This is a genomic window from Piscinibacter sp. PDB5-1, assembly GCF_056676035.1.
Window position 1 is genome coordinate 789907 of record NZ_JBWVZL010000002.1, and the last position, 57372, is coordinate 847278.

Here is a 57372-nt window from a genome sequence, read left to right on the forward strand (position 1 = left end):
AGGCCTCGCTGCTGTCGCACCGTGCCAGCGCGCTGGTCAATCCGCGCCTGCGGCCCTTGATGCGCGCGGTGCAGGTGTTCGGCTTTCACCTGGCGACGGTGGACTTGCGGCAAAGCTCCGACAAACACGAGGCCGTGGTCGCCGAGCTGCTGCGGGTGGCGCGCATCGAAGCCGACTACAGCGCCCTCGACGAAGCCGCGCGCCGCGCGCTGCTGCTGCAGCTGCTGAACGAAGCACGGCCCTTGCGCGTGCGGGCCGCGGCGTATTCAGAGCTGGCGCAAAGCGAACTGGCGATCTTCGAAGCCGCGTTCGTGGCCCGCCAGCGCTTCGGCCGCGAGGCGCTGCGCCACTGCATCATTTCGCACACCGAGGCCGTGAGCGACCTGCTCGAAGTGCTGCTGCTGCAAAAAGAAGTGGGCCTTTTGCGCGGCACGCTCGACGCGGTGGCCGAGGCCGACCTGATCGTCTCGCCGCTGTTCGAGACCATCGGCGACCTGCGCAACGCGGCGCCGATCATGCGCGAGTACTACGCGCTGCCGGGCATCGCGCAGATGATCCAGCGCGGCGGTAGCGAGCAGGACATCATGCTCGGCTACAGCGACAGCAACAAAGACGGAGGCACCTTCACCAGCAATTGGGAGCTGTACGAAGCCGAGATCGCGCTGGTCGCGCTGTTCGATGGATTGCGCGCGCAATACGGCATCACGCTGCGCATGTTCCATGGCCGGGGCGGCACGGTCGGGCGCGGCGGCGGCCCGAGCTACCAGGCCATCCTCGCGCAACCCCCGGGCACGGTGAATGGCCAACTGCGCCTGACCGAGCAAGGCGAGGTGATCGCCTCGAAGTACGCCCACCCCGAGATCGGCCGCCGCAACCTCGAAACGCTGGTGGCCGCGACGCTCGAAGCCACGCTGCTGCACCCGACCAAGAGCGCGCCGAAGGCTTTTCTCGATGCCGCACGGCGTTTGAGCGACGCCAGCTTCCGCGCCTACCGCCAACTGGTCTACGAAACGCCGGGCTTCACCGACTACTTCTTCTCGGCCACGCCGATCCGCGAGATTGCCGAGCTGAACATCGGCTCGCGGCCGGCCTCGCGCAAGGCCACGCGCGCCATCGAGGACCTGCGCGCGATTCCCTGGAGCTTCAGCTGGGGCCAGTGCCGCGTCGCGCTGCCGGGCTGGTGCGGCTTCGGCTCGGCGGTCGAGGCCTTCATCGCCGAGGGTGACCGCGACGAGCGCATCGCGCTGCTCAAGCGCATGCACAAGCAGTGGCCCTTCTTTCGCACGCTGCTGAGCAACCTCGACATGGTGCTCGCCAAGAGCGACCTGCACATCGCCGCGCGCTATGTCGAGCTGGTCGAAGACAAGAAGCTCGGCAAGCGCATCTTCGGCCTGATCCAGGCCGAGTGGCAGCGCACGCAAGACGCGATGACGCTGATCACCGGCGAGGCCAAGCGCCTGCAGTCGAACCCGTCGCTGGCGCGCTCGATCGAACACCGCTTTCCCTACCTCGACCCGCTGAACCACCTGCAGGTCGAGCTGATGCGACGCTACCGCCGCACGCGAGAAGGCGAGGCGGTGAACGAGCGCGTGCAGCGCGGCATCCACATCTCGATCAACGGCATCGCGGCGGGTTTGCGCAATACCGGGTAGAGGTGAGCCCCCCAGTCGCTTCGCTCCTGCAAACTCGGTCGCTGCTCACCGGTCCATCCTTTGCTCCCGACCCCAACACACACCCTGCTTCGCGCGCTGTTCGACGCGGCCGTCGCGCGCGCGCAGCCGGCCCACCGGCTCGCGGCGTTTCTGCCGGCGCCGCCGAAGGGCCGCACGGTCGTCGTCGGCGCGGGCAAGGCCTCGGCGGCGATGGCGGCGGCGCTCGATGCCCTGTGGCCGATGCATGCGCCGCTGTCGGGCGTGGTCGTCACGCGGCATGGCCATGTGCCGCCGGGGTTCGCGGGGCGCATCGAGGCGCTCGAAGCCGGGCACCCGCTGCCCGATGCCGCCGGGTCGGTGGCGGCGCAGCGCATCTTGGCCGCGGTGCAGGGGCTGTCGGCCGACGACCTCGTGATCGCGCTCATCTCGGGCGGTGGCTCGGCGCTGCTGGCCGCGCCGCTCGATGGCGTCACGCTGCATGACAAACAGGCGATCACGCAGGCGCTGTTGCGATGCGGCGCGCCCATCGGCGAGATCAACACCGTGCGCAAGCACCTGTCGGCCGTGAAGGGCGGCCGCTTGGGCGCGCTGTGTGCACCGGCGCGCGTGCTGAGCCTGTTGATTTCAGACGTTCCCGGCGACGCGCCCGAAGTCATCGCCAGCGGCCCCACGGTGCCCGACCCAAGCACCTGCGCCGACGCGCTGGCAGTGTTGGCACGCCACGGCATCGACGTGCCCGCCGCCGTGCACGAAGGCCTGCTCAGCGGCCGCTTCGAATCAATCAAGCCAGGCGATGCACGCTTCGACGGTCACACGCTGCATGTGGTCGCCACGCCGGCGCAGTCGCTTGAAGCGGCCGCTCAGGTGGCGCGCGCGCAAGGGCTCGCGGTGCACGTGCTGGGCGATGCGCTCGAAGGCGAATCGCGCGAACTCGGCCGTGCCCATGCCGTGCTCGCACGCGACATCGCCCAGGGCCGTCACCCCAGCTGGCGTGCGCCGTGTGTGCTGCTGTCAGGCGGCGAGACCACGGTCACGGTGCGGCACGCGCAGGGACGGGGCGGGCGGGCCGGCGAGTTCGCGCTCGGCTGCGCGTTCGAACTGCAAGGACTGCCCGGCGTGTACGCGCTGGCCGCCGACACCGATGGCATCGACGGCACCGAAGACAACGCCGGCGCGTGCATCGGCCCCGACACCCTCGCCCGCGCCCAGGCGCTGGGTCTGGACGCGCGGCAAGCGCTCGACCGAAACGACGCCTACCGCGTGTTCGAGGCGCTCGGCGATCTGGTGGTCACGGGCCCCACTTTCACCAACGTGAACGACTTTCGCGCGTTGTGGATCGCGCCGCCAGCGCCCTGATCGGCTGCGGTCAGAAGCGCATGCCCACGCCGACGCCCACGAGCAGCGGGTCCACCCGGAACTCACCCGCCTTCGCGCCGAACGACTTCACATCGCTTCGGATCTGCACCTTCTTCACATCGAAGTTGGCGTACCAGCCGGGGCTGAATTCATAGTCGAAGCCCGCTTGGACCGCGAGGCCGACGCTGCTCTTCTCGAGGCTCGGTTGCAGCAGGGCCTGCACGGCCGGCTCGAAATTCACGCTTGAAAACCGGGTGTAGTTGAGCCCAGCGCCCACATAGGGCTTGAAGGCGCCCAGCTGCGTGAAGTGGTACTGCACCGTCAGCGTGGGCGGCAGGTGCTTCAGGGTCCCGATCTTGTTGCCGCCAGAGCGCACATCGTGCTTTTGCGGCACGGTGAGGACCAGCTCTGCCGCCAGTTGTGGCGTGAAGAAGTACGAAACGTCGATCTCTGGAATGACCTTGTCGTTGATCGACAGGCCCAGACCGGTGGAATCTTTGTTCGCGCTGTCGAGGTTGACGGCGCGCGCGCGCACCATCCACGGCCCTTGCTGGGCATGGGCCGCGAGCGGCAACGCCACGCTGCTGGCCAGGGTCAGCGCCAATGCGGCGCGCTTGAGCTTGGTTGTCTTCATGATGGGCTCTGAGTGAACGAGGAAAAGCACCTCGGACCCGATTTCAAACCGCCCCCGCCCAGGTCATGTTGCGGTGCATCAACGACCTGTCGAGCGCGTGGCGCGGTGCGGAGATGCCTCCCCCGCAGGCACACGGCACACTCGCGGGATGACCTTCCGCTTCTCGCTCGTCTTCGCCGCGCTGGTAACCGGCGCGCTGCACGCGCCCGGTGCCTGGGCCCAGCCCCTGCCCACACCGCCCCAGCACACGATGGCGCAACGCCTGCAGGCCTGCACCGTGTGCCACGGCAAAGAGGGCCGCGCCACGCCTGACGGCTACTACCCGCGCATCGCGGGCAAGCCGGCCGGCTACCTCTACAACCAGTTGCTGAACTTCCGCGAGGGCCGGCGCCACCACACGACGATGACCTACTTCGTCGAGCACATGTCGGACGCTTACCTGCGCGAGATCGCCGGCCACTACGCGGCGCTCGACCTGCCCTACCCCGCACCGCAGGCCACTGACGCCTCCGCCCAAGCCTTGGCGCGTGGGCGAACACTGGCCCTGCAAGGAGATGCCACGCGGGGCTTGCCGGCCTGTGTGCAATGCCACGGCGAACGGCTCACCGGCGCGCAGCCTGCGTTGCCCGGCCTGCTGGGGTTGCCGCGCGACTACCTGCTGGCCCAACTCGGCGCCTGGCAAGGTGGCCAGCGCCGAGCCACGGCGCCCGACTGCATGGCGACGCTGGCGAAGCGCCTCGACGGCGCCGACATGGCCGCCGTCGCCGCATGGCTCGCTGCGCAGCCGGTGCCCACCGACAGCAAGCCGCAGGCGCAGCCGCCCAAGGCCCTGCCCATCGACTGTGGGAGCGGCCTCCAATGAGCCGCCGCACCGCCCCCACCGTGATGCGTGTGCTGGCCGCGCTCGGCGTCGGGATCGTCGTGCTGGCCGGCCTGGTGTTCATGCTCAACCTGCGCGGCGAAGACCCGATCACGCCTGACGAGGGGCAAAGGCCCAGTGCCGAACAGGTCGAACGCGGCGCCTACCTTGCGCTCGCGGGCAACTGCGCCGGCTGCCACACCGCACGCGGCGGCGCGCCGTACGCGGGCGGGCGCGGCATCGAGACGCCCTTCGGCACGGTGTATGCACCCAACCTCACGCCTGACCTGGAAACCGGCCTCGGCCGCTGGAGCGCATCGGCGTTCTGGCGCGCCCTGCACAACGGCCGCTCGATGGACGGCCGGCTGCTGTACCCGGCCTTCCCGTACCCCAGCTACACGCTCGTGACGCGGGAGGACTCGGACGCCCTCTTCGCCTACCTGCGCACACTGCCGCCGGTGCGCCAGGCGGCCACGCCGCATGCGCTGCGCTTTCCCTACAACCTGCAAGCATCGCTGGCCGTTTGGCGCGCGCTGTACTTCAAACCGACCGGCTTCTCGCCCGAGGCCAGCCAGAGCCCGGCCTGGAATCGCGGCGCCTACCTCGTGCGCGGGCTGGGCCACTGCGACGCCTGCCATGCAAGGCGTAACGTGCTCGGGGCTACCCGTGGCGAACACGCGCTCGGCGGTGGCCTGATCCCGATGCAGAACTGGTACGCGCCCTCGCTCACCTCGCCGCGCGAGGCGGGTGTGGGCGAATGGCAGGCCGACGAGGTGGTGTCGCTGCTCAAGACCGGCACCTCGCCGCGCGCTTCGGTGATGGGGCCGATGGCCGAGGTGGTGTTTCGCAGCACGCAGCACCTGCACGAGGCCGACCTGCGCGCGATGGCCACCTACCTTCAGGCCTTGCCGCGCAGCGAGTCGCCACGGGTCAGCGTCGAACGCGCCCCGGCCGAGCAGTTGCAGGCCGGTGAACGGGTCTATCGCGACCATTGCAGCGACTGCCACGGCGCGCAAGGCGAAGGCGTCGCGGGCGCCTACCCGCCGCTGGCCGGCAACCGCGCGGTCACGCTGCCTTCGCCCAGCAATGTGCTCAAGGCCATCCTGCACGGCGGCTTTGCGCCCACCACCCCCGGCAACCCGCGGCCACACGGCATGCCGCCCTTCGCGCGCACGCTCGATGCCGCGGAGGTGGCGGCCGTGGCGAGCTACATCCGCCAGAGCTGGGGCCACGCGGCCTCGGCAGTGGGCCCGCTCGACGTACACCGCGCACGCTGAATGCCACGCACAAGCCGCAACGCCCAAGGGCGTGGCGTGCTACGGTCTGAACCTTCCGAGGGGCCGTTTCTCTACGCTTCGATGCATCTCAAACGCGTTTTCTACGTCAGCCAGTGCGAGACCGACGCCGCCGGCGTGCAAGACATCCTCACGGTGGCGCGCGAGCGCAATGCCCTGGCCGATGTGACCGGCGCGCTGGTCTACACCGGCGGGCACTTCACGCAGTTTCTCGAAGGGCCGTCGATGGCCCTCGACACCACGCTCGCGCGCATTTCGGTCGATCGCCGCCACCGGCAGCTCACCGTGCTGGCCTGGGACGAGGTGCACGAGCGCCGCTTTGCCCAGTGGCACATGGCGCTGGTCGAGCCGGTCGGCGTCGACGATCTGCTGGGCGAGTTGATCGGCAATCGCTACCTGCCCTCCGCACGGGCCGACAGGCTCATCGCCCGCCTGTTCACGGCACCACCTCCAGACGGCCCTTGAACACATAGCCCCGGTTGGCGAGCGACTGCAAAGGCGCCACCGCTTCGCTGCCGCTCTCGATGCGGCGGCGCAAACGGTAGATGCAGGCGTGCAGCGCGGCGCTGTCATCGCTGGAGGGTGAGGCTTCGGCAGCGTCGCCCCTGCGGCCCCAGATCGCTTCGCGCAACGACTCGCGCGTGACCGCCTGCCCGTCCGCCTGGACGAAGCAGTTCAGCACGCGCAGGTCGGTCGGGCCCAGGCTGATGTGCGCGCCATCGGGCGCGATGAGGCGGCGCTGGCTGCGGTCGAGCCGCCAGCCGGGTGGCGCCTCAACGGCGCGGCCCATGCGCCGCACCAACGCGGCCAGCGCCGCCGGCCACACGGCTGCCGGCACGGTGAGCGGCAGCACCAGGTCGGCCCCGTGCTCGAAGGCAGTGGCGCATTCGGGGCCCAGACTGTCCATGGCCAGCAGCGCCGGGGCGTCGCTGCGTTTGCGCAGCAGGCGCAGCACATCGAGCGCGCTCAGGCCTTCGGGCTGCGGGTGCTCGACCAAGTAGGCCCCGGCCTCGAAGGGCTGCTCACCCAGCAGCCAGTCGTCGCCGTCGACCACGGCCTTCACCTCGACGCCCGCACGTTGCAACACACTCGCCAGACCCGCGACGCGGGGGCCGATCAGCATCACCGGCGCGACGCGAAGGGGTGCCGCAAACGCCGGCGCAGACGGGGTGGACGCGGGTTCAGCCATGGCAGGACCAAGGGTTCGGGGGCGGGCAGCGCATGACCGGAGTGTCGAGGAAGCCGGCGTGCCCGGCACAGCCTCGCGCCACGCCAAGGCGAGGTGTGTGAACAAAGGCGCGCATGTTGTCAGTTCTGACATTTATAGCATCCACTGACATCATTTCTGACATCACCATGCCGACCAACACCTCAGCGGTGGATGGTTTCAACCCGCCCCCTTTTCATCGAGTCCCCCATGACCACACTGAACTTTTTTCGCCGCTCAGTCGCCCTGCGCGTCGCCGTCACCGGGTGTCTGGGAGTCTTTGCCGCGCTGGCCGTGATCGCCGCGTTGATCAGCCACCTGCTGACAGGCCAGGCCCGCGACCATCGCGTGAACTGGCTGCGAGACGACGCCAAAGGCGTGGTGCACGCGCTGGACGCCATCGAACTCAGCTCGCGCACGCTGGTCGAGCGCTTCTATCCGAGCTTCGCGGCGCAGTTGCCGGGCCCGTATCAGCTGGACGAACGCGGCGAATTGCGCACCGCCAACGGCGTGATGAACGGCAACACCGAGGTGGTGGACCAGTTCCACAGTGAGACCACCGGCGTGGCCACCGTGTTCGCCCGGCGTGGCGAGGACTTCGTGCGCGTCACCACCTCGGTCAAGAACCCGTCGGGCGAACGGGTGGTGGGCACGCTGCTCGACCGCAACGGCGCGGCGTACGCGGCCGTCAGCCAAGGCCAGCCCTACAGCGGGCGCGCGAACCTGTTCGGGCGGGTCTACATGACGCACTACGCGCCGCTCAAAGACAGCGGCGGGCGCACCGTCGGCGTGGCCTTCATCGGCTTCGACGTCAGCGGCTTCCAGGCCGCGGTCGAGTCCGTCATGGCGGACCTGCGCTTCTTCGACACCGGCGGTGTGGTGCTGATCGACCCCCGCTCGGGCTGGGACAGCGCCGTCTTCGCCGCCCACCCCCAGTGGCGTGACCGCAAGCTTGCCGAGGTGCTGCCCGGTTCGCGCAGCTTCTTCGACGCCTTGCTGGCCACGCCCGGTCGACGCCTCGACAGCCCCGGCCTCTTGACGGCCGGCGTGGGCGACGACCGCTGGGCGGTCGGGGTGCGCAGCGCGCGCACCGGACTGTGGGCGGTCGCCGAGGTGTCCGACAACGAAGCCCTGGCCGGGCAACGCCTCGTTCTGATGGAACTGTGGGCGCTGCTGGCCGGGGCCTGCGTGGCGCTCGGCCTGGGCCTGGCCTGGATGACCCGCCGCTGGATCAGCCGCCCCCTGAGCGCCCTCGGCCAGCAGGCCCGTGCGGTGGCCGCGGGCGACCTGACGCACGCCAGCCCGGCGGCCGGCGACGACGAGGTCGGACGCCTCACCGCCGATGTCGAAGCCATGCGCCAGCGATTCGTGCAATTGCTGGCTGCCATTCGCCAATCGGCCGACTCGATCGCCGTCGCGTCGAGCCAGATCGCGCAGGGCAACCTGGACCTGAGCGGGCGCACGGAACACGCCGCATCGAGCCTGCAACAGACCGCCAGTTCGATGGAGCAACTCACCGGCACCGTGCGCCTCACCGCCGAGTCGGCCCGCGAAGCCAATGCACTCGCCAGCGAAGCCACGCACACCGCCACCAGCGGCGGGGCGGTGATGCAAGGTGCGGTGGCGACCATGCATGAGATTCACGCCAGCGCGCGCAAGATTTCCGACATTTCGGGCGTGATCGACGGCATCGCCTTCCAGACCAACATCCTCGCGCTCAACGCCGCCGTCGAAGCCGCACGCGCCGGCGAGCAAGGCCGGGGTTTTGCCGTCGTGGCGACCGAGGTGCGCACCCTGGCCCAGCGCAGTGCCGCCGCCGCACGCGAGATTCGCAGCCTGATCGAAGCCTCGGTCGAACGCATGAGCGCAGGCGCCGAGCAGGTCGAATCGGCTGGCCGCACCATGGGTGACATCGTCAGCAACGTGCGCCGGGTGAGTTCGATGATCGACGGCATCGCCAACTCGGCCAGCGAACAAAGCGACGGCATCGCCCAGGTCAACAGCGCGGTGACACAGCTCGACGAGGTCACCCAGCAAAACGCGGCGCTGGTCGAAGAATCGACCGCTGCCGCGCGCAGCCTCGAAGATCAGGCGCACCGGCTGAGCCAGCTGCTGAAAGACTTTCGCCTCGACGCCCAGGGGGCTTGAGCCGCCTGTGAGCGGGTGTCGTGGTGGGCTGGTAGCGTCGGTGCCGTGACGCCGGGTCACGTCAGCCCAGACCATCGCCCATGTGGAACCGCATCTTCGACGCCGTCGCCGCCGAGTTCGCCGATGCGCATGACATCGAGGCGATCACTCGCCTGATGGTGCGCCTGCTGGTCGCCGCGACGCTCGGCGGGGTGCTCGGCTACGAGCGCGGCCGCCTCGGCAAGACGGCCGGCCTGCGCACCCACATGCTGGTGTGCATGGGCGCGGCGCTGATGGTGCTGGTGCCGCAACAAAGCGGCATGCAGGTCGATGACATGAGCCGGGTGATCCAGGGGGTGATCGCCGGCATCGGCTTTCTCGGCGCTGGCGCCATCATCAAGAGCGACGCCAGCCACGACGTGCGCGGCCTCACCACCGCCGCCAGTGTGTGGATGACCGCCGCGATCGGCATCGCCTGCGGTCTGGGCCGCGAGACCACGGCCGCGCTGGCCACATTGCTCGCCCTCGTGGTGCTGGCGCTGTTGCCGAAGATGGGCGACCCGCAAGAGTGACGCAGGCGTGACGCGCCCCCCCCGCGAGATCGAAGGCTGCGGCCTGTCAGCGCGCCACCGGGCTTGCCGCGAGCAACTGCGCGACCACGCTGACCGCGATCACCTCGGGTTCTTTGCCGGTGATACCGGGCAGGCCGATCGGGCAGGTCATGCGCGCGATCAGCTCGGGCGCGATGCCACGCTGCTCGAAGCGGTGCACAAAACGCTGGCGTTTGGTCTTCGAGCCAATCAGGCCGAGAAAGCCGAAGTCGCCGCGCTTCAAGATGGCCTCGGTGATGCGCAGGTCGAGGTCGTGCTGGTGCGTCATCACCAGGTAATGCGCGCCGGGCGGGGCGTGCGCGACCTCGGCCTCGACGGCGTCGACCGCGAGCTTTCGGATGTGCGCCGGCCAGGCCTCGCTCGCCCCGAGCCGTGCCGGGAATTCGTCTTCGCGCTCGTCGATCCAATCGACCACCACATTCAGCGTGGCGAGCAGGTTCGCCACGGCGCGGCCCACGTGGCCCGCGCCATAGAGCTGCAGGTGAAACCGCGGCGGCGTGCGGGGCCACGGCGCGAGGTGGGCTTCGTTCAGGCGCTCGAAGCGCAGCGTCACCGCACCGCCGCAGCATTGGCCCAGCGCCGGGCCGAGCGCAAAGTGCTGCGTGTACGGCTGGTGGTCGCCACTTGCGAGCATGCGACGCGCGTGTGCAATGGCCTGCAACTCGAGGTGCCCGCCGCCGATGGTGCCGGCAGCCTCAGTGGCGCTCACCAGCATGCGCGTGCCGGCTTCGCGCGGCGCCGAGCCTTGGGTGTGGGTCACTTCGACCAGCACCGTGGGGCGCTCAGCGAACCATTGCATGGCGATGGCGTTCAGCGGCATGGTGGGTTGCGGGGTTGGCATGCGAGGGGGTTTTACCGCCAAGACGCCAAGGGAATGCCAAGGACGCAACGAAGAGAACGTCTTCTTGCATGGCCTTGGCGTGCTGGGCTGCTTTCTTGGCGTCTTGGCGTCTTGGCGGTAAGACTTCGGGCCTCACAACCAGACGGACGAGAGGCTCAAGAAGAGGCCCGCACCGCCGTCACCGCCGACAAGATGGCTTCGCTCGTGGCCGGTGCCCGCAGCGGCGGGTCCACCCGGTGCGCGCCGACCGCCGACACCGCATCGCGGATCGCCAGGAACACCGAGAACGGCAACAGCAGCGGCGGCTCGCCGACCGCCTTGCTGCGATGGATGCTGTCTTCGACGTTCTCGCACGCGAACAGCTTCACATGGAACTCGGCCGGGCAGTCGTTGGCGGTGGGGATCTTGTAGGTGCTGGGCGCGTGCGTCGTCAGCAGCCCGGTCTGCGGGTGCCACACCAGCTCTTCCATCGTCAGCCAGCCCATGCCCTGGATGAACGCGCCCTCGATCTGGCCGATGTCGAGCGCCGGGTTGAGCGAGCGGCCCACGTCGTGCAGCAGGTCGGCGCGCAAGAGCTTCCACTCGCCGGTGAGCGTGTCCACCACCACCTCGCTCACGGCCGCGCCGTAGGCGAAGTAGTAGAACGGCCGGCCCTGCATGGTTTCGCGGTTCCAGTGCAGGCCGGGCGTCGCGTAGAAGCCGTCGGACCACAGCTGCACGCGCGAGGTGTAGGCCTGCGTGGCCAGGTCGCAGAAGGCCATCTGCTGGCCGTTGACGTGGACAAGGCCATTGGCGAAGCGCACGTCACGTGCCTCGCCACCGTGCAGCGAGGCCGCCAACGCGGCGAGTCGTTCGCGTATCTGCCGTGCCGCGTCTTGCGCAGCCTTGCCGTTGAGGTCGCTGCCGGTCGAAGCGGCCGTCGCCGAGGTGTTGACGACCTTGTGCGTGTCGGTGGCCGTGACGCGCACCGCGTCGAAATCGACCCCGAGCTCGTGCGCCACCACCTGCGCCACCTTGGTGTTGAGGCCCTGGCCCATCTCGGTGCCGCCGTGGTTCACGAGGATGGAGCCGTCCGCGTACACATGCACCAGCGCCCCCGCCTGATTGAAGTGCGCCACGTTGAACGAGATGCCGAACTTCACCGGCGTGAACGCCAAACCGCGCTTGAGCACCGGGCTCGTCGCGTTGAACTGCGCGATGGCCTCGCGGCGCTCGCGGTAGCGGCTGCTTGCGACCAGCTCGTCGGTCAGCGGGTCGAGGATGTTGTCGGTGATCGTCTGGCCGTAGGGCGTGACGTGGCGCTCGGTCTGCCCGTAGTAGTTGAGGCGCCGCACGTCGAGCGCATCGCGCCCGAGCTGGCGCGCAATGCTGTCGAGGATGACCTCGACGGCGATCGCCCCCTGCGGCCCGCCGAAGCCGCGAAAGGCCGTGTTGCTCTGCGTGTTGGTCTTGCCCGAAAACCCATGCGCCACGACCTCGGGCAGCCAGTAGGCGTTGTCGAAGTGGCACAGCGCACGCGTCATCACCGGTCCCGAGAGGTCGGCCGAGTGGCCGGCCCGCGAGACCATCGTGACTTCGACGCCGAGCACGCGACCCTCGTCGTCGTAGCCCACGTCGTATTCGTACCAGAAGCAGTGTCGCCGGCCGGTGATCAAGAAGTCGTCGTCGCGGTCGAGCCGCAGCTTCACCGGCCGCCTGAGCTTGCGCGCGGCCACCGCCGCCACGCAGGCGAACAGCGCCGACTGCGACTCTTTGCCGCCGAAGCCGCCGCCCATGCGCCGGCACTCGACCTGCACGTGGTGCGCATGCAGTTGCAGCGCGTGGGCCACGAGGTTCTGCATCTCGCTCGGGTGCTGGGTCGAGCAATACACCTTCATGCCGCCGTCTTCGAGCGGCACCGCGTAGCTGATCTGGCCTTCGAGGTAGAACTGCTCTTGCCCGCCGACATCGAGCGTGCCTTGCAGGCGATGCGGCGCCGACTCGATGGCCGCACGGGCCGCGCCCTCGCGGCTTTCGCGCTTCAGGTGCATGGTCGGCAGCACGTACTGGCCCTGCGCGTGCGCGGCCTGCGGCGTCAGCACCGGCGGCAGCGGGTCGATCTGCAGCACGTCTTTGGCCTTCGCGGCGGCGCGCCGGGCCGCGTCGCGCGTGGTGGCGACCACGGCGAACGCCGGCTGGCCCAGGTAGCGCAGCTCGCCCTCGGCGAGGATGGGGTCGTCGTGCACGATGGGCCCGCAGTCGTTGGGGCCGGGGATGTCTTGCGCGGTGAGCACGTCCACCACGCCGGGCATGGCACGCACCGCATCGAGCGTGAGCCCGGTGAGGCGCCCGTGCGCCACCGGCGACAGGCCCAGCGCCACGTGCAGCGTGCCGGCGAGTTCGGGCAGGTCGTCGATGTAGGTGGCTTCACCGGCCACGTGCAGGTGGGCCGACTCGTGCGGGCGGCTCACGCCCACCCGCGCGCCGCCTTGCAGCGCCGCGTCGTCGGCGGCTTGCAACAGGCCGGGGGGAAGTTTGGGAAACGAGGCCTGGTTCATCGCGTCATGCCCCTTCGGTCGCGCCGGCCGGGCGGTGCCACACGCGCAGGGCCGCGTCGGGCAGCGGGTCGTCGCTGCGGGTTTCGAGCCAGAAGCGCAGCAAGAGGTTCTGCGCCACCTGCAGGCGGTAGGCGGCGCTCGCGCGCATGTCGGTCAAGGGCGTGAAGTCGCGTGCCAGCGCCTGCTGCGCGGCCTCGACGCTGGCCTGCGACCAGGGCTGGCCGCGCAAGGCGGCTTCGGCCTGCGCGGCGCGCTGCACGGTGGCGGCCAGGCCGCCGAAGGCCAGGCGCAGGTCTTTCACGGTGTCGCCCTCGCGTTCGAGCGCGAAGGCCCCGAACACCGCCGAGATGTCGCTGTCGAAACGCTTGCTGATCTTGTAGGCGCGCACGGTGCGGGTGAAGGCCGAGGCCGGCACGACGAGCGCCTGCACGAACTCGCCGGCCTGCAGCACGTTCGTCTGGTAGCCCGTGTAGAAGCCGTCGAGCGGCACGCGGCGCACGCGTTCGCCCTTGCGCAACTCGACGCTCGCGTCCAGCGCCATCAGCACCGGCGCGCCGTCGCCGATGGGCGAGCCGTTGGCGATGTTGCCGCCCAGCGTGCCGGCGTGGCGGATGGGCGGCGACGCGAAACGCAGCCAGGCTTCGCGCAGGCTCGGTGCGCGTTCGGCCAGCGCGGCCCAGGCGGCTTCGAGCGAAGCGCCAGCGCCGATCCACAAGCCGTCGTCTCGGGGCTCGATGGCGCGCAGCGCCTCGACCGCGCCGAGCCAGACCACATCGCCCAGGTCGCGGAACTGCTTGTTCACCCACAGGCCCACGTCGGTGCCCCCGGCCAGCAGGCGCGCGTTTGGCAGGCGCTCGCGCAGCGCGGCCAGTGCCGCCAGCGTGCGCGGCGCGTGGAAGTGATCGACCCGCGCCGGCCCCGGCTGCTGGCGGTTGAAGGCGGCGTATTGAAAGTCGTGCGGGCGGGCCAGGGCTTGCAGCGCCTGCACCACGGGCGCGGCGTCGAAGCGCGCCGACGGCAACTCGAACATGCGCTCGGCCGCGTCGAGGATGGGCCGGTAGCCCGTGCAGCGGCACAGGTTGCCGGCCAGCGCATCGGCCAGGCCCTGGCGCGGCGGGCAGGTGGGCTGCGTCTCGCGCACGAACCACATCGACATCACGAAGCCCGGGGTGCAAAAGCCGCACTGCGAGCCGTGGCAGGCGACCATCGCCTCTTGGGCCGGGTGCAGCGCACCGCCGTTCAGCACCTGCAGATCATCGACCGCGAACAAGGCCTTGCCGTCGAGCGTGGGCAGGAACTGGATGCACGCGTTGACCGTCTTCAGCGCCAGGCCCGTGGGCGCGACCGCGTCCAGCTCACCCAGCACCACCGTGCAGGCGCCGCAATCGCCTTCGTTGCAGCCCTCTTTCGTGCCGGTGCAGCGGGCGTCTTCGCGCAGCCAGTCGAGCACCGAGCGCGTCGGGTGGGCATCACTGACTTCGACCACCTGGCCACGATGAAAGAAGCGGATCGGTTGCGGGCTCACAGACGTCCTCGGCGGTGGGCTCTCGGGGGGCGTGCGGGCGGTGTCGGGCTCGGTGCTCATGTCGCCACGGTATACCGCGTTGCCGCCAGTGTGTATACGATGCCCGGATGCGGTTTCTTGCCTCGACACCCGCGCTGACGCCTCTCCACTTGCAAGCCCCGGGCCCGGTGTGGTGGCCCGAAGGCTGCTAGGGCCTGCCTTACCCATGACCACCACCCGCATCGCCCTGCGCGGCGACCTGCTCGACTTCACCGCCGCGCCCGCCTGGGGTGCAGTCGCGCCCGATGCGGTGCGCTACCGGCCCGACCACTGGCTGCTGATCGACGGTGGCCGCATCATCGGCGCGCAGGCCGACGACCCCGACGCGAGCTGGCAGCGGCACGACCACCGGGGCCGGCTGGTGATGCCGGGCTTCATCGACACGCACGTGCACATGCCGCAGATCGACGTGATCGCAAGCTACGGCGCCGAGCTGCTCGACTGGCTGAACACCTACACCTTCCCGGCCGAACGCCGCTACGCCGATGCCGACGTGGCCCAGGCCGGCGCCGCCGCCTTCACCGACGCGCTGCTGGCCCACGGCACCACCAGCGCCGTGGTGCTGCCCACCGTGCACAAGGTCAGCGCCGACGCCCTGTTCGCCGCCGCGCAGGCCCGCGGCATGCGCCTCGTGACCGGCAAGGTGCTGATGGACCGCCACGCGCCCGACGGCCTGCGCGACGACGTGGACCAGGCCGCCCGCGACTGCGTCGATCTGATCGACCGCTGGCACGGCACCGACCGCCTCGCCTACGCCGTGACCGTGCGCTTCGCCCCCACCAGCACGCCCGAGCAACTCACCATGGCCGGCGGCCTGTGCAGCAGCTACCCGGGCCTCTACATGCAGACCCACCTGGCCGAGAACCGCAGCGAAGTCGCGTGGGTGAAGGAGCTCTTCCCCAGTGCACGCAGCTACCTCGACGTGTACGCCCAGGCCGGCCTGCTGAACGCCCGCGCCGTGTTCGCCCACGGCATCTGGCTCGACGACGACGACCGCCGCGTGCTCGCCGAAGCCGGTGCACAGATCGCCCACAGCCCCAGCTCGAACCTCTTTCTCGGCAGCGGCCTCTTCAACTGGCGCGCCTGCGAAGACGCCGGTGTGGCCGTCAGCGTGGCGAGCGACGTGGGCGGCGGCACCAGCCTCTCACTGCCCCGCAACGTGGCCGACGCGTACAAGATCCAGGCCCTGGCCGGCGAACGCCTGACCGCCTGGAAAGGCCTCGACGCCTGCACCCGCGCCGCCGCCGAAGCGCTGGGTTTGTCGAACGAGATCGGGTCGCTGTCCCCCGGCTGCATGGCCGACCTGTGCGTGTGGGACTGGGCCCGCGGCAGCGTGGCCGAGCGCCGCATGGAGCGGGCCCAATCGCTGCACGAACGCGTGTTCGCCTGGATGACCTTGTGCGAAAGCGCGTGGCTGCAAACAACCTACGTGGCCGGCAAGGTGCGTTATGCGAGGTGATCACAGCCAAGCGAACGGAGCCACGCGACGTTCCCCATGTCGGTCACTCGTGGGGGCAAGGGGCAACGCCCCCCCTTTACCCCGCGCGAATCGCCACCTCGTTCGCTCGTGTTCGGGCCCCGTGTGGAGGCGTCGGAGGGGCGGGCTCTTGAGGGCCGGCGCGCGCAGCGCGCATCCACCTCTGACTTCGGGCGAATGTCTGAGCGCAGCGCCGCAGGCGCGCAGCGAGTTCTCGCACGACGGCCCTCAAGAGCCTGCACCGCAGAGCAGTCCCGCGCCAGCGGGACCGCCGGAATCGGGTCGCCTTTGGTGTGCGCGTAACTTGGCTTCGCCAAGTGAGCGCACCCCCGCTCCGCGAACTTTGCTTCCTTTCTTTGGCGAGACAAAGAAAGGAAGTGCGCTGCCGGGCGCACATCCCGGCGCCGACCCACGCAGTGCGAACGACATCACCACCCCGAGCGGCACTTCGACAGCGCAAACGGCGCCCGCGCCCCGAGACCTCGGCCACCAACCGCCATTGACATGCTCCGCCTCGAACTGAAGAACCTCAGCAAGACCTACCCCGCCGTCAAGGCCAACGACCGCGTCAGCCTGCGCGTCCAGCCCGGCGAGATCCACGCCATCCTCGGCGAGAACGGCGCCGGCAAGTCCACGCTGATGAAGATGATCTATGGCGCCGTTCGCCCCGACGAAGGCCAGGTGCTCTGGAACGGCGACGAGGTCCAGATCAAGACCCCGCAAGAGGCCCGGCAGCTGGGCATCAGCATGGTGTTCCAGCACTTCAGCCTGTTCGACACGCTGACCGTCGCCGAGAACGCGTGGCTCGGCCTCGACAAATCGCTCACGCTCGCGCAGGTCACCCAGCGCATCGAGCAGGTCGCCCGAGACTACGGCCTCGACATCGAAGCCCTGCGCCCCGTGCACACCCTGTCGGTCGGCGAACGCCAGCGCGTCGAGATCGTGCGTGCGCTGATGACGCAGCCCAAGCTGCTGATCCTCGACGAGCCCACCTCGGTGCTCACGCCGCAGGCCGTCGAGAAGCTCTTCGTCACGCTGCGCCGCATCGCCGCCGAGGGCTGCTCGATCCTCTACATCAGCCACAAGCTCGACGAGATCCGCGCGCTGTGCCACCACTGCACCGTGCTGCGCGCTGGCCGCGTCACCGGTGAGGTGGCCGACCCGAGCCAGGCCAGCAACGCCAGCCTGTCGCAGCTGATGATCGGCACCGAGCCGCCGCCGCTGCAGCACGCGGCCCGGACGCCGGGCGAGGTGGTGCTGCGGGTGCGCGACCTGTCGCTGACCCCGCAAGACCCGTTCGGCACCGCGCTGAAGGGCGTGCACTTCGACGTGCGCGCTGGTGAGGTCGTCGGCATCGCCGGCGTCTCGGGCAATGGCCAGCAAGAGCTGATGGCCGCGCTGTCGGGCGAAGACCGCCGCGCGGCGGCCGACAGCATTCGCCTCTTCGGCCAGCCGGTGGCACGGCAGTCGCCGCGTGCGCGCCGCGCCCAGGGCCTGCACTTCGTGCCCGAAGAACGGCTCGGCCGGGGTGCAGTGCCCTCGCTGTCGCTCGCACAGAACACGCTGCTGACACGCACCCACGCGGTCGGCCGCACAGGGTGGATCGACACGCGCGAAGTGCGCGCGCTCGCGCAAGGCCTGATCGACCGATTTCAGGTGAAGGCAGGCGGCCCCGAGGCGCCGGCCAAGAGCCTGTCGGGCGGCAACCTGCAGAAGTTCATCGTCGGCCGCGAGATCGACGCGAAGCCCCGGCTGCTGGTCGTCTCGCAACCCACCTGGGGCGTGGACGTGGGCGCGGCCGCGCAGATCCGCGGCGAGCTGCTGGCGCTGCGCGACGCCGGCTGTGCGCTGCTGGTGGTCAGCGAGGAGCTCGACGAGCTGTTCGAGATCAGCGACCGGCTGCTGGTGATTGCCCAGGGCCGCGTGTCGCCACCTGTCAACACGCGCGACGCCACCGTCGCGCAGATCGGCGCGTGGATGTCGGGCCTGTGGCCGCAGTCGAACGAAGGAGCCCCCGCCCATGCTGCGGCTTGAAACCCGCCCGGCACCGAGCCGGTTCATGACCTTCGCTTCGCCGCTGCTCGCGCTGGCGCTCACGGTGCTGATCGGCATCGCGCTGTTCACGCTGCTGGGCAAAGACCCGGTGCGCGGCCTGGAGGTCTTCTTCGTCGAGCCGGTCAAGAGCGCCTATGCGTGGTCCGAGCTGGCGATGAAGGCGGTGCCGCTGGCGTTGATCGCCTTGGGCCTCGCGCTGTGTTTTCGCGCCAATGTGTGGAACATCGGTGCCGAGGGGCAGTTCATCGCCGGCGCCATCGCGGCGGGTTACGTGGCGATGCAGGCCGACCAGCACAGCAGCCGCTTCATCGTTGTCACCCTCCTCGCCGCCGGTACGCTGGGCGGCATGCTGTGGGCCGGCCTGGTGGCCCTGCTGCGCGACCGCTTCAATGCGAGCGAAATTCTCGTGAGCCTGATGCTGGTCTACGTGGCCGACATGCTGCTGGCCTACCTGGTCTACGGGCCGTGGAAAGACCCGGCCGGCTACAACTTCCCGCAGACCATCACCTTCGCCGACCCAACAAAGGTGCCGCGACTCGTGCAAGGCCTGCGCGTCAACCTGGGCCTCGTGCTCGCGCTCGTCGCGGTGGCGGGCTTCTGGCTCTTCTTGTTTCGCAGCTTCGCGGGCTTTCAACTGCAGGTGGGCGGCCTCGCGCCGGCGGCGGCGCGCTACGCGGGCTTTTCGTCGCGCCGCGCGGTGTGGACGGCCCTGCTCGCCTCGGGCGGCATGGCCGGCCTGGCCGGGGCGCTCGAAGTGGCCGGGCCGCTGGGCCAGCTGACACCGCACGTGCCGGCGGGCTATGGCTTCGCGGCCATCATCGTCGCCTTCGTCGGGCGGCTGCACCCGGTGGGCATCGTGTTCTCGGCGGTGCTGATGAGCATGTTCTACATCGGGGGCGAGCTGGCGCAGTCGCGCCTGGGGCTGCCGAAGTCGCTGACGGGTGTGTTCCAGGGGCTGCTGCTGTTTGCGCTGCTGGCCTGCGACACGCTGATCCACCACCGCGTGCGCTGGGTGCGGCGCGCGCCGCAGGGCATCGCCCCGAAGGAGGCCTGATGGACGCCATCGCCCTGCTCATCGCCGCCACGCTCAGCGCCGGCACCGTGCTGGCCTTCGCGGCGCTCGGGCTCTTGATCAACGAGCGCGCAGGCATCCTCAACCTCGGGTCGGAGGGAATGATGCTGGTGGCCGCCATCGCCGGCTTCGCCGTCGCGGTGAACACCGGCAACGACTGGCTGGGCTTCGCGGCCGGGGCCGGCGCGGGGGCCGCGCTCGCGCTGGTGTTCGGACTGCTGGTGATCTGGCTCAACACCAACCAGTACGCCACCGGTCTGGCGTTGAGCCTCTTCGGCACGGGCTTCTCGGCCTTCATCGGCATCGGCTACACGCAAGAGCGGCTGGGCGAACGCGCCGGCTTCTCGGTGCCGTGGCTGGCCGACCTGCCCTTCGTCGGGCCGGCGTTCTTCAAGCAGCACCCGCTGGTGTACGCGGCGATCGCGTTGACGCTCGGGTTGATCTGGTTCTTGTACCGCTCGCGGGCGGGGCTGGTGCTGCGCGCGGTGGGCGAGTCACCCGAGTCGGCGCACGCGCTCGGGTATGCGGTGCGGCCGATTCGCCTCGCGGCCGTGGTGGTGGGCGGCGCGCTGTGCGGCGTGTCGGGCGCTTACCTGTCGGTGGTCTACACGCCGCTGTGGGTCGAGGGCATGGTGGCCGGCAAGGGCTGGATCGCGCTCGCGCTGACCACCTTCGCCACCTGGCGGCCGGCACGGGTATTGCTCGGTGCCTACCTGTTCGGCGGCGTGACCATGCTTCAGTTCCACCTGCAGGGCGAAGGTGTCGAGATCGCCAGCCAGTGGCTGACGATGCTGCCTTACCTGGCCACCATCGCCGTGCTGGTGCTGATGTCGAGCAACGCCACCTGGATTCGCGTCAACATGCCCGCCTCGCTGGGCAAGCCGTTTTCGCCGGGCGGTTGAAGCGCCCGCGTCTCAGTGCCCCATCATTTCGACCTCACCTCTTGGAGATGCCATGACACCTTTCTCGAAGCGCACCCTGTTGAAGATCGCCGGGTGGAGCGCGCTGGCCGCGACGCTGGGCCTGGCCGCCTGCGGCAAGAAAGAAGACACCCCCGTCGCCGCCGCCTCGGCCCCTGGCGCCTCGGCGCCCGCGGCCAAGCCCGAGCCGCTGAAGATCGCCTTCGCCTACGTCGGCCCGGTGGGCGACGGGGGCTGGACCTTCGCGCACGACAACGGCCGCAAGGCCATCGAGAAAGAGTTCGGCGACAAGGTCGTCACGAGCTTCGTCGCGAGCGTGCCCGAGGCGGCCGACGCCGAGCGGGTCTTCCGTGACATGGTCGGCCAGGGCAACAAGCTGATCTTCGGCACCACCTTCGGCTACATGGAGCCCATGCTCAAGGTCGCGACCGACGCGAAAGACGTGAAGTTCGAGCACGCCACGGGCTTCAAGACGGCCGAGAACATGCGCGCCTACGACAGCCGCACCTACGAAGGTGCATACATGGCCGGAGTCATCGCCGGCGCGATGACCAAGACCAACACGCTGGGCGTGGTGGGCTCGGTGCCGATTCCCGAGGTCATCCGCAACATCAACAGCTTCACGCTGGGCGCGCAGAGCGTGAACCCGAAGATCAAGACCAAGGTGGTCTGGGTCAACAAGTGGTTCGACCCGCCGAAAGAGACCGAAGCCGCGCAGTCGCTGATCAACGGCGGAGCCGATGTGCTGTTCCAGAACACCGACTCGTCGGCCGTGCTGCAGACGGCGGGCAAGGCCGGCAAGATGGCCTTCGGCTGGGACAGCGACATGTCTTCGTACGCGCCCGAGGCGCACCTCGCCTCGGCCATCATCAACTGGGCGCCGTACTACATCAAGGCCACCGGCGACGCGCTCAACGGCACCTGGAGCACCGGCAGCGTGTGGTGGGGCGTGAAAGAAGGCGCCATCGACATCGTGTCGATCTCGGACAAGGTGCCGGCCGACATCAAGGCCAAGGTCGAAGCGGTGAAAGGCGGCCTGAAGGACGGCAGCTTCGCCATCTGGAAGGGCCCCATCAAGGGCCAGGACGGCAAGGACGTGCTGAAAGACGGCGAGACCGCCGACGACAAGTTTCTCTCGGGCATCAACTTCTACGTGAAGGGCGTGGAAGGCAAGGTGCCGGGCGGCAAGTGAGCCTTCGTCCAGTTCAACCATGATCACGGGGCCGCGTTGTGCGGCCTCTTTCGTCATTGCCCCGGGCGGCCGGGCGTCCGAAACGCTAACCTTGCCACCCGCACACACAGCTTCATCAGAGCGCGACGCATGACCACCGCCCAGCCCACGCCCTCCCAGCTCGACGCCATTCCCCGTGACCGACTGCCGGCGCTGCTGCGCGCCATGCCCAAGGCCGAGCTGCACATCCACATCGAGGGCTCGCTCGAACCCGAGTTGATCTTCGCGCTGGCACAACGCAACGGGGTGGCATTGCCCTACGCGAGCGTCGAGGCCCTGCGCGCGGCCTACGCCTTCACCGACCTGCAGAGCTTTCTCGACATCTACTACGCGGGCGCGAGCGTGCTGTTGAAAGAAGAAGACTTCTTCGACATGGCGATGGCCTACTTTCGCCGCGCGGCCGACGACCACGTGGTGCACGCCGAACTCTTCTTCGACCCGCAGACGCACACCGAGCGCGGCGTGCCCATCGAAACCGTCATGCGCGGATTGAAGCGGGCGCAAGACGAGGCCGAGCGCTCGCTGGGCATCACGAGCCAGCTCATCCTGTGCTTCTTGCGCCACCTGAGCGAAGAGGCTGCGTTCGAGACGCTCGAACAGGCCCTGCCTCACCGGGCGCTCTTCAGCGGTGTGGGCCTGGACAGCAGCGAGCGTGGCCACCCGCCCGAGAAATTCGCGCGGGTGTTCGCCCGCTGCCGCGAACTGGGCCTGCACCTCGTGGCCCATGCGGGCGAAGAGGGGCCGCCCGAATACATCTGGAGCGCACTCGATGTGCTGAAGGTCGAACGCATCGACCACGGCGTGCGCTGCGTCGAAGACCCGGCCCTGGTGGCGCGCCTGGCCGCCGAGCGCGTGCCGCTCACGGTGTGCCCGCTGTCGAACGTCAAGCTGTGTGTGTACGAGCAGCTTGGCGACCACAGCCTGCACCGCCTGCTCGACGCGGGCCTGTGCGCGACCGTCAACTCCGACGATCCGGCCTACTTCGGCGGCTACATCAACCAGAACTTCGTCGAAACCTTCGCCGCGCTGCCACAGCTGGGCGCCCGCCACGCCTACCAGCTGGCCCGCAACAGCTTCGAGGCCAGCTTCGCGCCCACTGCCGATCGGCAGCGATGGCAGCGCGAGCTGGATGCGACCTTCGCCTCCTACGCATGAACACGTAGACGAATCGTCATCTTCCCCGGGAAGAATCGAAAGCGACTCGCCGACGCCTCTTGTCGGCGATGTCCTACAAGAGCGCGCCTCGCCCGACGCTATGGTGCGCGCACGGTCATCAGAACCGCCCCCTGCCCCTGTGAGCCGCACGCCAGGGATCCGCGTGCCTCAACTCCGACTTCCTCATGTTCGACAACATACGCGCCGACCTCCGGTCCTACCAAGGCAAATGGTGGGAGCAAGGCTTTTGGGTCATGCTCGTCTACCGCTTCGGACGGTGGCGCTACGGCGTGCGCCCGGTGGTGCTGCGCAAGGCGTTCTCGCTGCTCTACAAGATCTCGCACAAGCTGATCCAGATCGTCACCGGCATCGACCTGCCGTGTGAAGTCGTGGTGGGCCGCAATTTCGTGATCGACCACTTCGGCGGGGTCATCATCAGCGGCTACACGCGCTTTGGCGACAACTGCCGCATCCGCAATGGCGTGTGCATTGGCCTGAGGCGTGTCGAAGACCCCTGTGCGCCGGTCATCGGCAACAACGTCGACATCGGCGCGGGCGCCAAGCTGCTCGGCGCGATCACCATCGGTGACCACGTGATGATCGGCGCCAATGCGGTGGTCATCACCGATGTGCCACCCCATTCGGTCGCCATGGGTGTGCCGGCGGTCATTCGGCCCCGACGTGACCGTGCCGCCTCGTCCGACTTTGCCGACCCGCCGTTCGACTTTGCGCGCCATCACCTCGACCAGGACTCGCTCGCGCAAGTGCTTGCCGCCGAAGAGCGCGAGGCCGCGGCCGAACCTCAGTTCGCACGCGAAAACGGCCGCAGCGGCAAGCGTGAGGGCGGCCGCGACAGCAGCCGCAGCGCGATGCCCGAAGCTCAGCGCGGCGCGCCTGCCTCGAACCAGCGCTTCAGCGACTCGCGTTCCCCCTCGGTCATCTGAGTCGCGTTGTTGAGTGGCATGGCCCTCAGCACCACCACCTGCTGGTAGACGGCCTGGGCCTGATCAGCCAAGGCCTCGGCGGTGTGCAGCTTCACGTTCTTTTGCGCCACGGCGTCGTTGTGGCACATGGCGCAGCGCTGAACCACCACCTGCTGCACCTCGGCAAAGCGCGGCACGGGCGGCGCCTCGGCCGTTGAGGCCGGCGGCGCGGCTGGTCGCTGCCAGACGATCACCCCCAGCAGCACCAACGCGCCCGCGACGGCATAGCGCCACGGCACGGGCCGGCCTTGCGCCAGCGCGCCATGGCGCAGCACGAACGACTGGCGAATCAAGGCACCCGCCAGCATCACCAGCACCAGCAGCAGCCAGTTGTGCTCGGCGCCATAGAGCCCGCTGTAATGGTTGCTGACCATGGCGAAGACAACGGGCAGCGTGAAGTAGGTGTTGTGCACGCTGCGCTGCTTGCCACGCTTGCCATGCAGCGGGTCCACCGGCTGGCCAGCGCGCAAGGCCGCCACCACTTTGCGTTGGCCGGGGATGATCCAGAAGAACACGTTGGCGCTCATCGCGGTGGCCAGCATCGCCCCCACCAGCAAGAAGGCCGCACGCCCCGCGAACAACTCGCACGACAGCCACGACGCGAACACGACGAAGGCGAACACCAAGGCTCCGACGACCCGGTCGCAGTGGCGGCGCTGCCCGAAGACGCGGCAGATGCCGTCGTACACCGCCCAGAACACGACCAGAAAGCCGAGCGACGCCGCAATGGCCGCAGTCGGCGACCAGTCGAGCCGCGACTTGTCGATCAGGAAGCTGCCCGCGTTGAAGAGGTACAGCACCACGAAGAGCGCGAAGCCCGTGAGCCAGGTCGAGTAGCTCTGCCACATCGACCAGTGCAGGTGCTCGGGCAGGCGTGCGGGCGAGACCGGGTACTTCTGCGCGTGATAGAAGCCGCCGCCGTGCACCGACCACAGCTCGCCCCCGACGCCCTTGGCGCGGTCGTTCTCGTCGGCCGGGGGCACGAGGCTGTTGTCGAGCCCGACGAAGTAGAACGACGATCCGATCCACGCGATGGCGGTGATCACATGCGCCCAGCGCAGCAGCAGGTTGAGCCAGTCGAGCAGGTAGGGGTCCATGGATTTCGGTCTTCTTCGAATGTCATCGATGCCGTCATGGGGGCATGACGAACCTGCGAACCCAACGCGCTGGCCGGATCAGCTCCCCCGGTAGGTCGAGTACGCCCAGGGGCTGGCGAGCAAGGGCACGTGGTAGTGCTGCAAGGGGTTGGCCAGGCCAAAGTCGATCGGCACGGCCTCGATGAAGGGCGGCTCGGGCAGCGCGACCCCGCGCGCACGGAAGTACGCCGCCACCTCGAACACCAGGCGGTAGGTGCCGCAGGCGAAGTTGCTGTCGTCCAGCAGCGGCCCGTCGGCACGGCCATCGTGGTTCAACGCGAGCTGCTTGAGCAGCACCGGCGGCGCGTCGCGGGGCATGCGGTACAGCGCGACCAGCATGCCAGCGGCCGGGCAGCCGTTCATCGTGTCGAGCACGTGGGTGGTCAGTCGGCCCATGGGCGTCCTTTCTGCAGAGGTCGGTGGCGCGCGGCTTGCAAGGCGAGGCAAAGTGTATACAGTCGTGCGGACCAGACGATGCGCCGAAGCGGCTTGCCCGCCGGGCCTGGTCGCACCGGACGCAGCCGCCCTGCCCTCTTGCCGTGGTCTCTATGCCCCGAGCCGAACGCACAGCCCATGCCAGTCCTGCGCGCAGCCCGCGCGCCAAGCCGCGTGCACGCTCCCGCGCCCCCCACAAGGCCGAGGCGCTGCAGGCAGTGGCCGAGGTCGAGGCCACCGAACCGCACAGCGCCACGCAGCGCATCGTCGAGGCCATCACCGCCGCCATCGTCGAGCGCCGCCTGATGCCCGGCACCAAGCTCGTCGAGCAGAAGATCGCCGACATCTTCGCCGTCTCGCGCACCATCGTGCGGCAGGCGCTGCACCAATTGAGCCGCGACAAGCTCGTGACGCTCGAACCCGCACGCGGCGCCCGGGTGGCGCAGCCCAGCATCGAAGAAGCCCGCGAGGTCTTCGAGGTGCGGCACATGCTCGAAGCCGCGATGGTCAGGCGCGCGGCGGCCGAGCTGGGCGCGGCCGACATCGCCGCGCTGCGCGCCCACCTGCGTGACGAGGCCGCCGCCGTGCACCGAACCGATGTGCCCGGCCGGACACGCTTGCTGGCCGACTTTCACGTGGTGTTGGCGCGCATGCTGGGCAACCAGACGCTCGCCTGCCTGCTGAACGACCTGCTCTCGCGCAGCTCGCTGATCGCGCTGATGTACCAGTCGGCCCACTCGGCCGAGCAAAGCGCCGCTGAGCACGTGGCCATCGTCGATGCGCTAGAACGCCGAGACACCCGCGCCGCCGTCAAGCTGATGGCCGAACACCTGAACCACGTCGAACGCAACCTGCGCCTGCACCCCCGCGAACCCGATCTCGAATCGGTGCTGCGCGCTGCCTGAGACCTGCCACCATGACGATGCCCCCCAACTACCCGCGCGACCTCGTCGGCTACGGCCGCAACCCGCCGCACCCGCGCTGGCCCGGCGGCGCGCGCGTCGCGGTGCAGTTCGTGCTGAACTACGAAGAGGGCGGCGAGAACTGCGTGCTGCACGGCGACGCGACCTCCGAGACCTTCCTGTCCGAGATCATCGGCGCGGCCGCCTATGAGGCGCGGCACCTGAGCATGGAGTCGATCTACGAGTACGGCTCGCGCGCCGGCGTGTGGCGGCTGCTGCGCGAGTTCGAAACGCGCGGCCTGCCGCTCACGGTGTTCGGCGTGGCGATGGCCCTGCAGCGCCACCCCGAGTTGACGCAGGCCTTCCTCGACGGCGGCCACGAGATCGCCAGCCACGGCTGGCGCTGGATTCACCACCAGCACATGGACGAAGCCACCGAGCGCCAGCACATCGCCACGGCCACGCAGATCATCCGCGAGATGACCGACGGCCAGTGGCCCCTGGGCTGGTACACCGGCCGCGACAGCCCCAACACCAAGCGGCTGGTGATCGAAGAAGGCGGCTACGAATACGACGCCGACTACTACGGCGACGACCTGCCCTTCTACATGCCGGTCGCACGCAGCGATGGCCGCGTGGTGCAGCAGTTGATCGTGCCCTACACGCTCGACACCAACGACATGCGCTTCGCCGCGCCACAGGGATTCAACAGCGGCGAGCAGTTCTTCCAGTACCTGAAAGACGCGTTCGACGTGCTGTACGCCGAGGGCGACCCGCAGGGCCTGGACCAACCCAAGATGCTGAGCATCGGCATGCACTGCCGCCTGCTCGGGCGGCCCGGCCGCCTGCGCGCGCTGCAGCGCTTTCTGGACCACCTGCAGGCGCACCCGCAGGTGTGGGTGTGCCGCCGCATCGACATCGCGCGGCATTGGCGCGAGCACTTCCCGGCGCCATGAGCCTGACGCTCGCGCAACTCAACGCCGCCGGTGCCGACGAGGCGCTGGCACGGCTCGACGGCGTCTATGAACACTCGCCGTGGATCGCTCAGGCCGCGCTCGCCCAGCGGCCGTTCAAGACGCTGGCCCACCTGAAGCGCGCGATGGTCGAAGCCGTGCGCGGCGCTTCGCCAGACGCGCAACTCGCCCTGCTGCGCGCCCACCCCGAACTCGCGGGCAAGCTGGCCATCGCCGGGCAGCTGACGGCCGAGTCCACGAGCGAACAACAACGTGCCGGCCTGCAAGCCTGCACACCCGAAGAGTTCGCCACGCTGCACGCACTGAACGCTCAGTACCGCGAGCGCTTCGGTTGGCCTTTCATCGTGGCCGTGCGCGGGCCGCGCGGCACGGGCCTGAGCCGTGCACAGATCATCGACACGCTGCAGCGCCGCCTGCAGCACCCGGCCGACATCGAACGCGCCGAGTGCCTGCGCAACGTGCACCGCATCGCCGAACTGCGCTTGAACGACAAGTTCGGCATCGCCCCCAGCCAGGGCGAACAGGTCTGGGACTGGGCCGAGGCCCTGGCCGTGCACAGCGACCCGGGTTTTGCCGAGCTGGGCCAGCTCACCGTCACCTACCTCACCGACGCCCACCGCGCGTGCGCCGCGCAGTTGCAGCGCTGGATGCACAGCTGCGGCTTCGACGAGGTGGGCCTCGACGCGGTGGGCAACGTGGTCGGCCTGTACCACGGCAGCGACCCGGCGGCGAAGCGCCTGATGACCGGCAGCCACTACGACACCGTGCGCAACGGCGGCAAGTACGACGGGCGCCTGGGCATCTTCGTGCCCATGGCCGCCGTGCAGGCCCTGCATGCGAAGGGCCAGCGCCTGCCCTTCGGCATCGAGCTCATCGCCTTCGCCGAAGAAGAGGGCCAGCGCTACCCCGCCACCTTTCTCGGCTCAGGCGCGGTGATCGGCCAGTTCGACCCGCGCTGGCTCGACCAGGCCGATGCCGACGGCACGCCGATGCGCGAGGCCATGCGCCAGGCCGGGCTGAACCCCGACGACATCGCCACGCTGGCGCGCGATGCGGCGCGCTACCTCGGCTTCGTCGAGGTGCACATCGAACAGGGCCCGGTGCTCGACGCGCTCGACCTGCCGCTGGGCGTGGTCACGTCGATCAACGGCAGCGTGCGCCATGTGGGCGAGGTGCTCGGCATGGCCAGCCACGCCGGCACCACGCCGATGGGCACGCGGCGCGACGCCGCCACCGCGGTGGCCGAACTGGCGCTGTTTCTCGAACGCCGCGCCGCCGCCGCGCCCGACCTCGTCGGCACGATGGGTGTGATGGCCGTGCCGGCCGGCTCGATCAACGTGGTGCCGGGTCGCTGCCAGTTCAGCCTCGACATCCGCTCGACCACCGACGCCGTGCGCGACGCCTGCGTGGCCGACGTGTTGGCCGAGCTGGGCGAGATCGCCGCACGGCGCGGCGTGTCGTACTCGCTCCTTGAGACCGTGCGCGCTTCGGCCGCGCCGTGCGACGTCGGTCTGCGCACGCGCTGGGAACGCGCCGTCGAATCGCTGGGCCTGCCCGTGCACCGCCTGCCCAGCGGTGCCGGGCACGACGCGATGAAGCTGTTTGAGGCGATGCCGCAGGCCATGCTCTTCGTGCGCGGCGGCAACGCGGGCATCAGCCACAACCCGCTGGAGACCATCACCGCCGACGATGCGCAGCTGTGCGTGGATGCGTTCATGCATCTGCTGACGCAGTGGGCGGAGGACTGAGCGATGCCTCGGTCTCTTCAACGCCAAGGCGCCAAGAACGCAAAGGTCGCCAAGACAAAACCTTTGTCTGCCCTTTCTTTGCGTTCTTTGCACCTTGGCGTCTTTGCGTTGAACCTCCTGCCCGACCACTCATGACACCCCACGATCAAATCGACACCTGGATCGACCAGCACTTCGACGACGAGGTGCGGTTTCTGCAAGCCCTGGTGCAGGTGCCCACCGACACGCCGCCGGGCAACAACGCGCCGCACGCCGAACGCACGGCCGAGTTGCTGCGCGCCTTCGGCTACACGGCCGAGCAGCACCCCGTGCCGCAAGCCGAGGTCGAAGCCGCCGGCCTGCAATCCATCACCAACCTGATCGTTCGCCGCCACTTCGGCGAAGGCGGCCCCACCCTCGCACTCAACGCGCACGGCGACGTGGTGCCACCCGGCGAAGGGTGGACGCACGCGCCCTACGGCGGCGAGGTCGTCGATGGCAAGCTCTACGGCCGCGCTTCGGCGGTGAGCAAGAGCGACTTCGCCACCTACACCTTTGCACTGCGCGCGCTCGAATCGCTGGGCGCATCGCTGAAAGGCAGCGTCGAACTGCACTTCACCTACGACGAAGAGTTCGGCGGCGAGCTGGGCCCGGGCTGGTTGCTCAAGCACGGTCTGACGAAGCCCGACCTGTTGATCGCCGCCGGCTTTGGTTACCAGGTGGTCACCGCGCACAACGGCTGCCTGCAGCTCGAAGTGACGGTGCACGGCAAGATGGCGCATGCGGCCATCCCGCACACCGGCGTCGATGCGCTGCAGGGCGCGGTCGCCATCCTCAACGCGCTGTACCGGCAGAACGCGCTGTACCAGCAGGTGTGCTCCACGGTCGAAGGCATCACGCACCCGTACCTCAATGTGGGGCGCATCGAAGGCGGCACGAACACCAATGTGGTGCCGGGCAAGGTCGTCTTGAAGCTCGACCGCCGCATGATCCCGGAAGAAGACCCGGCCGAGGTCGAAGCCGACGTGCGCCGGGTGATCGACCACGCGGCCCAGGGCGTGACCGGCATCACGGTGGACGTGCGGCGCCTCTTGCTCGCGCGGGCGCTGAAGCCGCTGCCCGGCAACCGCCCGCTGGTCGAGGCCTTGCAACGCCACGGCGAAGCGGTGTTCGGCGAGCCGCTGCCCACGTCGGGTACACCGCTGTATACCGATGTGCGCCTGTATTGTGAACAGGGCATCCCGGCCGTGATCTACGGCGCGGGGCCGCGCACGGTGTTCGAGTCGAACGCCAAGCGCGCCGACGAGCACCTGGTGCTCGACGACCTGCGCCGCGCGACCAAGGTGGTGGCGCGCACGCTGTTCGACCTGCTGCGCTGACGGCGCACGCTCGCAGCGAAGCGAGCATGGATATTGCTGACGACGGGGCATCGCCTTGTCGTCTGCGGAGACCCCATGTTCGTTCGTTCGATGTTCGCCCTGGCCGTGTGCGCCGGCCTTCTGTTCAGTGCCCCGGCGCGGGCGCAAGAGACGCCGGTGAAGTTTCAGCTCGACTGGCGCTTCGAAGGCCCGGCCGCGCTCTTTCTCGTGCCCGCCGCCAAGGGCTACTTCAAGACTGAAAAGCTCAACGTCACCATCGACGCCGGCAGCGGCTCGGGCGGCACCGTCACGCGGGTGGCTTCGGGCACCTATGACATCGGCTTCGCCGACCTCGCCGCGTTGATGGAGTTTCATGCCAACAACCCCACCGCGCCGAACAAGCCGGTCGCGGTGATGATGGTCTACAACAACACGCCGGCCGCAGTGCTGGCGCTGAAGAAGTCGGGCATCAAGACGCCCGCCGACCTGGCCGGCAAGAAGCTCGGCGCCCCGGTCTTCGACGCGGGCCGCAAGGCCTGGCCCATCTTCGCCAAGGCCAACAACATCGGCAGCGTCAACTGGACCGCGATGGACCCGCCGCTGCGCGAGACCATGCTCGTGCGCGGCGACGTGGACGCCATCACCGGCTTCTCGTTCACCTCGCTGCTCAACCTCGAAGCCCGCGGCGTGAAGGCCGAAGACGTGGTGGTTCTGCCTTACCCGCAACACGGCGTGAAGCTCTACGGCAACGCGATCATCGTGTCGGACAAGTTCTTGAAAGAGAACCCGGCGGCTGTGAAGGCGTTTCTGCGCGCGTTCACGAAAGGCGTGAAAGACGTGATCGCCGACCCCAAGGCCGCCATCGCCAGCGTGAAGGCCCGCGACGGCATCATCAACGAAGCCCTCGAAGAGCGCCGACTGAAGCTGGCGTTGGATGCGACCGTGCTGACACCCGATGCCAAGGCCGATGGCTTCGGTGCCGTCAACGACGGCCGATTGAGCCTGATGGCGAGCCAGGTGTCGGATGCGTATGCAACGAAGGAGCGGGTGAATGCAGCGGCGGTGTGGAGCGCCGCGCATTTGCCAACAGCCGAAGACAGAAACATCTTCAAGTCCACGAAGAAGTGAGGCCTGCGCATGTCCCGGCGCCGACTCCCGCCCTGCGATTCACCCATCCACATCGCCCGGCGCTTCGACAGGCTCCGTGCGAACGGCCGGGGTGGGCCCACCTCTTGTTTCCAGCCCGAAGGCTGTTGATGCTGACGGAGCCCCCATGCCCCCGTTCGTAGATTTCTCCAACGTCTGGCTCGCCTACAACGACGAGCTGCTCACGAAGCAGCAATTCGCCGTCGAAGACATCTCGATGCAGGTCGAGCGCGGCGAGTTCATCGCCATCGTCGGCCCTTCGGGTTGCGGCAAGTCCACCTTCATGAAGCTCGCCACCGGCCTCAAGAGGCCCTCGAAGGGCCACATCGTGATCGACGGCCGCGAGGTCAGCGGCCCGCTCAAGATCACCGGCATGGCGTTTCAGAGTTCGTCGCTGCTGCCCTGGCGCACCACGCTGCAAAACGTGCTGCTGCCGCTCGAAATCGTCGAGCCGCACCGCTCGCGCTTTCGCAGCCACCGCGCCGAGTACGAAGCCAAGGGCCGCCGGCTGCTGCAAAGCGTCGGCCTCGGCGGCTACGAAGACAAGTTTCCGTGGCAGCTCTCGGGCGGCATGCAGCAGCGCGCGTCGATCTGCCGTGCACTGATCCACGAGCCCAAGATGCTGCTGCTCGACGAGCCCTTCGGCGCGCTCGATGCCTTCACGCGCGAAGAGCTGTGGTGCATCTTGCGCGACCTGTGGACGGCGCAGCGCTTCAACGTCATCCTCGTCACGCACGACCTGCGCGAGGCGGTGTTTCTCGCCGACACGGTGTACGTGATGAGCCGCAGCCCCGGGCGCATCCTCGTGCGCAAGACCATCGACCTGCCACGCCCGCGCGAGCTGGAGCTGACCTACACCAAGGCCTTCACCGACATCGTGCTCGAACTGCGCGAGCACATCGGTGCGATCCGCACGCCGCTCGCGGCAGCGGCCAACGTGGAGATCGCGCAATGAGTCCCCGGCAGATTGAGCGCGCTTCGCCCTGGGTGCTGCTCATCGCGGTGCTGCTGCTGTGGGAGCTGGTCTGCCGCGGCTTCAACGTCTCGGAGTTCATCTTCCCCACGCCCTCGCGCATCGCCTCGCAGCTTTGGGACTTCCGCGAGGTCATCGCAGGCCATGCCTGGCGCACCTTCTGGGTCACGATGGCCGGCTTTGCGATCGCCATCGTGGTGGGCGTGCTGCTGGGCTTTCTGATCGGCAGCTCGCGCCTGGCCTATGCGGCGATGTACCCGCTGATGACGGCCTTCAACGCGCTGCCCAAGGCGGCCTTCGTGCCCATCCTCGTGGTGTGGCTGGGCATCGGCGTGGGGCCGGCCATCCTGACGGCGTTCTTGATTTCATTCTTTCCGATCACGGTGAACATCGCCACGGGGCTGGCCACGCTCGAACCCGAGCTCGAAGACGTGCTGCGCGTGCTGGGCGCCAAACGCTGGGACGTGCTGGTGAAGGTCGGCCTGCCACGTTCGATGCCCTACTTCTACGGCTCGCTGAAGGTGGCGATCACGCTGGCCTTCGTGGGCACCACGGTGTCTGAAATGACGGCCGCCAACGAAGGCATCGGCTACCTGCTGATCTCGGCCGGCTCGTCGATGCAGATGGGCCTGGCCTTCGCCGGCCTGGTGGTGATCGGCGTGATGGCGATGGCGATGTACGAGCTGTTCGCCATCGTCGAGAAGCGCACCACGGGCTGGGCGCACCGCGGCAGCGGCGGTCACTGAGCGTTACCAGCTGCCCCTCGGCAGAGGGAACAGGCACCCCCGGCGGGCCGGCTATTCTTTGCCGCCCGTCACCCCGCCTCGCGGGTTGGCGCGTATCACGAACATGCGCCGCACTGGGGTGGCGCATTCACAAGAAAGATGCGCCCGTCATGACACTCGGCTCCCGCCTGCGCTTTGCGGCCTTCGGCCTCGCGCTGACCCTGTCCCTCGCGTCGTTCACCGCCCCGGCCGCACCGATGCCGGCGAGTGCCGTGCCCGAGCCGCTGAAACCCTGGGTGCCCTGGGTGATGCACGGGCAAGAGATGCTGGCCTGCCCGCCCGCGCACAACGACGCCAATGCCCGCGTGTGCGTGTGGCCCTCGTCGCTCGAACTGACGGTGGGCGCCCGGGGCGCGAGCTTTCGCCAAGAGGTGCAGGTGTTCGGTGCGCCGATGGCGGTCGAGCTGCCCGGCGAAGCCGCCACCTGGCCGCAAGACGTGCGCCTCAACGGCCAGCCCGCCGCCGTGCTCGAAACCAGCGGGCGCCCCAGCACGCGCCTGCCCGTGGGCCGCCACCTCATCACCGGCAGCATCGCCTGGGCCGAGCTGCCGTCCGACCTCAAGCTGCCGGCGGCCACCGGCGCCTTGCGCCTCGTGATCGACGGCACCGAGACCGCACGCGCGCCCGACGCGCAGGGCCGCTTGTGGCTGCGCCAGCAGGCCGCCGCCGACGAGCCCGCGCAAGGCGGCGACGCGCTCACGCTGCGCACCGCGCGGCTGGTGGACGACGACATCCCGATGCGCGTGGTCACGCACTACGAGCTGGCCGTGTCGGGCAAGCCGCGCGAGGTGCAGATCGACGCCGCCCTGCTGCCGGGCTTCGTTGCCGAGTCGCTCGACAGCGCGCTGCCCGTGCGCCTGCAAGACAACGGGCAGCTGAAGGTGCAGGTGCGCCCGGGCACGTGGACGGTCACCGTGCGCGGCCGCCACATGAAGCCGCTGGCCGCGCTCACGCTGCCGGCGGCCGCCACGGGCGGTGAAGAAACCTGGTCGCTCGTCGCGCACAACGAGCTGCGCACGCTCAGCGTCGAAGGCCTGCCGCAGATCGACCCCAAGCAAGTGCCCATGCCCGACGGCTGGCGCGCCCACCCGGCCTACCGCGTGAAGGCGGGCGAAACGCTCAAGCTCAACGAACTGCAGCGCGGCAACCCGCAGCCCCACCCCGACAAGCTGAGCCTGGTGCGCGACATCTGGCTCGACTTCGACGGCGGCGGCTACACCGTGCGCGACCGCATCGGCGGCAGCCTCTCGCGCTCATGGCGCATCGAGATGACGCCGCCCGGTGCGCCCGGCCGCGTGGCCGTCAACGGCGAAGACCAACCCGTCACGCGCCTGGCCGACAACGGCCCGGCCGGCGTCGAGGTGCGCCAGGGCGACGCACGCATCCTGGCCGAAAGCCGCATCGAAGGCCGTGTGCGCCAACTGCCCGCTGCCGGCTGGCTGATGGACTTCAACACCGCCCGCGCGCAACTCAACCTGCCGCCCGGCTGGAAGCTCATGCACGCCGGCGGCGTGGACGTGGCCGAAGGCGCGTGGGTCGCCCGCTGGACGCTGTGGGACTTCTTCTTCGTGCTGCTCGCCGCGCTGGCCGGCGGCCGGCTGGTCGGCTGGCGCGGTGGTGCGCTGCTGGGCGCGGCCCTGGTGCTGACCTGGCACATGCCCGGCGCACCCGACGTGCTGTGGCTCGTGCTACTGGCCTTCTGCACGCTGGTGAAGGTGCTGCCCGAAGGCAAGCTGCTGCGCGTCAGCCGCTTCGGCCGCAACGCCACCGCGGTGCTGATGGCCCTGGTGCTCGTGCCCTATGCGGTGCAGCAGGTGCGCCTGTCGCTGTACCCCTCGCTCGAATACCCGGCCAGCGCCTACGGCGCGAAGAACGACTTCGACGACACCGCCGAGATGCCGGTTGCCGCGCCCGCCCCGGCCGTCGAAAGCCAGATGTCCGAAGCGGCCGATGCGGTGCGCCAACGCATGCCTTCGCCGTCGAAGGCGCTCTCGAAGGCGCAGTCGCAGGGCAAGCTCTACGGCATCGACCCCAAGGCCAAGGTGCAGACCGGCCCCGGCCTGCCCAACCGCCAATGGGCGCAGCACGACCTGCGCTGGCAGGGCCCGGTCGAACGCTCGCAGGCGATGAACCTGGTGCTGCTGCCCCCGGCCGGCACCGTGGCGCTGCGGCTCGTGGGCCTGGCCCTCGCGGTGGCGGCGCTGTTCGCCCTGCTCGGCGGGCCCGGCGCGTGGCGCACGTGGCGGCGCGGCAGCCCGCCGCCGGCACCGACAGACGCCGGCTTGGCGTCCTCACCCACCCCCGCCCCCGCTGCAGCCGCACTGTTGGCCGGCGTGTTGTTGATTGCGCTGCACGCGCCCACGCCCGCCTGGGCCAGCCCGCCGCTGCCCGAGGGTGGCGATGCGCAGCGCATGGCCCCGCCCGCGCCCCCGCAGCCCGACCTGCTGAACGAACTGCGCACACGCCTCACGGCCCCGCCCGACTGCCTGCCGCAGTGCGCCGACGTGGCCCGCCTGCTAGTCGTGGCCGAAGGCTCGCACATCCAGCTGCGGCTCGACGTGCACACGCAGGCGCAGGTGATGCTGCCGCTGCCGGGCCAGGGCGCGCAGTGGCGCCCCACGCGCATCACGGTCAACGGCCAGCCCGCTGCGCTGCGGCGTGACGAGAGCGGCGCGCTGTGGGCCGTGGTGCCGGCCGGCGTCCACCAGGTGGTGCTCGACGGCAGCGTGGGCGACGCCGCCAGCGTCGAGATCGCCCTGCCCCTGCCGGTGCGCGAGCTGAAGGCACAGACCACCGGCTGGACGCTCGCCGGCCTCGACGCACGCGGCCTGGCCTCGGGCGCACTGAGCCTGTCGCGCAACCTCGCGCCGGTGGCCTCGCCGCGCACGGCCGACCGCAGCGACCGGGGCACGCAGCGCGACGCGCTGCCGCCCTTCTTGCGCGTCGAGCGCACCCTCAGCCTCGGCCTGCGCTGGACGGTCGAGACCCGCATCGAGCGCGTCGGCCCGAGCCGGGTGCCGGCGCAGGCGCGCATTCGCCTGCTCGACGGCGAAGCGGTCAACGACGAGTCGGTGCGCGTCGAAGACGGCCACGCGATCGTGCAACTCGGTGCGGCCGATGCGGCGCAGTTCGTCAGCATCCTCAAAGAAGCGCCGCAGCTGCGACTGAACGCCGCCCCCGAGCCGAACCAGGTCGAGGTGTGGACGCTCGACGCCTCGCCGCAGTGGCGCGTCACGCACACCGGCATCGCCCCGGTGCAGCACCAGCAAGACGGCCGCTGGCAACCGCGCTGGCAGCCCTGGCCCGGCGAGTCGGTGCAGGTCGCCGTGCAGCGCCCCGCCGGCGTGGCCGGTGAAACGCTCACGCTCGATGAAGTGCACACGCGCTACACCCCCGGGCAACGCGCCACCGAGGTCAGCAACGAATTGAACCTGCGCGCCAGCGAAGGCCGCAACCACCGCCTCACGCTGCCCGAAGGCGCCGAGCTGATGGGCGTGTGGATCGACGGGCAATCGCAGTCGGTGCAGGCGCAGGGGCGTGCGGTGTCGATCCCCATCGCGCCGGGCGCGCACCGCGTGCAGGTCGATTGGCGCGAGCCGCGTGGCACGAGCGGCTTCTTCAAGACCCAGCGCATCGACCTCGGCGCCCCTGGCGTCAACGACACCCTCGAAGTGCAGGTGCCGCGCAACCGCGTCGTGCTCGCGATGGGCGGCCCGCGCGTCGGCCCGGCGGTGCTGTTCTGGGGCGTGCTGGCGGTGGTCGCGTTGCTGGCCGTCGGCCTCGGCCGCACGCGGCTCACGCCGCTGCGCTTCGGCGCGTGGCTGCTGCTGGGCGTGGGCCTCGCGCAGGCCTCGCTGATGGGCGCGGCGGTGGTGGTGGGCTGGTTCTTTGCGATGGCCGCCCGCGGCTGCGTCGGCCAGCGCCTGTCACCGCGTGTGTTCGACCTGATGCAGATCGGCCTGGCCCTGTGGACCTTCGTCGCGGCGATGGTGCTGCTCAACACCGTGCGCGTGGGGCTGCTGGCCTTTCCCGACTTGCTCATCACCGGCAATGGCTCGAACGCCTTCCAGCTCAACTGGTACGACGACCGCATCGAAGGCGGCGTCACCGAACAGGCCTGGGTGCTCAGCGCGCCGGTGTGGGCCTATCGCCTGCTGATGCTGGCCTGGGCGCTGTGGCTCGCGTTCTCGCTGCTGAAGTGGATCCGCTGGGCCTGGGACCACTTCAGTGGCGGTGGGTACTGGCAAACGTGGCGCAAGCCGCGCCCGGTGGCGGCCGCTGCGACCCCAGCGACACCGGCACCCAACGCCCCGCCGGCGAGTTGATGCGCCCGCGCCTTCTGTGGGCAACCGTCGCGAGCGGTGTGGCGCTGCTGGCGCTGCCCGTCAGCGCACACGCCGACGGCTTCTCGGGGCCAATCGACTGGGCCGAGGTGCTGCGCGTGCTGCTGCCCATCGCCGCGTCGGCCTTGCTGATGTATGCGCTGTTCGTCGTCGCGGCCTGCGGGTTCGGGGCGCTGCACCTGGCGCTGCTCTTCTTCGCCGCGCGGGCCCTCGTGAAGCGAAACTTTCGCAGCCGGGGCTTGCGGTATGCCGCGCTGGCGCTCGTGCTCGCCTACCTGGCGCTGTGGCTGTGGGTGCGAAGCAGCGTCACCGCGTGAGCCGGGGGCCGGGCCTGCCTCAGCGCGACAGCGCGGCCACGCACAGCCGCTCCATCTCGGCGGCCCAGCGCTCCATGCCGCGCTCGTCCAGCCCCACCAGCATCGCGTAGCGCCGGCCGCCCCACACGGCCAGGTGCAGGGCTTCGACGGTGGCCGGCGAGGGCCGCGAGGGCAGGTCGTCGCACGCGTCGAACACGCGCTGCCACATGGCCATCAGCTCTTCGTGGGCGCGGCGCTGGTGCTTGGGCTCGGCCACCTGGGGTTCGAGCGCCTGCATCTCGGGGTGAAACCACGCCAGGCCCGAGCGGTCCACGCCGCAGGCGATCTGGATGAGCCGGTGCACCCGCTCTTGCCACGCCAGCCCCGCCGGCTGCGTGGCCTGCTCGTCCACCGCGCGCATCAGCGACTCCATGCAGTGCCGCACATAGCCCGAGTGCAGCGCGATCTTGCTCGGGAAGTAGTCGTACAGCGTGCCCACCGCGATGCCCGCTTCGAGCGCCACCGCGCGCGTGGTGAGCTTGGCCCAGCCGTCGCGCTGCCAAATCCGAACAAACGCGTCGAAGACGGCCTGCACAGTCGCCTTGGCACGCGCCTGCGTCGGCCGCTTCAAGGGCTTGGCCTTGGCAGCAACGCGGGGGACGGCGGCTTTGCGTGGGGGCGATGGCGACATGGGTGAATCCGAACCCGTTCAGGGCATCAGCGGCCTACAGTTTCGCCACCTTGCGAGCCCTGCGGCCCGCAGCGTTCCACAAGCGACAACGAAGGAGCACCGCCATGACCGTTCTGACCCAACTGCAAACCGACAAGTCCCACCTGGGCCGCACCCGCGTGGTGACGGCGCCACTGCCCGAGCTGAAGCCCGGCGAAGCGCTGTTGAAGATCGACCGCCTAGCGGTGACGTCCAACAATATCACCTACGCCGCGTTCGGCGAGGTGCCGCACCTGCGCTACTGGCACTTCTACCCGACGCAGGCCGAAGGCTTCGGCCACATGCCCGCCTGGGGCTTCGCCGAGATCGTCTCGACCACGGTCGAAGGCCTCGCGGTCGGCGAGCGCTTCTACGGCTTCTGGCCCATCGCCAGCCACGTGGTGATGCAACCCGTGCGCGTGAGCGAACGCGGTTTCTACGACGGCACCCCGCACCGCCTGGAGCTGACCTCGGCCTACAACCAGTACCAGCGCGTCACCACCGACGCCGCCTACCGCGCGAAAGACGAAGACTTCCAGGCCCTGCTGCGCCCGCTGTTCATCACCTCGTTCATGCTGGCCGACTTTCTTGAAGACAACAGCTTCTTCGGCGCCACGCAGATCGTCGTGTCCAGCGCGTCGAGCAAGACGGCCTACGGCACGGTCTTCAACTTCCAGGACCTCAAGAACGTCAGCCTCGTCGGCGTCACCTCGAAGGGCAACAAGGCCTTCGTTGACAGCCTGGGCTGCTACCAGCGCAGCGTGACCTACGACGAGATCGAATCGCTCGACGCGAACACGCCCACGCTGTACGTCGATTTCTCGGGCGACGCCAAGCTGCGCGGCCGCGTGCACAACCACTTCGGCAGCAAGCTCGTGCACAGCTGCTACGCCGGCTCGGCCCAGTCGCACGACCACCTGAGCAAAGACACGCAGGCCCTGCCCGGCCCGAAGCCGCAGCCCTACTTCGCGCCGTACCAGATCAAGAAGCGCAACTCCGACTGGGGCGCGGCCGAAGTCACCCGCAAGTTCAACGAAGCCCAGCTCGCGTTCATCCGCCGCGTGAGCGACGCCGAGAAGCCCTGGATGGTCGTGAAAGAACACGTCGGCTTCGCCGCCGCGCAAGACTGGATCGCCAACCTGGTGGACGGCCGCATCGACCCGCTCGAAGGCCACGTGGTGGTGCTGCGCTGAACGACTGAAGCCGCATGCGCTGCCGGTGAGGCACGGGGTGTGCATGGGGGGCCAGCACCCCTCTACACTGCCCCGTTCTTCACCGACGCGATTGCCCATGGCTTGGCACGGCCACCTTCAACTGCGCTACACCCGCGACGCCGATCGCACCACCGCCCGCGACACCCACACCGGGCCGCTGCGCATCCTGCAAAGCCTGTACCCCGAAGGGCCGGGCATCTGCCACAACGTGATCGTGCACCCGCCCGCCGGCCTGGCCGGCGGCGACCAGCTGCGCATCGACGCCTCGCTTGAGGCCGGCACGCACGCGCTCATCACCACCCCGGGCGCGACCCGCTTCTACAAGACCAACGGCCAGCAGGCCCGCCAGACCGCCGTGGTGAACGTGGCCGACGGCGCACGCCTCGAATGGCTGCCGCTCGAGACCATCGCCTACCGGCGCGTCTGGGCCGAGAACCACCTGCGCTTCGAACTGCAGCCCGGCGCCGAGATGATCGGCTGGGACGTGCTCGCCCTCGGCCTGCCCGCCAGCGGTGAAGCCTTCGACGCAGGCCGCTTCACCCAGACCATCGACCTGCCCGGCGTGTGGCTCGAACGCGGCACCGTCGATGGCCTGCACGACCGCGCCCTGCTCGACTCACCCCTCGGTTGGGCCGGCCATCGCGCCCTGGCCACGATGTGGTTCGCCGGCGGCACCGCCCTCACCCGCGACCGCCGCGACGCCCTGCTCGACAGCGCCCGCGAGGTGATGCACGCACACCCGTTGAACGCCACCGCCGGCGCCACGTCACCGCATGCCGAGGTGGTGGTGGTGCGGGCCTTGGCGCACCGGGCCGAGCCGGCGATGAATTTGCTGTCGGCTGTTTGGCAGCGGTGGCGGCAGCAGGCTTGGGGCTTGGCGGGAAGTGCGCCGAGGGTGTGGCGGACGTGATGGGATCAGGCCCGCGATCCGCCCAAGAGAGCTTGTGACGACTCCCAGGATTGACTCTCTTCCCGCCGACATCCCTCGCTCGTGAAGGATCGGCGTCAAGTAGGCTAGCTAACAGTAAGCATGGATCAGCGAGATACGCCCTTGACGCAACCACATGACCCGAATCTCCACGATGCAGTCAGCCGACTTCTTGATGAGGCCGAGGCTCTCGAGGACCTGGAAGGCGCAATGCCGCTCTACGAACGCGCCCTGGCTCTCGACGCCAATCATGCCGCGACTCACTACAACATCGGCCTGGTCTACAAGTACCGTGGGGCCTGGGTGGAGTCGCTGCACCACAACCGCCGCGCTTCGGACCTCAAGCCCGATGACGAGGCGGCCAACTGGAACATGGGCATTGCTGCGACAGCGCTGCGCGATTGGGCTGCGGCGCGCGAGGCTTGGCGCCGCGTCGGAATCCAGATCACGGAGGGCGAGGGTCCGATCAATGAAGACTTCGGCATGACACCGGTTCGCTTGAACCCAGACGACAACGGTGAGGTTGTATGGGGCAGGCGCATCGACCCCGTGCGCGTCGTTCTCGGGAACATCCCCTACCCGTCGTCTGGATTCAGAGCCGGTGACGTGGTGCTGCACGATGGCGCCCCGGTCGGCGAACGGCGGCACAACGGTCGCACCTACTCGGTTTTCAACGTTCTGGAGTTGTTTGAGGCGTCCGCCAACAGCACCTATGAAGCAGAGGTGCGCCCACGCGACGCCGACGATCTCGGCGCGCTGATCACCGTACTCGACACTGCGCAGATCGACCACGAGGTTTGGACAACCAATGTCCGCACTTTGTGCAAGCAATGCAGCGAGGGGACGCCGCACGACCACGTCGGCGAGGACGACCAGGCACCTGCTTGGCCGGACACTCACATCATTGGCATCAGCACGACATCACCTGACTCCGTGAGGCAGGTACTCGAGCGCTGGAGCGGCAAAGGGAACGGCCTTTTGAATCGGCTTGCTGGCAAAAACGGCAGCGACCGCCTGCTGCGCTTTGAGTGCGTGCTGGCAGGGACTGCCGTGCACTGACCCTTTCAGGCGAGCGTCTACCTTCGGCCAACAGCCGTCGGTCACGAGCGGCCGCAGCCATTCCTGACTAGCCTAGCCCAACACTCTTCGCGGCCTTCACAATTATCAGCAGCATCAATATAGGGTTCGCCATGCCGATCAAAACCGTCTCCGAAGATCTGTTCAGGTATGTCATGAAGGACATTGCAGGCGTTCGGTTCGAAGCATTCGCCAAACTTGTCTTTGCCGCGGTGTACGGCGAGCAGTTTGTTCCTCTCGGAGGGATACACGATGGCGGCGCTGATGGCGTGATGTCGGCCTATGTTCAAGAGGTCCGGGGAAAGGCAACTACCTTCATCCAGTTTTCGGCCACCGACGATTCGAAGGCCGAGGGAAAGATCAAGGACACGATCGCCGCGCTGAAGAAGGTTGGACGGAACCCACTGCAGCTGATCTACGCGACAAGCGAGGCGCTACCGAAGGCAGACCTGATCGTTTCCGACGCGTTTGAGCGTGATTCGGTGCTTGTTCAGGTGCGCGATTACGAGCGGCTCAAAGGCTATGTGAACTCAAACGTGGAAGTCAATGAGGCGTTCTATCGCACTTTTGCCGAGGAGATCTCGGAGTTGGCAACTGCGTCGAAACTTACGCTGCCGGCAGTGAGTGAGTACGCAAATGATCCGACCGTCTATGTCTTCTTGGATCACGAGCTTCGAGATAGATTTTCCCGCGACAAACTTAATAATCGCGTACTCGATGCTCTCATTTACTGGGCGCTACGCGAGACCGATCCAGATAGGGGTATTCGCCTGAAACGGGGCGAAATATCAACACGCATTTGCGAAATATTTCCTGCCGCCAAATCTGTCTTACTGCCAAACCTTGATAACCGACTGCAAGAACTGAGTAAAAAGGACGCCGCGGGGGCCGAGCGGCTGCGCCAGTATAGAGTAGACGACAGCTTCTGCCTGCCTTTTGAAATGAGAAGGACTCTCGCGGCGGAAGCCGCGGAGATCGATGGCCGGCAAGCGCGGTTCCGAGAGGGTTTAGCCGCCAGACTTGCTGATGAAACAAAAAGTCGCCTAACACCCGCAGTTTCTCGCGACTGCATAGAGCTGGTGTTTTTGACGGTTCATCTCTACTTTATAGACCAAGGCGTAGTTCTAGCTGCCTTCCTCGAGGGGCACCTCGAAAATATTCAGTTCTCAGACCAGATCGTGGAAGACACGATGGTCAAGGCGCTTTCGAAAATCGAGCACCGCGGAAGAATCAGTCCAGTACTCTTTGGCGCGTGCATGGCTGTACTTCGTGGAATCTTCTATCGAACTACGGGGACGGAACGCGAGTACCTGGCCTATCTCTCGCGAACGTCCTGTCTATTGGTTACGATGCAATCTGCGCCAAAGCTGCTGGAATATCTAAACAAGATGGGCGGCAACTTCCGCCTCCTGGTCGGCAGCGACATGCTTGTCAAGGCGCTTTCAGAACAATATGTCGAGACCGAGTTTAAACAGGTTTCGAACATGCTACTAATATGCAAACAGCTCGGCGCCGAACTCATTTTGACCGAGCCCGTACTGCAGGAGGTTTTCACTCACCTGCATGCGGCAGACCTGGAATTCGAAAATCACTACCTTAAGCAGGAAATATACCTCAAAGCCGACCAAATCGCGGAATGTAATCGCATTTTGATCAGGGCCTATTTGCATGCAAACAGAACAGGCCTTGGACCTAAGAGTTGGCGGAGTTATATCAATAACATCACAGACCCACAAGGATTGCGCGGGAAATCAGTTTCCGCTCGAAACTCTTTAAGAGGCCTTCTCGTGCAGCGATTTGGAATGATTTATATGTCCACCGAAGAGCTTGAGAGCACAGTGCCCGCTCCGAAGGTCGCTGCGCTGGCTGAGCGACTTGGCAATGAGCGCGGCTGGGCGAAACATCCCGAACTCTCGAAGAACGACGCACTTATGGTCTATGCCACTTATGCACAACGTAGAATCCACAAGGAAGTCGGCATTTATGATGGTTTTGGCTTCCGAACTTGGTGGCTTACGAAGGAAACCCACATACTAACCATGACGGGCGAGCTTGTAAGGGATCAAGGCGGTGTTCCATACATCATGCGTCCCGAGTTCATTCTCAATTTCGTCGCGCTCGCACCGAAAGCCGCCGATGTTAGGCAGTCGTTCTCTGACTTTCTACCAACGACTGCCGGGCTTCAGTTGGGGCGCTATTTGGACGACTCGGTTATGCACTCAATGCTTGAACAGGTGGAGGAATGGTCCGAGATGCCTCCCGAGCGGGTGACCATGGTATTAGGTGAAAAGCTCAACAAGCTAACTCATGACCGCTACAAACAATATGTTCATAACTTTAACAGCATAGATCAGTAATACACGATTTCGCTGCCCTCAAGTCGCCGACGCCGTCGCGGCGAGATCACTCGACGCTGCGCTCAACTCGTTGAGGGAAAATGATGGGCTGCCGAAGCGCCAGGTATTCGAAGGTTAATCTGGCATGACCTATGACAGGAATGGGTCGAATGCAGTCCCACATGAGTTTCAGAAGCGCTTCTCCAGACTGCCCATCGTCACCGAAACTGCCCCCCGCCGTCACCACCCCCTAAGCGACCATCGACCCCGCGACCAGCCCGAAGAACTGCGCAGGCGTTGCCGCCGCTGACGCGAGCCAGTAGCCCACGGTGAAAACGACCATCACCAGCACAGAGGCCGAACATCTTGCCGAAGCCTTGCGAGGCGAAGTACCGCGTCAGGCTGAGCCCGAAGAACGAGAAGGTCGCCCCGCGATCTGCAGCTAGCTGCGGGCGTGCACGAGCACCTGTTCGTCGCTAGTGAGGAGGCGCGGTGGGTCGCCACAGCGACTGAAACAGCGACACCCTCGAGCGCTCCGACGCACAAGATGTGGAGATTGGCTAGCGAGGCGCCTCAAGTCTGGCGGACGCAGGGGCCGGCCCGAGCACGCGAGAAAAACTTGCGACGGCAGCCAATCCGAAGCGCCGCGTGCTCACTTCACCCTGATCACCACCTTGCCCTTCGCTCGCCCCGACTCAACCCGTGCGAGCGCCTCGTTGGTCGCATCGAAGGGGAAGACCTGGTCGATCACCGGGCGGATGGCGCCTTGGTCGATCAGGCGGGCGATCTCTTGCAACTGGGCGCCGTTTGGCTTCATGAAGAGAAAGGTGTAGCCCAGGCCGCGGCTGCGCGCGCGCCGGCGCACGCCGGCGCTGAGAAGCCGCACGACGAGCCGCACGAAGCCGGGCGCGGCGATGGCTTTGCCGAAGTCGGGGTCGGGCGGGCCTGAAATCGAGATGAGTCGGCCTCCGCGCTTGAGCACGCGAAGCGACTTGTCGAGCGTCTTGCCGTCCTGGCTGTGCAGCACCAGGTCTTGGTCGCGCAGGCGGTCTTCGAAGTCTTGCGAGGCGTAGTCGATGACGACATCTGCACCGAGCCCCTTCACGAGCGAGAGGCTGCTCGCCCCGGCCGTGGTGGCGACAGTGGCACCCAGGTGCTTGGCCAGCTGGATGGCGAAGCTGCCGACGCCCCCCGAGCCCGCCTGAATGAACACACGTTGCCCCTGGCCGAGGCCGCCCTTCTCGACCAGCGCCTGCCAGGCCGTCAAACCCACCAGGGGGATGGACGCGGCCTCTTCCATCGTGAGGGTGCGTGGCTTGTGCGCGAGCGACGCCTCTTTGACGGGCACCCGCTCGGCGAAGCTGCCGATGCGGAAATCATCGACGCGCGCGTAGACCTCGTCCCCGACGCGAAACCGGCTGGCTCGTGCGCCGAGCTTGACGACGACGCCGGCGACGTCATGCCCCAGCACGAGCGGCATTCGATACGGCAGGATGAGCTTGAACTCGCCGTCTCTGATCTTCGTGTCGAGCTGGTTGACACCGGCGGCATGGACCTCGACCAGCACCTCGTCGTCACGCAGGTTGGGCTCGGGCACCTCGGCCAAGCGCAAGGCGCGACCCTTGCCATAGCGGTCCAGTACGAAAGCCTTCATGCTCTCTCCTTGCAAGTCCGGGCTTCACCATGATTGCCGAGTGAGCACCTCACCTCGCCGCGCCCCACCGCGTCAGCCACACCGCCCCGGCCGTCGCCAACCCGTACGCGACCATCGAGCCTGCCACCAGCCCGAAGAATTGCGCGGGCGATGCGGCCGCCGACGCGAGCCAGCTGCCCACGGCGAAGACGACCACGAGGCGGAAGGTGCCGGCCAGCACGGGGCCGAGCATCTTGCCGGAGCCTTGCGAGGCGAAGTACAGCGTGAGGCCGAGCCCGAAGAACGGGAAGGCCGCGCCCGCGATCTGCAGGTAGCTGCGGGCGTGCACGAGCACTTGCTCGTCGCTCGTGAACATGGCGGCCCACAGGTCGGGCCACAGGGCCACGACGCAGCCGATGAGCGCGAGGTTGCAGGCCGACACGGCGCCGGCCGTCCACGTGACGCGGCGTGCACGGGCGATGTCACCGGCGCCGATGGCCATGCCGACCAAGGGCAGCGCGGCCACGCCGATGCCGAACGAGATGGGCACCAGCAAGAATTCGAGCCGCTGGCCGATGGCGTAACCCGCGAGGGGCAAGGCGCCGAGCCGGGCCACGAAGCCGGTGAGGATCAAGGTCGCCAGCACCGACTGAAAGGGCGACACCATCGAGAGCGCGCCAACGCGCAAGATGTCGGTGAACATCTCGCGCCGCAAGCCCACGCCCCGCCATTGCAGCCTGAGGCGCGATCGGCCGCTGACCAGGTAAACCAAGAGCACGGCCACCGCCACCGCGTTGGCCACGATGTTGGCGATGGCCACACCTGCCATGCCGAGCGATGGCACCGGGCCCGCACCGAGGGCCAGGCAGCCGCCCAGCACGATCTGCAAGGCCGACGCGCCGAGGATGACCACCGACGGCACGCGCATGTTGCCGGTGCCGCGCAACACCGAGGCGAGCGTGTTGCTGAGCCAGATGAACACCGCGCCGATGAACAACACCGAGGAGTAGCCGATGGCTGCATCGAGCACGGCGCCGGTGCCACCGAGCCAGCGGTAGAACACCGGGCCGAGCCCCAGCATCGCGGCGGTGAACAGCAAGCCCAGCAGCGAGCCGATGGCCACCGCATGCCATGCGAGCGCCTGCGCACGCGGCACGTCGCCCGCGCCGAGCGCGCGGCTCACGGCCGACGAGACGCCGCCCCCCATCGCCCCGGCCGAGAGCTGCTGCGCCAGCATCAAGAACGGAAAGACCAGCGCCATGGCCGCGAGCGGCGTGCTGCCGAGCCGGCCGATGTAGACGGTCTCGGCGATGCCCACGACGACCTGCATGGCCATGGCCAGCACGCTCGGCGCGGCCAGCTTGAGCAGCGTCGAAAGAATGGGGCCCTTGAGCAGCCGCTGAACGTGGGCAGACGGTTGAGCGGCAGTCGCGGGGGCGGTGGCGGTCATCGCGAGCTCACTCTTTGAAGTAGGCGACCTGGTGGCTGGTGGCGAGCAAGACGCCCGCTTCGCTCCACACCTCGGCCGATTGGTCGTGAAAGCCGCGCCCGAAGTGCGAGGCGCGCGCCGAGCCGAGCAGCGGGCCCGCGCCCTGCGCCTGCAGCAACGCGGTGTCGGCGTGAAAGTAGGTGGTGATCGACACAGTGCCGAAGGGCACGCGCCGGGGCCGCCGAACCATGATGCGCGGGAAGAACGCGTCGCAGATGGCGGCCAGCGAGGCGAAGTCGAGCGCACGCGGCGGCTCGTCGCGGATCCACAAGGTGCTGACCGAATCGCGCGCTTCGGCGGTGTCGGCGTCGAGGCCTCGGCTCGCGTCGAGCAGGCTGCCGCGCACGAAGCGCATGTCGTAGTTGCCCGTCCATGCGGCGATGCCGCCGTGCGGGCTGGCCGGCACCTGAGACGCAGGCGGCGCCTCGGGTCGGGCGACTTCGGTGGACGCCCAGGTGTCGCGCCGCACGGCGAACACGGCGGTGGCGGTGGTGGTGACTTCGCCGTTTTGCGATTGCGTGATCGACCAGTGCTGGGTGGACCGGTTGGTGCGGACCGGCACCGCGTCAAGGATGAATTCACCCTCGCCCACCGGCCCGGCGTAGTTGACGGTCAGCGCCACCGGGTCGCCCAGGCGCGCGGGGTGGCCCAGCGCCGCCTGCAGCAGCGTGGCCGCGGTGATGCCCCCGAAGGGACCGACCATGTTGGCGTACGCCGGGTGGGTGTGGCCGGCCCAGGTGCCGTCCTCTCGCTGCGTGAGCCGCGTGGCCTGGTCAAAGGGGTGAAGCTGCATGGGGTGAAGTGCGGGGTTCGGGTTCGTCGGCAACCAGCAATCTGAATGACGATCATCATGCTGTCTGCATGATAACTACAATCCTGTTTATCGGTTGTAGCGGAGATGACAGATGGGCCATTCGCAGGCAGACAAGGCGCAGAGCCGTGAACGAATCCTGAAAGAAGCGGCGGCGCAGATACGCGATGGCGGGCTCGAATCGGTGAGCGTGGCCAAGCTGATGCGCAGCGTGAACCTCACGCATGGCGGCTTCTACGGGCACTTCGAATCGCGCTCGGAACTGCTGGCGCACGCGCTCGAACGCGCGCTGGTCGAAGGTGCGGCCGCCTCGAAGGCCGCCACCGAGGGGCAGCGCCCGGCGAGCCTCGACACGCTGGTGCGCAGCTACCTGAGCCGCGCGCACCGCGACTCGCGCAAGTCGGGCTGCGCGATTGCCGCGCTGGCCTCAGACGTGGCCCGTGCCGACGAGGCCGCGCGCGAGGTGATGCAGGCGTCGATCGAACGCTTCATCGCACGGGTGGCCGCCGCAGTACCGGATGCAGACGAAGACGAAGCGATGTTCGCTGTGAGCGCGATGGTGGGTGGCTTGATGCTGTCACGCGTGATGACCGACCCGAAGCGCTCGGACGCGCTGCTGCGTGCAGTGAAGAACGGGTTGAGCGCACGCGCGCCAACCGAAGCCGTGGTGAAGAAGTAAAAAGCGCCACAAGCGAACGAGCGCAGCGAAGTTCAAAGCGTGACCCACGCTTGGGGGCAAGGGGCAAAGCCCCCTCCGCATTCACCCCGCGCGAAGCGCCTGACCCCGGCCCCGTAGAGGCGTCGAGAAGCGCAGGGCTTGAGGGCGGCGCGCGCAGCGCGCTTCAACCTCTGACTTCGAACCGTGTTCGAGTCGCAGTGACCGAAGGGAACGTAGCGAGTTCGGTTCGACACGCCCTCAAGACCGAGCATCGCAGAGCGGTCCCGCGCAGCGGGACCGCCGGCCCCGGGGCCGTTTCTTGGCCTACTTTCTTTTGAAAGAAAGTAGGTCGGCTGCCGGGCCGAAATCCCGGCGCGGACTTCCGTGTGCGGAAGAACGAACCCACACACCCCCCAAGGTGCCGGGACTTCGACAAGCTCAGTCCGAACAGGATCGGTGACACACGGACAGGCCCGTCGATACCTCAGGGCGAACCGGGCTGCACGGTGCGCGAACGACGGTCCGTAGCAGGCGAACGGGGCGAGGGGTGTACGAACGGCGGTCCGTGGCAGGCGACCGACTGACTCGCCCGCTCAATCTTTCGCAAAGTCATACGGCCCACCGCGCTCCAACGCACGCTGGTAAGCCGGCCGCGCATGGATGCGCTTCAAGAACCCCATCAAACGCGGACGGCTCGCGTCCAGCCCCGCCCGCTGCGCCGCCGCTTCGAGCGGAAAGCTCATCTGCACATCGGCCGCCGTGATTTCGTCGCCCGCGAACCACTCGCGCTGGCTCAGCTCGGCCTCCATGAAATCGAGCTGACGCGTCAAGTTCGGGTCCACCAGCATCGCCTGCAGCTTCGCCGAGATGCCCTTGGCGATGGGCTTCACGAAGAACGGCATCTTCGCCCGCGTCATCTGCGTGAACACCAGCTTCATCAGCAAAGGCGGCATCGCCGAGCCTTCGGCGAAGTGCATCCAGTAGCGGTAGCGCAGGTGCTCGGGCGTGCCAACCGCCGGCGCGAAACGCCCCTGCCCGAATCGCTCGACCAGGTATTCGAGGATGGCCCCTGACTCGGCCACCGTCACCGCGCCATCGGTGATCACCGGTGACTTGCCCAGTGGGTGCACCTGCCGCAGCGCATCGGGCGCGAGCATGGTCTTCGCGTCGCGCTGGTAGTGCTTGATCTCGTAGGGCACGCCCAGTTCTTCGAGCAGCCACAGCACCCGCTGAGAGCGCGAGTTGTTGAGGTGGTGGACGGTGATCATCGGCGTGGCCCCAGCGGTTGAAAGCGCGCATTGTCGGCCGCGCCCGCGCGCTGCACCTTCGCAGGGGTGACCGCGCCGGGCACAAGGCCACTGCAGATTGGGGCTTCTTGTCTGACAGGCGCTTCAGGCATGCCGCACATGCGCTTGGTGGATCGCCCGACACGCCACGGGGACCTTGCTTCCTAGAGTTGGCACCACTCGCCAGGTGCGGCGACTGGGCCTCTCGATGGCCTGCCCCCACCGGCGACACCTGGTTGTGAAAGCCCGCCACGGCGCGCTTTCCCTGTCTTTTCAACTGCACGACAAAGGGCACACCCCATGAACAAGTTCAAGTACCTGCTGGCCATGGCACCGATGGTTTTTCTGGCCGCTTGCGGCGGCGGCGACGACAGCATCGACGACCGCATCGACGTGGCCGACCCGAAGGTGCGCCTCGTGCACGCCGTGCCGCTGGGCCCCAACGTGACCCTGTACCGCAACAACGTGGCCGCCGCGCCCGAATCGACGAACGTGCCCTACCTCGGCGCGACCAACTATTTCGACGTGGAAAGCGGCAACGCCCAGTGGGACGTGCGCACCGCCAGCGGCAACGCCGGCATCGGTTCGCAGACCTTCGACGCGAGCCGCGGCAACAAGTACACGCTGGTGGCCGTGCCGGCTGCATCGTCGCTGACCGAGGTCATCAGCATCCGCGACCCGTTCAACCGCAACCTGGGTGACGACGATGCCTTCGTGCGCGTGCTCAACGCTTCGTTCAACGCGCCCGACGTGGACGTGTACATCACCACCCCGGGGGCCGACATCAACACGGCCACGCCGAACTTCGCGTCGATCGACTACCGCGCGGTCGAACCGGCTTCGGGCAGCGATTCGCGCGAGTTTCCGGGCAACAACCCGTACCAGATCCGCGTGACGCCGGCCGGCAGCAAGACGGTGATCTTCAACAGCACGGTCAACATCGGCAACCGCGCCGACTGGCTGCTGACCATCGTGCCCGACGGCATCACGCCCAACAACATCAAGGTGCTGCGCGTCGAGTCTGACTCGTCGTCGCCGGCGGTGGAGCTGTCGAACACGCCTTGAGCGTGACCACCTCGGCCCAGGGTGGCGCGCCAGCCACCCTGGCGTCGAACCACCTGTCCCGCCCCTTCGCGGCAAGCCTGTCGAAGCGCCCAACACAGGGCTTCGACGGCGAAGCCCGAACGGGCTTTTGCGTGGGGATCTTCGGCCGCGTGAGGGCTGCGCTCAGATCGACATGCGGTCGCGCACGCCTTCAACTTCCATGTTCTTGCCGAGGCCGCGCTGGATGATCTCGCCGCGTTCCATCATGAGGTACTGGTCCGCCAGCTCGGCGGCGAAGTCGTAGTACTGCTCGACCAGCACGATGGCCATGGTGCCGCGGTCGGCCAGCATGCGGATCACGCGGCCGATGTCCTTGATGATGCTGGGCTGGATGCCTTCGGTCGGCTCGTCCAGGATCAACAGCTTCGGCCCCGCTGCCAGCGCCCGCGCGATGGCCAGCTGCTGCTGCTGCCCGCCCGAGAGGTCGCCGCCACGGCGGTTGATCATCTGCTTCAACACCGGAAACAGCTCGAACAGCTCGGCCGGGATCGGCGTGCTCGCCGGCTTGTAGGCCAGGCCCATGCGCAGGTTCTCTTCGACGGTCAGGCGGCCGAAGATTTCGCGCCCCTGCGGCACGTAGCCCATGCCCTTGCGCACGCGCTCGTAAGGCGTGTCGGCGGTGACCGGCGCGCCATCGAGGTGGATGCTGCCCGTCTTCACCGGCACCACGCCCATCAGGCTCTTGAGCAGCGTGGTCTTGCCCACGCCATTGCGGCCCAGCACCACCGTCACCTCGCCGAGCTTCGCTTCGAAGCTCAGGTTGCGCAGGATGTGCGAGCCCCCGTAGTACTGGTTGATGCCTTCGACTTTCAGCATGTCTTACTCACTTCGCCTTTCGTCCGCCCGGCTTGCCGGCGGACTGCATCGAGCGGCCGCCGTGGAACCGGCTTTGCCGGGCCACCAGCGGCGCCCCCTGGAGGGGGAGCGCGTCAGCGCTCCGGGGGTGGGCCATCACCGGCCCAGATAAACCTCGACCACCTTGTCATTCGCCTGCACGTCGGCCAGCGAGCCTTCGGCCAGCACGCTGCCTTCGTGCAGCACCGTGACCTTCTTCGCCGGGTTGCCATGCGTCAGCTCGTGGATGAACTTCATGTCGTGCTCGACGACCACCAGCGAGTGGTTGCCTTCGAGCGACAAGAAGAGTTCGGCCGTGCGCTCGGTCTCTTCGTCGGTCATGCCGGCCACCGGCTCGTCGAGCAACAGCAGCTTCGGGTCTTGCATCAGCAACATGCCGATCTCCAACCACTGCTTCTGGCCGTGCGACAGCAGGCCAGCGGTGCGTTGCGCGCTGTCTTTCAAGTGGATCAGCGTGAGGATCTCGCCGATGCGGTCGAGCTGCGTGCCGCTCAGGCGAAAGAACATCGACGCCTGCACGCCACGGTCGGCCTTGAGCGCAAGCTCGAGGTTCTCGAACACGCTCAGCTGCTCGAAGACCGTGGGCTTCTGGAACTTGCGGCCGATGCCGATCGAGGCGATCTCGTTCTCGCGCAGGCGCAGCAGGTCGATGGTCGAGCCGAAGAAGGCCTTGCCGACGTCGGGCCGCGTCTTGCCGGTGATGACGTCCATCATGGTCGTCTTGCCGGCGCCGTTGGGACCGATGATGCAGCGCAGCTCGCCCGCGCTGATGTTGAGGCTCAGCGCGTTGAGCGCCTTGAAGCCGTCGAAGCTGACGGTGATGTCGTCGAGGTACAGGATGGCCCCGTGCGTGATGTCGAGTTCACCCTCTTTCACCAGGCGGCCGTAGCTCGCACCGCCGGCGCTGGCGATGACCTTCTTTTGCTCGAAAGCCTGGCGCGTTTGGACGCCGGCTTCCATCAGGTCGGGCGTCATGCCTCGCGCTCCTTCTTGCTGCTGAGTTTGCGAACGAGCCCGACGATGCCGTGGGGCAGGAAGAGCGTCACCGCGATGAAGAGCGCGCCCAGGAAGTACAGCCAGAACTCAGGGAAGGCCTGCGTGAACCAGCTCTTCGCGCCGTTGACGAAGAAGGCACCGACGATGGGGCCGATCAGCGTGCCACGCCCGCCCACGGCAGCCCAGATGGCGATCTCGATGCTGGCCGCCGGCGACATCTCACCGGGGTTGATGATGCCGACCTGCGGCACATACAACGCCCCCGCGATGCCGCACATCACCGCCGAGATGACCCAGATCGCGAGCTTGTAGCGCAGCGGGTCGTAGCCCGTGAACATGACGCGGCTCTCGGCGTCGCGGATGGCCTGCAGCACGCGGCCGAACTTGCTGGCCACCAGCCAGCGCGAGAACAGGAAGAAGCCGATCAGCGTCAGGCCCGTCAGCACGAACAGGACCATGCGCGTCGACGGCGTGGCGATGGCGATGCCCAGGATGCGCTTGAAGTCGGTGAAGCCGTTGTTGCCGCCGAAGCCCGTCTCGTTGCGAAAGAAGAGCAGCATCGCCGCGAAGGTCATCGCCTGCGTGATGATCGAGAAGTACACGCCCTTGATGCGCGAGCGGAAGGCGAAGAAGCCGAACACGAAGGCCAGCAGGCCGGGTGCGAGCACCACGAGCAAGAGCGTGGCGATGAAGCTGTCGCTCAGCGCCCAGTGCCAGGGCAGCTCTTTCCAGTCGAGAAACACCATGAAGTCGGGCAGGTCGGACTGGTAGTTGCCGTCGCGCCCGATCTGGCGCATGAGGTACATGCCCATCGCATAACCGCCGAGCGCGAAGAACACGCCGTGGCCGAGCGAGAGGATGCCGGTGTAGCCCCAGATCAGGTCCATCGCCAGCGCACACATGGCGTAGCACATGATCTTCGCGGTGAGGTTCACCGCATAGTCGCTCAGGTGCAAGGCGCTGTCGGCCGGCACGACGAGGTTGAGCACCGGCGCGATCACCAGCACCGCCAGCAAGGCCGCGAACACCCCGCCCCAGGCCTTGAGGCTCAGGAAGGTGGTGGCCGGCATGACGGGGGCCGCGGGGGTGGGCAGGACGGCGCTCATGCGAGGGCTCTTTCTTGAGGAAGGAAGTACATCGGCTCGCGCCCGCTGCGTGCGAACGCAGGCGCCGTTCGTTCGTCTGACAGGCGCCTCATGCCTCGGCACTCCGCCCCTTCATCGCAAAGATGCCCTGCGGCCTCTTCTGGATGAAGATCACGATGATCACCAGCACCATGATCTTGGCGAGCACGGCCCCTTGCCAGCCTTCGAGCAGCTTGTTCAGCACGCCCAGGCCCAGCGCGGCGTACACGGTGCCGGCCAGCTGGCCCACGCCGCCCAGCACCACCACCATGAACGAATCGACGATGTAGCCCTGCCCCAGGTCGGGTCCCACATTGCCCACCTGCGAGAGCGCGCAGCCCGCGAGCCCGGCGATGCCCGAACCCAGCGCGAAGGCGTAGGTGTCGATGCGCGCGGTGTTGACGCCCACGCAGGCGGCCATCTTGCGGTTCTGCGTCACGCCGCGCACGAACAGGCCGAGCCGCGTGCGGGCGATCAAGAGCGACACCCCCGCCAGCACGATCAACGCGAAGACGACGATGGCGATGCGGTTGAAGGGCAGCGTGAGGTTGCTCAGCACATCGACCCCGCCGGACAGCCACGACGGGTTTTCGACCTGCACGTTCTGCGCGCCGAAGATCGAGCGCACACCCTGCATCAGCACGAGGCTGATGCCCCAGGTCGCCAGCAGCGTTTCGAGCGGGCGGCCGTACAGCCAGCGAATCACCGTGCGTTCAAGCACCGCCCCCACCAGCGCCGCTGTGAGAAACGACACCGGAATGGCGACCAGGATGTAGCCCTCGAACAGACCCGGTGCATACGCCTTGAAGAGGTTCTGCACCACGTAGGTGGCGTAAGCGCCGATCATCATCAACTCGCCGTGGGCCATGTTGATGACGCCCATCAGCCCGTAGGTGATGGCCAGGCCCAGCGCCACCAGCAGCAGGATGCTGCCCAGGCTGACGCCGGTGAAGAGCACGCCCAGCCGCTCGCCCCAGGCCAGGCGCGATTCGACGGCGCTCAGGGCTTTCGACAATTCGCTGCGCACGGCGATGTCATCTTCGCCGCCCTCGGCGGCGGGCTTCAGCCGGTCGAGCAGCAAGGTCTTGGTGGCGGGGGTCTTGCTGCCGGCCAGGGCCTGCGCGGCCTGCATGCGCTTGGCCACGTCGGTCGAGGTGACCAGCGTGGCGGCGCGAATCTGTTCGAGCTGTTCTTTCAGCGCGGCATCGGTCTCGGTGGCCAGCGCCTTTTCGATCAGCGGCAGCCGGGCCTCGTCGCTGTCTTCCTTCAGCAGCTTGATGGCCTCACCGCGCAATGCGGCATCGGTCGAGAAGAGGTTCAGCACGGCCAGCGCGTTTTCAAGCTCGCGGCGCATCTGGTTGCTGTTGATGACGTCTTCGGCGCTCTCGGGCACGGTGGCCGGTGCGCCGGTCGCGGCGTCGGTGGCAGCCTCGCCACGCACGACGAAGACCTGCTTGTCGCTGAACTTCACCGCGTCGTCGAGCAGGGCCTGCACGAACGTGCCCAGGCCTTCGTCGCCGCGCTTGAGCGATTCACCCAGCGCGGTGATGCGCTCTTCGTTCTCGCCCACGGCCAGGGCGCGGGCTTGTTCGGGGGTCAGCGCCTGCGCATCGAACAGCGCCAGGCACAGGCCCAACAACATCAGGGCACGCGCGCCCATCCCTCGCCAGCGTGCAAGCATCAGCAATCCATCGGTGTGTGTTCGGGGGGCCGCCGCACAAGCAGCGGCCCGCATGTGCAAACCGGGGCCTTCTCACCCCGGTTTGCCGGCTCACTTCGAGCCGTTCATCAGCGAGCGAAAACGCTCACTTCTTTTCCGGCTCGTCCTTCTTCTTGTCGTTGCCGGGGATGTACGGGCTCCAGGGCTTGGCCTTCACCGGCTCCTTGGTCTTCCACACCACGTTGAACTGGCCGTCGGCCTTCACTTCGCCGATGAACACCGGCTTGTGCAGGTGGTGGTTCTTCTCGTCCATCTTGGCGACGAAACCGCTCGGGGCCTTGAAGGTCTGGCCAGCCATGGCGGCGATGACCTTGTCGGTGTCGGTGCTCTTGGCCTTTTCGACGGCCTGCTTCCACATGTAGATGCCGATGTAGGTGGCTTCCATCGGGTCGTTGGTCAGCGGCTTGTCGGCGCCAGGCAGCTTCTTGGCCTTGGCGTAGGCGGCCCACTTCTTCTTGAAGTCGTCGTTGGCCGGGTTCTTCAGGCTCATGAAGTAGTTCCAGGCGGCAAGGTGGCCGACCAGGGGCTTGGTGTCCACGCCACGCAGCTCTTCTTCACCGACCGAGAACGCGACCACGGGCACGTCGGTCGCCTTCAGGCCCTGGTTGCCCAGCTCTTTGTAGAAGGGCACGTTCGAGTCGCCGTTGATGGTCGAGATGACGGCCGTCTTGCCACCGGCAGCGAACTTCTTCACGTCGGCAACGATGGTCTGGTAGTCGCTGTGACCGAACGGGGTGTACTTCTCGTCGATGTCCTTGTCGGCGACGCCCTTGCTCTTGAGGAAGGCGCGCAGGATCTTGTTGGTGGTGCGCGGGTACACGTAGTCGGTGCCCAGCAGCACGAAGCGCTTGGCGCCGCCGCCGGCCTTGCTCATCAGGTATTCAACCGCCGGGATGGCCTGCTGGTTGGGCGCAGCACCCGTGTAGAACACGTTCTTCGACAGCTCTTCGCCTTCGTACTGCACGGGGTAGAACAGCAGGCCGTTCAATTCTTCAACGACTGGCAGCACCGACTTGCGCGACACGCTGGTCCAGCAGCCGAACATCACCGAGACCTTGTCCTGGCTGATGAGCTGCTTGGCCTTTTCGGCGAACAGCGGCCAGTTCGAGGCCGGGTCCACCACCACGGGTTCGAGCTTCTTGCCCATCACGCCGCCCTTGGCGTTGATCTCGTCGATGGCCATCAGGGCCACGTCCTTCAGCACGGTCTCAGAGATGGCCATCGTGCCCGACAGCGAGTGCAGCACGCCGACCTTGATGGTGTCGGCGGCCTGCGCGAAGGCGGGCAGACCCAGGGCAGCGACGCCAACGGCGACGGCACTGAGGGCTTGGGAGAACGTGCGGCGGGTGGATTTCATGAACGGTCGCTCCTTGGGTTGTGTGTCTCGGCTCCCTCCGCGGGAACTGACCTGGGCAGGTTAAGGAACGCGCCCCCAATGACCAATACGACAGATGGCGTAGGGTGAATCGACGAGCTTGAAGAGCGCACTCGTCAGTTCTCGCCCCGGCCGCTGGGTGGCCTATAAAGCGCGCTGCACTTCGGCGGTGCAGCGACAGGGAGCAAGCCGCGACAGCCTCAGGTTGATCGCCCGTGGGTCACCCCCGCGAACCAAGGTGGAGCTAGCAGAGGCCATGATTGATGCCATCCGTACAATCCCGCACTCTTTAGTGGACGAAGAGAGGGATCACGACATGTCGCGCAAGCCCAGCAAGAGCGAGCAGACGCTGGCGGCCATCATTGATGCCGCGCGCGAGCTGGCGTTGAAACAAGGGTTGCACAAC

The 57372-nt window shown here is 67.9% G+C and carries 47 protein-coding genes (2 of these 47 cut by a window edge); 30 read left to right on the forward strand and 17 right to left on the reverse strand.

Annotated elements, in window-relative coordinates:
* Together ppc and AC1KAT_RS10950 are read left to right on the forward strand one after the other, a co-directional pair.
* Positions 1-1652, forward strand: partial view of a phosphoenolpyruvate carboxylase gene (ppc, locus tag AC1KAT_RS10945; RefSeq protein ID WP_480325712.1) — the 3' portion only. 1162 nt of this gene lie to the left of the window's left edge; the window shows 1652 of its 2814 coding nt (coding positions 1163-2814); the start codon falls outside the window, past its left edge; its stop codon occupies positions 1650-1652.
* A 60-nt stretch (positions 1653-1712) separates the two neighbouring features.
* On the forward strand, positions 1713-3008 hold the full coding sequence (locus AC1KAT_RS10950) for a glycerate kinase type-2 family protein (RefSeq protein ID WP_480325714.1): 1296 nt from the start codon (positions 1713-1715) through the stop codon (positions 3006-3008).
* Between the two features lie 10 nt (positions 3009-3018).
* On the opposite strand, the gene AC1KAT_RS10955 is transcribed toward AC1KAT_RS10950, so the two are convergent.
* Positions 3019-3642: an OmpW/AlkL family protein gene (locus tag AC1KAT_RS10955; RefSeq protein ID WP_480325716.1), complete on the reverse strand. Its 624-nt coding sequence runs from the start codon at positions 3640-3642 to the stop codon at positions 3019-3021.
* 148 nt (positions 3643-3790) lie between these two features.
* Between AC1KAT_RS10955 and AC1KAT_RS10960 the strand changes: the two genes are divergently transcribed.
* The 3 genes from AC1KAT_RS10960 (at position 3791) to AC1KAT_RS10970 (ending at position 6261) form a co-directional block, all read left to right on the forward strand.
* The gene (locus AC1KAT_RS10960; RefSeq protein WP_480325718.1) at positions 3791-4504 is read left to right on the forward strand and encodes a c-type cytochrome; all 714 of its coding nucleotides are present in this window, start codon (positions 3791-3793) and stop codon (positions 4502-4504) included.
* A complete protein-coding gene (locus AC1KAT_RS10965) occupies positions 4501-5778 on the forward strand; it encodes a cytochrome c (protein ID WP_480325719.1) in 1278 nt (425 codons plus the stop codon). The genes AC1KAT_RS10960 and AC1KAT_RS10965 overlap by 4 nt, the downstream gene beginning before the upstream one ends.
* 81 nt (positions 5779-5859) lie before the next feature.
* The gene (locus tag AC1KAT_RS10970) at positions 5860-6261 is read left to right on the forward strand and encodes a BLUF domain-containing protein (protein WP_480325721.1); all 402 of its coding nucleotides are present in this window, start codon (positions 5860-5862) and stop codon (positions 6259-6261) included.
* Here the strand turns inward: AC1KAT_RS10970 and AC1KAT_RS10975 are convergent.
* Positions 6233-6985 (reverse strand): winged helix-turn-helix domain-containing protein, encoded by a 753-nt coding sequence (locus AC1KAT_RS10975; protein ID WP_480325723.1) that lies wholly within the window; start codon positions 6983-6985, stop codon positions 6233-6235. The two genes, AC1KAT_RS10970 and AC1KAT_RS10975, sit on opposite strands and share 29 nt — an antisense overlap.
* Positions 6986-7213: 228 nt before the next feature.
* Here AC1KAT_RS10975 and AC1KAT_RS10980 point away from each other — a divergent pair, with 228 nt between their 5' ends.
* Positions 7214-9151 (forward strand): methyl-accepting chemotaxis protein, encoded by a 1938-nt coding sequence (locus AC1KAT_RS10980; protein WP_480325725.1) that lies wholly within the window; start codon positions 7214-7216, stop codon positions 9149-9151.
* A gap of 80 nt (positions 9152-9231) precedes the next feature.
* Entirely contained in the window at positions 9232-9702 is a 471-nt protein-coding gene (locus AC1KAT_RS10985) for an MgtC/SapB family protein (RefSeq protein ID WP_480325727.1), read from the forward strand.
* A gap of 46 nt (positions 9703-9748) precedes the next feature.
* Here the strand turns inward: AC1KAT_RS10985 and xdhC are convergent, their stop codons facing one another.
* The 3 genes from xdhC to xdhA all read right to left on the reverse strand — a co-directional run bounded on the left by xdhC (position 9749) and on the right by xdhA (position 14704).
* Positions 9749-10561 (reverse strand): xanthine dehydrogenase accessory protein XdhC, encoded by an 813-nt coding sequence (gene xdhC / locus AC1KAT_RS10990; protein ID WP_480325729.1) that lies wholly within the window; start codon positions 10559-10561, stop codon positions 9749-9751.
* A gap of 176 nt (positions 10562-10737) precedes the next feature.
* A complete protein-coding gene (gene xdhB, locus AC1KAT_RS10995) occupies positions 10738-13119 on the reverse strand; it encodes a xanthine dehydrogenase molybdopterin binding subunit (protein WP_480325731.1) in 2382 nt (793 codons plus the stop codon).
* Between the two features lie 4 nt (positions 13120-13123).
* Positions 13124-14704 (reverse strand): xanthine dehydrogenase small subunit, encoded by a 1581-nt coding sequence (gene xdhA, locus AC1KAT_RS11000; protein WP_480325733.1) that lies wholly within the window; start codon positions 14702-14704, stop codon positions 13124-13126.
* A 145-nt stretch (positions 14705-14849) separates the two neighbouring features.
* Here xdhA and guaD point away from each other — a divergent pair, with 145 nt between their 5' ends.
* The 7 genes from guaD (at position 14850) to AC1KAT_RS11035 (ending at position 23537) form a co-directional block, all read left to right on the forward strand.
* Positions 14850-16142, forward strand: coding sequence for a guanine deaminase (gene guaD / locus AC1KAT_RS11005; RefSeq protein WP_480325735.1), 1293 nt, complete (start codon positions 14850-14852; stop codon positions 16140-16142).
* 522 nt (positions 16143-16664) lie between these two features.
* Entirely contained in the window at positions 16665-18194 is a 1530-nt protein-coding gene (locus AC1KAT_RS11010; RefSeq protein ID WP_480325737.1) for an ABC transporter ATP-binding protein, read from the forward strand.
* A complete protein-coding gene (locus tag AC1KAT_RS11015) occupies positions 18181-19269 on the forward strand; it encodes an ABC transporter permease (RefSeq protein ID WP_480325739.1) in 1089 nt (362 codons plus the stop codon). The genes AC1KAT_RS11010 and AC1KAT_RS11015 overlap by 14 nt, the downstream gene beginning before the upstream one ends.
* Entirely contained in the window at positions 19269-20189 is a 921-nt protein-coding gene (locus AC1KAT_RS11020; protein WP_480325741.1) for an ABC transporter permease, read from the forward strand. The genes AC1KAT_RS11015 and AC1KAT_RS11020 overlap by 1 nt, the downstream gene beginning before the upstream one ends.
* A 52-nt stretch (positions 20190-20241) precedes the next feature.
* Entirely contained in the window at positions 20242-21399 is a 1158-nt protein-coding gene (locus AC1KAT_RS11025; protein WP_480325743.1) for a BMP family ABC transporter substrate-binding protein, read from the forward strand.
* A 129-nt stretch (positions 21400-21528) separates the two neighbouring features.
* On the forward strand, positions 21529-22593 hold the full coding sequence (locus AC1KAT_RS11030; protein WP_480325746.1) for an adenosine deaminase: 1065 nt from the start codon (positions 21529-21531) through the stop codon (positions 22591-22593).
* A 185-nt stretch (positions 22594-22778) separates the two neighbouring features.
* Entirely contained in the window at positions 22779-23537 is a 759-nt protein-coding gene (locus AC1KAT_RS11035; protein WP_480325748.1) for a serine O-acetyltransferase, read from the forward strand.
* Here AC1KAT_RS11035 and AC1KAT_RS11040 read toward each other — a convergent pair.
* Together AC1KAT_RS11040 and uraH are read right to left on the reverse strand one after the other, a co-directional pair.
* Positions 23474-24673 carry a urate hydroxylase PuuD gene (locus AC1KAT_RS11040; RefSeq protein ID WP_480325750.1) on the reverse strand — a complete coding sequence of 400 codons (1200 nt, stop codon included), beginning with the start codon at positions 24671-24673 and terminating at the stop codon, positions 23474-23476. The two genes, AC1KAT_RS11035 and AC1KAT_RS11040, sit on opposite strands and share 64 nt — an antisense overlap.
* A gap of 78 nt (positions 24674-24751) precedes the next feature.
* A complete protein-coding gene (gene uraH / locus AC1KAT_RS11045) occupies positions 24752-25108 on the reverse strand; it encodes a hydroxyisourate hydrolase (RefSeq protein WP_480325752.1) in 357 nt (118 codons plus the stop codon).
* A gap of 152 nt (positions 25109-25260) precedes the next feature.
* Between uraH and AC1KAT_RS11050 the strand changes: the two genes are divergently transcribed.
* From AC1KAT_RS11050 to AC1KAT_RS11090, 9 genes are all read left to right on the forward strand, one after another.
* Complete coding sequence (locus tag AC1KAT_RS11050; protein ID WP_480325754.1) at positions 25261-26052, forward strand: GntR family transcriptional regulator; 792 nt, start codon at positions 25261-25263, stop codon at positions 26050-26052.
* Between the two features lie 17 nt (positions 26053-26069).
* The gene (puuE, locus tag AC1KAT_RS11055) at positions 26070-27005 is read left to right on the forward strand and encodes an allantoinase PuuE (protein ID WP_480326545.1); all 936 of its coding nucleotides are present in this window, start codon (positions 26070-26072) and stop codon (positions 27003-27005) included.
* The gene (gene uraD, locus AC1KAT_RS11060; RefSeq protein WP_480325756.1) at positions 27002-28771 is read left to right on the forward strand and encodes a 2-oxo-4-hydroxy-4-carboxy-5-ureidoimidazoline decarboxylase; all 1770 of its coding nucleotides are present in this window, start codon (positions 27002-27004) and stop codon (positions 28769-28771) included. Before puuE ends, uraD begins: the two co-directional genes overlap by 4 nt.
* Before the next feature lie 131 nt (positions 28772-28902).
* On the forward strand, positions 28903-30129 hold the full coding sequence (locus tag AC1KAT_RS11065) for a M20 family metallopeptidase (protein WP_480325758.1): 1227 nt from the start codon (positions 28903-28905) through the stop codon (positions 30127-30129).
* Positions 30130-30219: 90 nt separating this feature from the next.
* Complete coding sequence (locus AC1KAT_RS11070) at positions 30220-31236, forward strand: ABC transporter substrate-binding protein (protein WP_480326547.1); 1017 nt, start codon at positions 30220-30222, stop codon at positions 31234-31236.
* Between the two features lie 145 nt (positions 31237-31381).
* Positions 31382-32209, forward strand: a complete 828-nt coding sequence (locus AC1KAT_RS11075; RefSeq protein WP_480325760.1) for an ABC transporter ATP-binding protein — start codon at positions 31382-31384, stop codon at positions 32207-32209.
* A complete protein-coding gene (locus AC1KAT_RS11080; protein ID WP_480325762.1) occupies positions 32206-32973 on the forward strand; it encodes an ABC transporter permease in 768 nt (255 codons plus the stop codon). The genes AC1KAT_RS11075 and AC1KAT_RS11080 overlap by 4 nt, the downstream gene beginning before the upstream one ends.
* Positions 32974-33122: 149 nt before the next feature.
* Positions 33123-37337, forward strand: coding sequence for a hypothetical protein (locus AC1KAT_RS11085; RefSeq protein ID WP_480325764.1), 4215 nt, complete (start codon positions 33123-33125; stop codon positions 37335-37337).
* Positions 37337-37672, forward strand: coding sequence for a hypothetical protein (locus AC1KAT_RS11090; RefSeq protein WP_480325766.1), 336 nt, complete (start codon positions 37337-37339; stop codon positions 37670-37672). The genes AC1KAT_RS11085 and AC1KAT_RS11090 overlap by 1 nt, the downstream gene beginning before the upstream one ends.
* A 19-nt stretch (positions 37673-37691) precedes the next feature.
* On the opposite strand, the gene AC1KAT_RS11095 is transcribed toward AC1KAT_RS11090, so the two are convergent.
* A complete protein-coding gene (locus AC1KAT_RS11095) occupies positions 37692-38342 on the reverse strand; it encodes a TetR/AcrR family transcriptional regulator (protein ID WP_480325768.1) in 651 nt (216 codons plus the stop codon).
* Between the two features lie 104 nt (positions 38343-38446).
* Between AC1KAT_RS11095 and AC1KAT_RS11100 the strand changes: the two genes are divergently transcribed.
* The 4 genes from AC1KAT_RS11100 to AC1KAT_RS11115 all read left to right on the forward strand — a co-directional run bounded on the left by AC1KAT_RS11100 (position 38447) and on the right by AC1KAT_RS11115 (position 43936).
* The gene (locus AC1KAT_RS11100) at positions 38447-39553 is read left to right on the forward strand and encodes a DUF2855 family protein (protein ID WP_480325770.1); all 1107 of its coding nucleotides are present in this window, start codon (positions 38447-38449) and stop codon (positions 39551-39553) included.
* Between the two features lie 97 nt (positions 39554-39650).
* Positions 39651-40484: an urease accessory protein UreD gene (locus AC1KAT_RS11105; protein WP_480325772.1), complete on the forward strand. Its 834-nt coding sequence runs from the start codon at positions 39651-39653 to the stop codon at positions 40482-40484.
* A 141-nt stretch (positions 40485-40625) separates the two neighbouring features.
* A complete protein-coding gene (locus AC1KAT_RS11110) occupies positions 40626-41561 on the forward strand; it encodes a tetratricopeptide repeat protein (RefSeq protein WP_480325774.1) in 936 nt (311 codons plus the stop codon).
* A gap of 131 nt (positions 41562-41692) precedes the next feature.
* On the forward strand, positions 41693-43936 hold the full coding sequence (locus tag AC1KAT_RS11115; RefSeq protein WP_480325776.1) for a hypothetical protein: 2244 nt from the start codon (positions 41693-41695) through the stop codon (positions 43934-43936).
* Between the two features lie 631 nt (positions 43937-44567).
* Here AC1KAT_RS11115 and AC1KAT_RS11120 read toward each other — a convergent pair.
* From AC1KAT_RS11120 to AC1KAT_RS11130, 3 genes are read right to left on the reverse strand one after another with little or no spacing between them, the layout of a single operon-like run.
* Positions 44568-45569: an NADP-dependent oxidoreductase gene (locus AC1KAT_RS11120; RefSeq protein WP_480325778.1), complete on the reverse strand. Its 1002-nt coding sequence runs from the start codon at positions 45567-45569 to the stop codon at positions 44568-44570.
* A gap of 49 nt (positions 45570-45618) precedes the next feature.
* Positions 45619-46998 carry an MATE family efflux transporter gene (locus AC1KAT_RS11125; RefSeq protein ID WP_480325780.1) on the reverse strand — a complete coding sequence of 460 codons (1380 nt, stop codon included), beginning with the start codon at positions 46996-46998 and terminating at the stop codon, positions 45619-45621.
* Positions 46999-47005: 7 nt separating this feature from the next.
* Positions 47006-47830, reverse strand: a complete 825-nt coding sequence (locus tag AC1KAT_RS11130; RefSeq protein WP_480325782.1) for an acyl-CoA thioesterase — start codon at positions 47828-47830, stop codon at positions 47006-47008.
* A gap of 112 nt (positions 47831-47942) precedes the next feature.
* Here AC1KAT_RS11130 and AC1KAT_RS11135 point away from each other — a divergent pair, with 112 nt between their 5' ends.
* Entirely contained in the window at positions 47943-48527 is a 585-nt protein-coding gene (locus AC1KAT_RS11135; protein ID WP_480325784.1) for a TetR/AcrR family transcriptional regulator, read from the forward strand.
* A 572-nt stretch (positions 48528-49099) separates the two neighbouring features.
* On the opposite strand, the gene AC1KAT_RS11140 is transcribed toward AC1KAT_RS11135, so the two are convergent.
* Complete coding sequence (locus tag AC1KAT_RS11140; RefSeq protein ID WP_480325786.1) at positions 49100-49774, reverse strand: glutathione S-transferase family protein; 675 nt, start codon at positions 49772-49774, stop codon at positions 49100-49102.
* Between the two features lie 318 nt (positions 49775-50092).
* Here AC1KAT_RS11140 and AC1KAT_RS11145 point away from each other — a divergent pair, with 318 nt between their 5' ends.
* On the forward strand, positions 50093-50857 hold the full coding sequence (locus AC1KAT_RS11145) for a DUF4397 domain-containing protein (RefSeq protein WP_480325788.1): 765 nt from the start codon (positions 50093-50095) through the stop codon (positions 50855-50857).
* 162 nt (positions 50858-51019) lie between these two features.
* On the opposite strand, the gene urtE is transcribed toward AC1KAT_RS11145, so the two are convergent.
* The 5 genes from urtE to urtA all read right to left on the reverse strand — a co-directional run bounded on the left by urtE (position 51020) and on the right by urtA (position 56948).
* Positions 51020-51712, reverse strand: a complete 693-nt coding sequence (urtE, locus tag AC1KAT_RS11150) for an urea ABC transporter ATP-binding subunit UrtE (RefSeq protein WP_480325790.1) — start codon at positions 51710-51712, stop codon at positions 51020-51022.
* Between the two features lie 135 nt (positions 51713-51847).
* The gene (gene urtD / locus AC1KAT_RS11155) at positions 51848-52726 is read right to left on the reverse strand and encodes an urea ABC transporter ATP-binding protein UrtD (RefSeq protein ID WP_480325792.1); all 879 of its coding nucleotides are present in this window, start codon (positions 52724-52726) and stop codon (positions 51848-51850) included.
* Positions 52723-53853, reverse strand: a complete 1131-nt coding sequence (urtC, locus tag AC1KAT_RS11160) for an urea ABC transporter permease subunit UrtC (protein ID WP_480325794.1) — start codon at positions 53851-53853, stop codon at positions 52723-52725. Before urtC ends, urtD begins: the two co-directional genes overlap by 4 nt.
* Before the next feature lie 88 nt (positions 53854-53941).
* A complete protein-coding gene (gene urtB / locus AC1KAT_RS11165) occupies positions 53942-55531 on the reverse strand; it encodes an urea ABC transporter permease subunit UrtB (RefSeq protein WP_480326549.1) in 1590 nt (529 codons plus the stop codon).
* A 145-nt stretch (positions 55532-55676) separates the two neighbouring features.
* Positions 55677-56948 carry an urea ABC transporter substrate-binding protein gene (gene urtA, locus AC1KAT_RS11170; RefSeq protein WP_480325796.1) on the reverse strand — a complete coding sequence of 424 codons (1272 nt, stop codon included), beginning with the start codon at positions 56946-56948 and terminating at the stop codon, positions 55677-55679.
* A gap of 334 nt (positions 56949-57282) precedes the next feature.
* Here urtA and AC1KAT_RS11175 point away from each other — a divergent pair, with 334 nt between their 5' ends.
* A protein-coding gene (locus tag AC1KAT_RS11175) for a TetR/AcrR family transcriptional regulator (RefSeq protein WP_480325798.1) crosses the window boundary here: on the forward strand, positions 57283-57372 show its start. It continues 540 nt past the right edge of the window; only the first 90 of its 630 coding nucleotides appear in the window; its start codon is at positions 57283-57285; its stop codon lies off the right edge, out of view.

Coding starts and splice junctions, on each gene's coding strand:
- AC1KAT_RS10955 (WP_480325716.1), bottom strand. CDS start 3,642: ATGAAGACAACCAAGCTCAAGCGCGCCGCATTGGCGCTGACCCTGGCC.
- AC1KAT_RS10960 (WP_480325718.1), top strand. CDS start 3,791: ATGACCTTCCGCTTCTCGCTCGTCTTCGCCGCGCTGGTAACCGGCGCG.
- AC1KAT_RS10965 (WP_480325719.1), top strand. CDS start 4,501: ATGAGCCGCCGCACCGCCCCCACCGTGATGCGTGTGCTGGCCGCGCTC.
- AC1KAT_RS10970 (WP_480325721.1), top strand. CDS start 5,860: ATGCATCTCAAACGCGTTTTCTACGTCAGCCAGTGCGAGACCGACGCC.
- AC1KAT_RS10975 (WP_480325723.1), bottom strand. CDS start 6,985: ATGGCTGAACCCGCGTCCACCCCGTCTGCGCCGGCGTTTGCGGCACCC.
- AC1KAT_RS10980 (WP_480325725.1), top strand. CDS start 7,214: ATGACCACACTGAACTTTTTTCGCCGCTCAGTCGCCCTGCGCGTCGCC.
- AC1KAT_RS10985 (WP_480325727.1), top strand. CDS start 9,232: ATGTGGAACCGCATCTTCGACGCCGTCGCCGCCGAGTTCGCCGATGCG.
- xdhC (WP_480325729.1), bottom strand. CDS start 10,561: ATGCCGCTGAACGCCATCGCCATGCAATGGTTCGCTGAGCGCCCCACG.
- xdhB (WP_480325731.1), bottom strand. CDS start 13,119: ATGAACCAGGCCTCGTTTCCCAAACTTCCCCCCGGCCTGTTGCAAGCC.
- xdhA (WP_480325733.1), bottom strand. CDS start 14,704: ATGAGCACCGAGCCCGACACCGCCCGCACGCCCCCCGAGAGCCCACCG.
- guaD (WP_480325735.1), top strand. CDS start 14,850: ATGACCACCACCCGCATCGCCCTGCGCGGCGACCTGCTCGACTTCACC.
- AC1KAT_RS11010 (WP_480325737.1), top strand. CDS start 16,665: ATGCTCCGCCTCGAACTGAAGAACCTCAGCAAGACCTACCCCGCCGTC.
- AC1KAT_RS11015 (WP_480325739.1), top strand. CDS start 18,181: ATGCTGCGGCTTGAAACCCGCCCGGCACCGAGCCGGTTCATGACCTTC.
- AC1KAT_RS11020 (WP_480325741.1), top strand. CDS start 19,269: ATGGACGCCATCGCCCTGCTCATCGCCGCCACGCTCAGCGCCGGCACC.
- AC1KAT_RS11025 (WP_480325743.1), top strand. CDS start 20,242: ATGACACCTTTCTCGAAGCGCACCCTGTTGAAGATCGCCGGGTGGAGC.
- AC1KAT_RS11030 (WP_480325746.1), top strand. CDS start 21,529: ATGACCACCGCCCAGCCCACGCCCTCCCAGCTCGACGCCATTCCCCGT.
- AC1KAT_RS11035 (WP_480325748.1), top strand. CDS start 22,779: ATGTTCGACAACATACGCGCCGACCTCCGGTCCTACCAAGGCAAATGG.
- AC1KAT_RS11040 (WP_480325750.1), bottom strand. CDS start 24,673: ATGGACCCCTACCTGCTCGACTGGCTCAACCTGCTGCTGCGCTGGGCG.
- uraH (WP_480325752.1), bottom strand. CDS start 25,108: ATGGGCCGACTGACCACCCACGTGCTCGACACGATGAACGGCTGCCCG.
- AC1KAT_RS11050 (WP_480325754.1), top strand. CDS start 25,261: ATGCCCCGAGCCGAACGCACAGCCCATGCCAGTCCTGCGCGCAGCCCG.
- puuE (WP_480326545.1), top strand. CDS start 26,070: ATGCCCCCCAACTACCCGCGCGACCTCGTCGGCTACGGCCGCAACCCG.
- uraD (WP_480325756.1), top strand. CDS start 27,002: ATGAGCCTGACGCTCGCGCAACTCAACGCCGCCGGTGCCGACGAGGCG.
- AC1KAT_RS11065 (WP_480325758.1), top strand. CDS start 28,903: ATGACACCCCACGATCAAATCGACACCTGGATCGACCAGCACTTCGAC.
- AC1KAT_RS11070 (WP_480326547.1), top strand. CDS start 30,220: ATGTTCGCCCTGGCCGTGTGCGCCGGCCTTCTGTTCAGTGCCCCGGCG.
- AC1KAT_RS11075 (WP_480325760.1), top strand. CDS start 31,382: ATGCCCCCGTTCGTAGATTTCTCCAACGTCTGGCTCGCCTACAACGAC.
- AC1KAT_RS11080 (WP_480325762.1), top strand. CDS start 32,206: ATGAGTCCCCGGCAGATTGAGCGCGCTTCGCCCTGGGTGCTGCTCATC.
- AC1KAT_RS11085 (WP_480325764.1), top strand. CDS start 33,123: ATGACACTCGGCTCCCGCCTGCGCTTTGCGGCCTTCGGCCTCGCGCTG.
- AC1KAT_RS11090 (WP_480325766.1), top strand. CDS start 37,337: ATGCGCCCGCGCCTTCTGTGGGCAACCGTCGCGAGCGGTGTGGCGCTG.
- AC1KAT_RS11095 (WP_480325768.1), bottom strand. CDS start 38,342: ATGTCGCCATCGCCCCCACGCAAAGCCGCCGTCCCCCGCGTTGCTGCC.
- AC1KAT_RS11100 (WP_480325770.1), top strand. CDS start 38,447: ATGACCGTTCTGACCCAACTGCAAACCGACAAGTCCCACCTGGGCCGC.
- AC1KAT_RS11105 (WP_480325772.1), top strand. CDS start 39,651: ATGGCTTGGCACGGCCACCTTCAACTGCGCTACACCCGCGACGCCGAT.
- AC1KAT_RS11115 (WP_480325776.1), top strand. CDS start 41,693: ATGCCGATCAAAACCGTCTCCGAAGATCTGTTCAGGTATGTCATGAAG.
- AC1KAT_RS11120 (WP_480325778.1), bottom strand. CDS start 45,569: ATGAAGGCTTTCGTACTGGACCGCTATGGCAAGGGTCGCGCCTTGCGC.
- AC1KAT_RS11125 (WP_480325780.1), bottom strand. CDS start 46,998: ATGACCGCCACCGCCCCCGCGACTGCCGCTCAACCGTCTGCCCACGTT.
- AC1KAT_RS11130 (WP_480325782.1), bottom strand. CDS start 47,830: ATGCAGCTTCACCCCTTTGACCAGGCCACGCGGCTCACGCAGCGAGAG.
- AC1KAT_RS11135 (WP_480325784.1), top strand. CDS start 47,943: ATGGGCCATTCGCAGGCAGACAAGGCGCAGAGCCGTGAACGAATCCTG.
- AC1KAT_RS11140 (WP_480325786.1), bottom strand. CDS start 49,774: ATGATCACCGTCCACCACCTCAACAACTCGCGCTCTCAGCGGGTGCTG.
- AC1KAT_RS11145 (WP_480325788.1), top strand. CDS start 50,093: ATGAACAAGTTCAAGTACCTGCTGGCCATGGCACCGATGGTTTTTCTG.
- urtE (WP_480325790.1), bottom strand. CDS start 51,712: ATGCTGAAAGTCGAAGGCATCAACCAGTACTACGGGGGCTCGCACATC.
- urtD (WP_480325792.1), bottom strand. CDS start 52,726: ATGACGCCCGACCTGATGGAAGCCGGCGTCCAAACGCGCCAGGCTTTC.
- urtC (WP_480325794.1), bottom strand. CDS start 53,853: ATGAGCGCCGTCCTGCCCACCCCCGCGGCCCCCGTCATGCCGGCCACC.
- urtB (WP_480326549.1), bottom strand. CDS start 55,531: ATGGGCGCGCGTGCCCTGATGTTGTTGGGCCTGTGCCTGGCGCTGTTC.
- urtA (WP_480325796.1), bottom strand. CDS start 56,948: ATGAAATCCACCCGCCGCACGTTCTCCCAAGCCCTCAGTGCCGTCGCC.